Source organism: Micromonospora cathayae, from assembly GCF_028993575.1.
GTDB lineage: Bacteria > Actinomycetota > Actinomycetes > Mycobacteriales > Micromonosporaceae > Micromonospora > Micromonospora cathayae.
Window position 1 is genome coordinate 4,967,822 of the sequence record NZ_CP118615.1, and the last position, 57,233, is coordinate 5,025,054.

Annotated in this window: 53 protein-coding genes, 1 tRNA gene and 3 pseudogenes (1 of these 57 cut by a window edge); 16 read left to right on the forward strand and 41 right to left on the reverse strand. The window is 73.2% G+C overall.

Annotated features, from left to right (window positions below):
- From PVK37_RS22265 to PVK37_RS22320, 12 genes are all read right to left on the reverse strand, one after another.
- On the reverse strand, positions 1–484 hold the 5' portion of the coding sequence (locus tag PVK37_RS22265; protein ID WP_275029593.1) for a MerR family transcriptional regulator. It extends 110 nt beyond the left edge of the window; 484 of the gene's 594 nt are visible here — the first part of the coding sequence; it begins with the start codon at positions 482–484; its stop codon lies off the left edge, out of view.
- A gap of 200 nt (positions 485–684) precedes the next feature.
- Positions 685–1,149, reverse strand: coding sequence for a bifunctional nuclease family protein (locus tag PVK37_RS22270; RefSeq protein ID WP_091641338.1), 465 nt, complete (start codon positions 1,147–1,149; stop codon positions 685–687).
- A gap of 165 nt (positions 1,150–1,314) precedes the next feature.
- The gene (gene ftsR, locus PVK37_RS22275; RefSeq protein WP_275035211.1) at positions 1,315–2,025 is read right to left on the reverse strand and encodes a transcriptional regulator FtsR; all 711 of its coding nucleotides are present in this window, start codon (positions 2,023–2,025) and stop codon (positions 1,315–1,317) included.
- 50 nt (positions 2,026–2,075) lie between these two features.
- Complete coding sequence (gene odhI / locus PVK37_RS22280; protein WP_275029596.1) at positions 2,076–2,528, reverse strand: oxoglutarate dehydrogenase inhibitor Odhl; 453 nt, start codon at positions 2,526–2,528, stop codon at positions 2,076–2,078.
- 219 nt (positions 2,529–2,747) lie between these two features.
- Positions 2,748–3,128 (reverse strand): glycine cleavage system protein GcvH, encoded by a 381-nt coding sequence (gene gcvH / locus PVK37_RS22285; RefSeq protein ID WP_275029597.1) that lies wholly within the window; start codon positions 3,126–3,128, stop codon positions 2,748–2,750.
- A 66-nt stretch (positions 3,129–3,194) separates the two neighbouring features.
- Complete coding sequence (locus tag PVK37_RS22290) at positions 3,195–4,214, reverse strand: DUF881 domain-containing protein (protein WP_275029598.1); 1,020 nt, start codon at positions 4,212–4,214, stop codon at positions 3,195–3,197.
- Between the two features lie 11 nt (positions 4,215–4,225).
- Entirely contained in the window at positions 4,226–4,558 is a 333-nt protein-coding gene (locus PVK37_RS22295; protein ID WP_088983906.1) for a small basic family protein, read from the reverse strand.
- Positions 4,555–5,538: a DUF881 domain-containing protein gene (locus PVK37_RS22300; protein WP_275029599.1), complete on the reverse strand. Its 984-nt coding sequence runs from the start codon at positions 5,536–5,538 to the stop codon at positions 4,555–4,557. The genes PVK37_RS22295 and PVK37_RS22300 overlap by 4 nt, the downstream gene beginning before the upstream one ends.
- Positions 5,535–6,173 (reverse strand): cardiolipin synthase ClsA, encoded by a 639-nt coding sequence (gene clsA / locus PVK37_RS22305; protein ID WP_275029600.1) that lies wholly within the window; start codon positions 6,171–6,173, stop codon positions 5,535–5,537. Before clsA ends, PVK37_RS22300 begins: the two co-directional genes overlap by 4 nt.
- Before the next feature lie 313 nt (positions 6,174–6,486).
- Positions 6,487–6,960, reverse strand: coding sequence for a MarR family transcriptional regulator (locus PVK37_RS22310; RefSeq protein WP_275029601.1), 474 nt, complete (start codon positions 6,958–6,960; stop codon positions 6,487–6,489).
- 47 nt (positions 6,961–7,007) lie between these two features.
- Positions 7,008–8,180 carry a PP2C family protein-serine/threonine phosphatase gene (locus tag PVK37_RS22315; protein ID WP_275029603.1) on the reverse strand — a complete coding sequence of 391 codons (1,173 nt, stop codon included), beginning with the start codon at positions 8,178–8,180 and terminating at the stop codon, positions 7,008–7,010.
- Between the two features lie 71 nt (positions 8,181–8,251).
- Positions 8,252–8,998: an SAM-dependent methyltransferase gene (locus PVK37_RS22320; protein WP_275029605.1), complete on the reverse strand. Its 747-nt coding sequence runs from the start codon at positions 8,996–8,998 to the stop codon at positions 8,252–8,254.
- A gap of 286 nt (positions 8,999–9,284) precedes the next feature.
- Between PVK37_RS22320 and PVK37_RS22325 the strand changes: the two genes are divergently transcribed.
- Together PVK37_RS22325 and PVK37_RS22330 are read left to right on the forward strand one after the other, a co-directional pair.
- Positions 9,285–9,494, forward strand: coding sequence for a phosphatidylethanolamine-binding protein (locus PVK37_RS22325; protein WP_275029607.1), 210 nt, complete (start codon positions 9,285–9,287; stop codon positions 9,492–9,494).
- Positions 9,491–9,955 carry a hypothetical protein gene (locus PVK37_RS22330; protein WP_275029608.1) on the forward strand — a complete coding sequence of 155 codons (465 nt, stop codon included), beginning with the start codon at positions 9,491–9,493 and terminating at the stop codon, positions 9,953–9,955. Before PVK37_RS22325 ends, PVK37_RS22330 begins: the two co-directional genes overlap by 4 nt.
- A gap of 34 nt (positions 9,956–9,989) precedes the next feature.
- On the opposite strand, the gene PVK37_RS22335 is transcribed toward PVK37_RS22330, so the two are convergent.
- Positions 9,990–10,190 (reverse strand): hypothetical protein, encoded by a 201-nt coding sequence (locus PVK37_RS22335; RefSeq protein ID WP_275029609.1) that lies wholly within the window; start codon positions 10,188–10,190, stop codon positions 9,990–9,992.
- 122 nt (positions 10,191–10,312) lie between these two features.
- Here PVK37_RS22335 and PVK37_RS22340 point away from each other — a divergent pair, with 122 nt between their 5' ends.
- Positions 10,313–10,969, forward strand: coding sequence for an HhH-GDP family DNA glycosylase (locus PVK37_RS22340; RefSeq protein ID WP_275029610.1), 657 nt, complete (start codon positions 10,313–10,315; stop codon positions 10,967–10,969).
- 91 nt (positions 10,970–11,060) lie between these two features.
- Here the strand turns inward: PVK37_RS22340 and PVK37_RS22345 are convergent, their stop codons facing one another.
- From PVK37_RS22345 to fdh, 8 genes and pseudogenes are all read right to left on the reverse strand, one after another.
- A complete protein-coding gene (locus PVK37_RS22345; protein WP_275029612.1) occupies positions 11,061–11,228 on the reverse strand; it encodes a hypothetical protein in 168 nt (55 codons plus the stop codon).
- Between the two features lie 82 nt (positions 11,229–11,310).
- Entirely contained in the window at positions 11,311–11,508 is a 198-nt protein-coding gene (locus PVK37_RS22350; protein ID WP_275029613.1) for a hypothetical protein, read from the reverse strand.
- A 41-nt stretch (positions 11,509–11,549) separates the two neighbouring features.
- A pseudogene (selB, locus tag PVK37_RS31750) lies at positions 11,550–13,306 on the reverse strand (selenocysteine-specific translation elongation factor).
- A gap of 1 nt (position 13,307) precedes the next feature.
- Positions 13,308–14,606, reverse strand: a complete 1,299-nt coding sequence (selA, locus tag PVK37_RS22365) for an L-seryl-tRNA(Sec) selenium transferase (RefSeq protein WP_275029615.1) — start codon at positions 14,604–14,606, stop codon at positions 13,308–13,310.
- 26 nt (positions 14,607–14,632) lie between these two features.
- Positions 14,633–14,725, reverse strand: a tRNA-Sec gene (locus PVK37_RS22370).
- A 39-nt stretch (positions 14,726–14,764) separates the two neighbouring features.
- A complete protein-coding gene (gene nrfD, locus PVK37_RS22375; protein WP_423791103.1) occupies positions 14,765–15,787 on the reverse strand; it encodes an NrfD/PsrC family molybdoenzyme membrane anchor subunit in 1,023 nt (340 codons plus the stop codon).
- Between the two features lie 104 nt (positions 15,788–15,891).
- Positions 15,892–16,890 carry a 4Fe-4S dicluster domain-containing protein gene (locus tag PVK37_RS22380; RefSeq protein ID WP_275035213.1) on the reverse strand — a complete coding sequence of 333 codons (999 nt, stop codon included), beginning with the start codon at positions 16,888–16,890 and terminating at the stop codon, positions 15,892–15,894.
- Between the two features lie 4 nt (positions 16,891–16,894).
- Positions 16,895–20,152 (reverse strand): annotated as a pseudogene (gene fdh / locus PVK37_RS22385) (formate dehydrogenase); the annotation flags it as partial.
- 195 nt (positions 20,153–20,347) lie between these two features.
- Here fdh and PVK37_RS22390 point away from each other — a divergent pair.
- Positions 20,348–20,689 (forward strand): hypothetical protein, encoded by a 342-nt coding sequence (locus tag PVK37_RS22390; protein ID WP_275029618.1) that lies wholly within the window; start codon positions 20,348–20,350, stop codon positions 20,687–20,689.
- On the forward strand, positions 20,686–21,345 hold the full coding sequence (locus PVK37_RS22395; RefSeq protein WP_275029619.1) for a nucleotidyl transferase AbiEii/AbiGii toxin family protein: 660 nt from the start codon (positions 20,686–20,688) through the stop codon (positions 21,343–21,345). The genes PVK37_RS22390 and PVK37_RS22395 overlap by 4 nt, the downstream gene beginning before the upstream one ends.
- 19 nt (positions 21,346–21,364) lie before the next feature.
- On the opposite strand, the gene PVK37_RS22400 is transcribed toward PVK37_RS22395, so the two are convergent.
- Entirely contained in the window at positions 21,365–21,775 is a 411-nt protein-coding gene (locus PVK37_RS22400; protein ID WP_275029620.1) for a RidA family protein, read from the reverse strand.
- An 80-nt stretch (positions 21,776–21,855) separates the two neighbouring features.
- Between PVK37_RS22400 and PVK37_RS22405 the strand changes: the two genes are divergently transcribed.
- A complete protein-coding gene (locus PVK37_RS22405; RefSeq protein WP_275029621.1) occupies positions 21,856–22,230 on the forward strand; it encodes a winged helix-turn-helix transcriptional regulator in 375 nt (124 codons plus the stop codon).
- Positions 22,231–22,298: 68 nt separating this feature from the next.
- On the opposite strand, the gene PVK37_RS22410 is transcribed toward PVK37_RS22405, so the two are convergent.
- Positions 22,299–23,195: an SDR family oxidoreductase gene (locus PVK37_RS22410; protein ID WP_275029622.1), complete on the reverse strand. Its 897-nt coding sequence runs from the start codon at positions 23,193–23,195 to the stop codon at positions 22,299–22,301.
- Positions 23,196–23,334: 139 nt separating this feature from the next.
- Positions 23,335–24,483, reverse strand: a complete 1,149-nt coding sequence (locus PVK37_RS22415; RefSeq protein ID WP_275029623.1) for a geranylgeranyl reductase family protein — start codon at positions 24,481–24,483, stop codon at positions 23,335–23,337.
- Positions 24,484–24,633: 150 nt separating this feature from the next.
- Between PVK37_RS22415 and PVK37_RS22420 the strand changes: the two genes are divergently transcribed.
- Entirely contained in the window at positions 24,634–24,870 is a 237-nt protein-coding gene (locus PVK37_RS22420) for a hypothetical protein (RefSeq protein ID WP_275029624.1), read from the forward strand.
- A 76-nt stretch (positions 24,871–24,946) separates the two neighbouring features.
- Entirely contained in the window at positions 24,947–26,371 is a 1,425-nt protein-coding gene (locus PVK37_RS22425) for an MFS transporter (RefSeq protein ID WP_275029625.1), read from the forward strand.
- A gap of 69 nt (positions 26,372–26,440) precedes the next feature.
- Here PVK37_RS22425 and PVK37_RS22430 read toward each other — a convergent pair whose 3' ends face one another.
- Entirely contained in the window at positions 26,441–27,034 is a 594-nt protein-coding gene (locus PVK37_RS22430) for a hypothetical protein (protein WP_275029627.1), read from the reverse strand.
- Between the two features lie 430 nt (positions 27,035–27,464).
- Between PVK37_RS22430 and PVK37_RS22435 the strand changes: the two genes are divergently transcribed.
- A complete protein-coding gene (locus PVK37_RS22435; RefSeq protein ID WP_275029628.1) occupies positions 27,465–29,090 on the forward strand; it encodes an alkaline phosphatase D family protein in 1,626 nt (541 codons plus the stop codon).
- Between the two features lie 68 nt (positions 29,091–29,158).
- Here the strand turns inward: PVK37_RS22435 and PVK37_RS22440 are convergent, their stop codons facing one another.
- The 4 genes from PVK37_RS22440 to PVK37_RS22455 all read right to left on the reverse strand — a co-directional run bounded on the left by PVK37_RS22440 (position 29,159) and on the right by PVK37_RS22455 (position 33,324).
- Positions 29,159–29,833 carry a hypothetical protein gene (locus tag PVK37_RS22440; RefSeq protein WP_275029630.1) on the reverse strand — a complete coding sequence of 225 codons (675 nt, stop codon included), beginning with the start codon at positions 29,831–29,833 and terminating at the stop codon, positions 29,159–29,161.
- Between the two features lie 283 nt (positions 29,834–30,116).
- Entirely contained in the window at positions 30,117–31,241 is a 1,125-nt protein-coding gene (locus PVK37_RS22445; RefSeq protein ID WP_423791104.1) for a DUF3626 domain-containing protein, read from the reverse strand.
- A 368-nt stretch (positions 31,242–31,609) separates the two neighbouring features.
- On the reverse strand, positions 31,610–32,239 hold the full coding sequence (locus PVK37_RS22450; protein ID WP_275029632.1) for an MBL fold metallo-hydrolase: 630 nt from the start codon (positions 32,237–32,239) through the stop codon (positions 31,610–31,612).
- Positions 32,239–33,324, reverse strand: coding sequence for an S-(hydroxymethyl)mycothiol dehydrogenase (locus PVK37_RS22455; RefSeq protein WP_275029633.1), 1,086 nt, complete (start codon positions 33,322–33,324; stop codon positions 32,239–32,241). Before PVK37_RS22455 ends, PVK37_RS22450 begins: the two co-directional genes overlap by 1 nt.
- Before the next feature lie 218 nt (positions 33,325–33,542).
- Here PVK37_RS22455 and PVK37_RS22460 point away from each other — a divergent pair, with 218 nt between their 5' ends.
- The gene (locus PVK37_RS22460) at positions 33,543–34,988 is read left to right on the forward strand and encodes a cryptochrome/photolyase family protein (protein ID WP_275029634.1); all 1,446 of its coding nucleotides are present in this window, start codon (positions 33,543–33,545) and stop codon (positions 34,986–34,988) included.
- Here the strand turns inward: PVK37_RS22460 and PVK37_RS22465 are convergent.
- From PVK37_RS22465 to PVK37_RS22475, 3 genes and pseudogenes are all read right to left on the reverse strand, one after another.
- Positions 34,955–35,874: pseudogene (locus PVK37_RS22465) on the reverse strand (SDR family NAD(P)-dependent oxidoreductase). The gene PVK37_RS22460 and the pseudogene PVK37_RS22465 sit on opposite strands and share 34 nt — an antisense overlap.
- Positions 35,867–37,351 carry a flavin-containing monooxygenase gene (locus tag PVK37_RS22470; RefSeq protein ID WP_275029636.1) on the reverse strand — a complete coding sequence of 495 codons (1,485 nt, stop codon included), beginning with the start codon at positions 37,349–37,351 and terminating at the stop codon, positions 35,867–35,869. Before PVK37_RS22470 ends, PVK37_RS22465 begins: the two are co-directional and overlap by 8 nt.
- A gap of 109 nt (positions 37,352–37,460) precedes the next feature.
- Entirely contained in the window at positions 37,461–38,066 is a 606-nt protein-coding gene (locus tag PVK37_RS22475) for an MBL fold metallo-hydrolase (protein ID WP_275029637.1), read from the reverse strand.
- Positions 38,067–38,219: 153 nt separating this feature from the next.
- Between PVK37_RS22475 and PVK37_RS22480 the strand changes: the two genes are divergently transcribed.
- Complete coding sequence (locus tag PVK37_RS22480; protein ID WP_341483396.1) at positions 38,220–38,660, forward strand: archease; 441 nt, start codon at positions 38,220–38,222, stop codon at positions 38,658–38,660.
- A 63-nt stretch (positions 38,661–38,723) separates the two neighbouring features.
- Here the strand turns inward: PVK37_RS22480 and PVK37_RS22485 are convergent, their stop codons facing one another.
- The 6 genes from PVK37_RS22485 to PVK37_RS22510 form a co-directional block, all read right to left on the reverse strand.
- The gene (locus tag PVK37_RS22485) at positions 38,724–40,142 is read right to left on the reverse strand and encodes an RtcB family protein (RefSeq protein WP_275029640.1); all 1,419 of its coding nucleotides are present in this window, start codon (positions 40,140–40,142) and stop codon (positions 38,724–38,726) included.
- A gap of 67 nt (positions 40,143–40,209) precedes the next feature.
- Positions 40,210–41,133 (reverse strand): carbohydrate ABC transporter permease, encoded by a 924-nt coding sequence (locus PVK37_RS22490; protein ID WP_275029641.1) that lies wholly within the window; start codon positions 41,131–41,133, stop codon positions 40,210–40,212.
- A complete protein-coding gene (locus PVK37_RS22495) occupies positions 41,130–42,155 on the reverse strand; it encodes an ABC transporter permease (RefSeq protein WP_275029642.1) in 1,026 nt (341 codons plus the stop codon). The genes PVK37_RS22490 and PVK37_RS22495 overlap by 4 nt, the downstream gene beginning before the upstream one ends.
- Positions 42,152–43,831, reverse strand: coding sequence for an extracellular solute-binding protein (locus tag PVK37_RS22500; protein ID WP_275029643.1), 1,680 nt, complete (start codon positions 43,829–43,831; stop codon positions 42,152–42,154). Before PVK37_RS22500 ends, PVK37_RS22495 begins: the two co-directional genes overlap by 4 nt.
- 186 nt (positions 43,832–44,017) lie before the next feature.
- Positions 44,018–44,728, reverse strand: coding sequence for a M23 family metallopeptidase (locus tag PVK37_RS22505; RefSeq protein WP_275029644.1), 711 nt, complete (start codon positions 44,726–44,728; stop codon positions 44,018–44,020).
- 60 nt (positions 44,729–44,788) lie between these two features.
- Positions 44,789–47,686 (reverse strand): helix-turn-helix transcriptional regulator, encoded by a 2,898-nt coding sequence (locus PVK37_RS22510; RefSeq protein ID WP_275029645.1) that lies wholly within the window; start codon positions 47,684–47,686, stop codon positions 44,789–44,791.
- A gap of 351 nt (positions 47,687–48,037) precedes the next feature.
- On the opposite strand from PVK37_RS22510, the gene PVK37_RS22515 reads away from it, so the two are divergent.
- The 4 genes from PVK37_RS22515 to PVK37_RS22530 all read left to right on the forward strand — a co-directional run bounded on the left by PVK37_RS22515 (position 48,038) and on the right by PVK37_RS22530 (position 53,011).
- The gene (locus tag PVK37_RS22515; RefSeq protein ID WP_275029646.1) at positions 48,038–48,784 is read left to right on the forward strand and encodes a ferritin-like domain-containing protein; all 747 of its coding nucleotides are present in this window, start codon (positions 48,038–48,040) and stop codon (positions 48,782–48,784) included.
- A gap of 184 nt (positions 48,785–48,968) precedes the next feature.
- Positions 48,969–50,813 carry a RiPP maturation radical SAM C-methyltransferase gene (locus PVK37_RS22520; protein ID WP_275029647.1) on the forward strand — a complete coding sequence of 615 codons (1,845 nt, stop codon included), beginning with the start codon at positions 48,969–48,971 and terminating at the stop codon, positions 50,811–50,813.
- Between the two features lies 1 nt (position 50,814).
- Positions 50,815–51,387: a DUF5825 family protein gene (locus PVK37_RS22525; protein ID WP_275029649.1), complete on the forward strand. Its 573-nt coding sequence runs from the start codon at positions 50,815–50,817 to the stop codon at positions 51,385–51,387.
- Positions 51,388–51,433: 46 nt separating this feature from the next.
- Positions 51,434–53,011 carry an MFS transporter gene (locus PVK37_RS22530; protein WP_275029650.1) on the forward strand — a complete coding sequence of 526 codons (1,578 nt, stop codon included), beginning with the start codon at positions 51,434–51,436 and terminating at the stop codon, positions 53,009–53,011.
- Here the strand turns inward: PVK37_RS22530 and PVK37_RS22535 are convergent.
- The 3 genes from PVK37_RS22535 to PVK37_RS22545 are packed head-to-tail and all read right to left on the reverse strand — an operon-like array spanning position 52,993 to position 56,221.
- Entirely contained in the window at positions 52,993–54,276 is a 1,284-nt protein-coding gene (locus tag PVK37_RS22535; RefSeq protein WP_275029651.1) for an aminotransferase class III-fold pyridoxal phosphate-dependent enzyme, read from the reverse strand. The two genes, PVK37_RS22530 and PVK37_RS22535, sit on opposite strands and share 19 nt — an antisense overlap.
- A gap of 17 nt (positions 54,277–54,293) precedes the next feature.
- Positions 54,294–55,268, reverse strand: coding sequence for an alpha-ketoacid dehydrogenase subunit beta (locus PVK37_RS22540; protein ID WP_275029652.1), 975 nt, complete (start codon positions 55,266–55,268; stop codon positions 54,294–54,296).
- Positions 55,265–56,221 (reverse strand): thiamine pyrophosphate-dependent dehydrogenase E1 component subunit alpha, encoded by a 957-nt coding sequence (locus PVK37_RS22545; protein ID WP_275029653.1) that lies wholly within the window; start codon positions 56,219–56,221, stop codon positions 55,265–55,267. The genes PVK37_RS22540 and PVK37_RS22545 overlap by 4 nt, the downstream gene beginning before the upstream one ends.
- A 302-nt stretch (positions 56,222–56,523) precedes the next feature.
- On the opposite strand from PVK37_RS22545, the gene PVK37_RS22550 reads away from it, so the two are divergent.
- Positions 56,524–57,150: an STAS domain-containing protein gene (locus tag PVK37_RS22550; protein ID WP_275029654.1), complete on the forward strand. Its 627-nt coding sequence runs from the start codon at positions 56,524–56,526 to the stop codon at positions 57,148–57,150.
- The last annotated feature ends 83 nt before the right edge of the window (positions 57,151–57,233 follow it).

A 57,233-nucleotide genomic window follows, 5' to 3' on the forward strand; every position in this document is an offset into this window, starting at 1 on the left:
GCGACAACGAACCCTCGATCTCCTTGAAGGCCCCGCCGATCGCGATCCCGAACACCCCCTGGCCACCCTGCAACAGGTCGACCACCTCCTCCGGGGACCGGCACTCGTACACCGTCGTCCCGTCGGAGATCAACGTGATGCCCGCCAGGTCACCCACCCCCCGCGACCGCAGCGCCTCGATCGCCTTGCGGATGTTCTGCAGGGACACCCCCGCGTCCAACAGCCGCTTCACGACCTTCAACACCACCAGGTCCCGGAACGAGTACAGCCGGGACGTACCCGACCCCGACGCGTCCCGCACACTCGGCACCACCAGCGCCGTCCGCGCCCAGTAGTCCAACTGCCGGTAGCTGATCCCCACCGCCGCGCAGGCCGTCACGCCCCGGTAACCCACCGAACCGTCACCCTCAGTCGCCGACCGTGGCCCTGGATCACCGGGGCCCTGCGACGCCGTACCCGGATCCGAATCTCGTGGCCCGTGCATCCCGACAACCTCCCCGCCCGTGCGGTGACACGTCGTTATCTGGGACGTGCACCCCTCGACACCGCAACCCTATAGCGCGGTTCAGGGGTTACCGGGCAAGCGCGGACGCGACACGCCGAGGATCACCCGCGCCTCACACACCGTGACCGCCGTGATCCACCGCCGGCCCGCACCCGCCGACACCGGGCCGGCACCGCCGGTCAGCCGGCGAAATCCTCCGGACGCACCTGGTCCAGGAACTCGCGGAACTTCTCCACCTCGTCCTCCTGCTCGTCGGGAATCACGATCCCCGCCTCGCTGAGGACCTGCTCGGCACAACGAATCGGCGCACCCACCCGCAACGCCAACGCGATCGAATCACTCGGCCGGGCCGACACCCGCAACCCGTCACCGATCAGCAGATCCGCGTAGAAGACGTTCTCCTTCAGCTCGGTGATCTCCACCGCCCGCAACGGCGCCTTCAACGCCGCCAACACGTCCCGCAGCAGATCGTGCGTCAACGGCCGGGCCGTCTTCACGCCCTGCTGCTCGTAGGCGATCGCCGTGGCCTCGACCGCACCGATCCAGATCGGCAGATAGCGGTCGCCCTCGACCTCCCGGAGCAGGACGATCGGCTGGTTGGTGGGCAGTTCCACCCGAACCCCGACCACGCTCAGCTCGCGCACCGCCGCCTCCGTGTCGTTGTCACCTACGCCGCACCCGCCCTCCCTGCACGGTACACGGACCCCGGAACGGGCGTCCCGCCCGCACCACACGCCCGCCACGGGAAGGGCATACCCCAGGAAGCCTACGGCACGCTCCCCGGAGCAGATCTCCACCGCCGGGGCCCCTCACCGACCCAACGTCGACCGCAACCCCACCCGGACCAACGCCGCGTGCAACTGCTGCGACAACGCCACCAACTCGCGGGCCGTCTCCGCCGCCCGGGCCCGCGCCGCCGGATCACTCTGCCGCGCCAACGGCGCCAACAACTGCGCGAACAGACCCGCCTCCCGGTCCGCCGCCGTCCGGAACGCCCGCAGATGCCGAGGCTCCAGCCCGTACGCCGCCAACCCCGCCACCGCCCGCGCGATGATCAGGGCGTCACCGTCGTACCAGCCCGGCGGACTCGACACCACCACCCCGAGCCGCTCCAACTCGCCCAGGGTCGACTCGTCGACGCCGCTGCGGGCCACCAGATCCGTCCGGCTCAACCGCACCGTCGCCGACTCGACCGGATCCGGATCCGCCGGACCCCGGCCCGGCACCTCACCACCCGGACCCACCGCGACCAGCGTCGGCCGGGGCCGACCCGCCCCGTCGGACGACGACGCGTCCCACTCGGCCAACTGCTCACGGATCACCCGCAACGGCAGGTACTGGTCCCGCTGCGCGGTCAACACGAACCGCAGCCGGGCCACATCGTCCCAGCTGTACTTCCGGTACCCCGCCGGTGTGCGCTGCGGTTCCACCAGGCCTTCGGCCTCGAGGAACCGCAGCTTCGAAATCGTGGTGTCCGGAAACTCCACCCGCAACTGGGCCAGCACCTCGCCGATGCTCATCAGCGGTTGGGACCGGGCCGCACCGGGCGGCAGGGAGGCCGCAGGCTCGTTCACCCCCGGCCGGCCTCCTCCTCCGGGCGCGGACCGGCGATGAACACGACCCGGAACTTGCCGATCTGCACCTCGTCACCGTTGCTCAGCGTCGCCGCCTCCACCCGCTCCCGGTTGACGTACGTGCCGTTCAGGCTACCCACGTCCCGCACCGTGAACGTGCCACCGTCCCGGTGGAACTCCGCGTGCCGCCGCGACACCGTCACGTCGTCGAGGAAGATGTCACTGTCGGGGTGCCGACCACTGGTCGTCACGTCATGGTCCAACAGGAAACGGGCCCCGGCGTTCGGACCGCGACGGACCACCAGCAACGCCATACCCGGCGGCAACGAACCCGACATCCGGCTCGGCACCACATCGGCATCCGGCCCCTCGAGAACTTCGTCGAGCGAGCCGAGATTGAGCGTCGAAGTGACGTCGAGCGGGGGGAACTCGTCGTCTGGGCGCGTCATGGGACCACCTCACGGATCTGTTCGGTCGGCGTCGGGTAATGACCGGTTGTGGCCGCCGGGTAGTGGAACACCCGGCGGCTGGCTCCCCGTGCCCGGAGGCAATTACCCACGACGCTCAACTATTCTGGTTGTCTCGGTCGACTGGGCGAGCCTAGCCAGCGCCGAAATGCAGGGCAACCGGACGCGCGGAGACAACTCCCGGTCCGAGAAGAAGCACACTCAGCTTGCGGTGACGTCCCGGTACGCGGACGCGGTCAACAAACCCTCCACCGCCGCCGGATCGTCCGGCCGGATCTCCAACAACCAACCCGCCCCGTACGGATCAGTGTTGATCAACTCGGGGGTGTCGCCGAGCGCCTCGTTGCGCGCCGCCACCGTCCCGCTCACCGGGGCGTAGATCTCCGACACGCTCTTGGTCGACTCGATCTCACCCAGCGGTTCACCCGCCGCCACCGCCACGCCCTCGTCCGGCAGCTGGACGTAGACGATGTCACCCAACGCGTCCTGCGCGTAATGGGTGATGCCGACCCGGACGGTACCGCTGTCGTCGGCCACCACCCACTCGTGCTCGGCGGTGTAACGCAGGTCCTCGGGAATCACCAGACGCGTCCTTCGTGCTCGTACTGACCAATCGGCGCACCGGGGTGACCCGGCGCAACCCACCGGTCACGAGACCGGACGGGCGTGTTCCAACCTGATCGGCGCGTGCAGAGCCGAAACCTCGGCCTCCTCACGATCCTCGAAGCTCACGTTACCGCCGTCACCCTTGATCGATGCGGCCACCCCGCCGGGAATGTTCAACGCGGTTCGCATCGTCGCCGGATCACCGATCACCGTGATCGTGTACGGGCCCGTCATCCGCCGCCCGTCCACCACCAGACCACCACCCTCGGCGTCCAGGAAGTACGTCGACGCCACGATCCGCGCCGGCGACCCGATCGGACCGGCGATCTGCATCGCCTCCGCGCCCGCGCCCCGCAGCTCCTGCACCGCGTCCAGCACCCGGCTCGCCGAGACCGGCTTGCTCCCGCCACCGAACCGGATCGTCAACCCCGGCCCGGTCGCCGGCAGCGTCCCCGCCAGGATGCCCAACTCGTCGGCCCGCCGGGCCGCCTCCTGCAACGCCGCCTCACGGCCCTGCGCGCCCGAGGCCAACTGCCGCTGACTCTCCTCCAACTGGGCGATGTCCTGCCGCAGCCGGGCCTCCCGGGCGTCCAGGTCCGACAGGATCCGGACCAGGTCCTCCTGCCGGGTCGCCGCCAACGTCGGATCGGTGGAGGTGGTCTTCAACTGCACCACCAGGGTGAACCCCAGCAGCGCCAGCAACACCGCGATCATCACCGACGCCGTGCTCATCCGCCGCGCCGCCGGCCGGTCCGCGGCGGCCGGGTCCGTCCCGGTGGAACCGTCCGTCCCGGTGGACGCGGCGGTCAGCACCACCGTCGTCTCGTCGTCGTGGGTGCCGGTGGCCGGCGGCCCGTCGGCGTCGCGCCCGTCGTCACCGTCGCGCCCGTCGTCGGCGTCGCGCCCGTCGTCACCGTCGGCCGGTGCCGGGGGCACCCGCAGCGGGGCCGTCTCGTCCGGGTCCGGGGCGTCCGGACGCGGATCCGGCTCGGCCGCCGGACCGGTGGGCCGCGCCGGACCGGTCGGCTCCGGCCAGCCGGTACCGCTGTCGTTGTCACTCATCGCCCACCAACCTACGCCCGGAACAGGTGCCGGCGGATCGCCGCCACGTTCCCGAAGATCCGCACCCCCAGCACGACCACCACACCCGTGGAGAGCTGACCACCGACCCCCAACTGGTCACCCAGATACACGATCAGGCCCGCGACCAGCACGTTCGAGATGAACGACACCACGAACTGCTTGTCGTCGAAGATCCGGTCCAGCTTCGCGCGCACCCCACCGAACACGGCGTCGAGCGCGGCCACCACGGCGATCGGCAGATACGGCTGCAGGCCGGCGGGCACGGTGGGGTCCAGGTACACCCCGAGTACCACACCGGCGATCAACGCCAGCACCGCGATCATCGGTTACCTCCGGAAGGGCTGGGAGACGACGTTCCCGACCCGGACGGGCCGGGAACGGGGGAACCGGTCACCGACGCCGACGGCGACGACGGCCCGGGAGACGGGGACGGTGGCGGACTCGCGTACCGCAGCTGCGCGTCGGTCGCCGCCTCGGGCAACGTGAGGTTCTCCGCCTCCCGCACCCCGAACGACAGGCCGGTCTCGTCGGCGACCCGGCGCAGCAGCGCCGCCGCCGCGCTCGCCTCGAACCCGCGCCGCATACCGTCCGGCCCGATCGCCGACACCCGGTACGGGCCGGTCACCGGCCGGAAGTCCACCAGGATCGCCTCACCCGCCGACCGGATCGTCGACGTCGACGTCAACCGCTGGTCGTTGACCGCGACCGCCTCCGCGCCGGCCGCCCACAACGCGTTCGCCACCAGCTGCAGGTCACGGTAGAGCACCCGGCCCGGACCGGGCCCACCGGCGCCGGTCACCGCGTCCGGGTTGCCGGGCGCGTCGGCGAGCTGCACCACCACCCCGTCCCCACGGACCCGACCCAGCCCGGTCGTCGCCTCCAGGTCCCGCAGCCGCGCGGCGGCACTGCTCGACAACGCCGCGTCCCGCTGCCGGGAGACCTCCTCCCGCAGCTGCTCGGCCCGCGCGGTCAACCGGTCGGTCTCGGCCTGCCGGTCCCGGATCTGGTCGACCAGCCCGGAGCGGGCCTGGCTGCGGCTCGGCTCCTCCTCCACGGTCTGCCGGTACGCCACCGCGAACAGGAACCCCAGCACCACCAGCACCACACTGCTGACCACCCGGCCGGTACGGCGCCGCGCCGGTGACGGCGGGTCGGCCCGACGGCGGGCCGCCGCGTCGGCGTACCCCGGGTCGAGGGGGTTACGGAACAGCTCGGTCAGGAAGTCCGGCGCGTAGACGCGCTCGCCGCCGGCCTTTCCCGCCGACCGGCCGGCCGGGCCGGTGTCGCGGGACGAACCGGTCATGCCGTGGCCCCCGCCCGGCGGGCCCGCACGAGGTGGGCGGCCTGCACCACGTAGAAGAAACCGGCCACCCAGTACAGCACCAGCCCCCACCAGGCCAGACCCCACCCGACCGCCCCGGCGGCCGTGGCCACGCCGGGTGTGGTGGTGGCCAGCAGCAGGATCGGGAAGGCGGCCAGCAGCAGGAACGTGGCGGTCTTGCCGACGTAGTGCACCGGCGGTGGACCGTAGCCGTGCCGGCGCAGCACCACCAGGGCGGCCAGCAGCAGCAGTTCCCGGGCGAGCAGCGCCGCGGTGAACTGCCACGGCACCACCTCGCGGGCGGTGAACGCGAGCAGGGTGGCCAGGATGTACAGCCGGTCGGCGAACGGGTCGAGCAGCTCCCCCAGCCGGCTCACCTGGCGCAGCCGACGGGCCACCCAGCCGTCCACCCAGTCGGTGGTGCCGCCGATGGCCAGCACCACGATCGCCGCGACGTCGGCCTCGACCACCAGGAACAGGTACAGGAACAGCGGCACCCCGAGCAGCCGGACGAAGCTGATCAGGTTCGGCAGGGTCCACGTCCCCGCGTCCGTCGGCCGGCCGACGGTGTCACCGGATGGCTGGGCGTGCCCTGCCCGAGCCTGCCGACGCGACACCGAACCTCCCTCCGCGACACGGTCCGACGCCCGGCCGATGTCGCCGGCGCTGCGAGGGGGACGTGTGCGCTGCCGGGCCGGCGGCTGCCGGCACCCTCTGCCCCGTGTCGGGGCGGTCACCGCACCCCCCGCCCACGGTCGACGTGATCATGCGCGGTCGGGGTGCGGTGCCACTATATCCGGCCCCCGTGTCCGGCCCGTGCTCCCCGTCGTTGCTGCTGTTGGCGTGCCGGCACCGGTGGGTGGGCCACCACCACCCCTAGAGCGTCCTAGGATGTGTCGGGTGGGTGGTGGGAAGCCGGAGAACCCCGGGTCAGGCGGTACGGGCGGACCGCTCCGGAGGACCGGACGCCGCGTCGACCAGCGACGCCGCCTGACCGAACGCCAACAACGCCAGCAGCAGCTCGTGCTGCGACCGGTGCGACATCTGGTCCAGGACCGCCTGCACCGCCCGCTGCCGCCGCTCGGTGATCTCCCGCAGCAGGGTCTCCGCCGCCGGCGTCACCACCAGATGCACCTCACGGCGGTCCCGCGGATCCGCCACCCGCCGCAACAGCCCGGTCGCCTCCAACCGGTCACACAACCGGCTCGCCGACGACGGCACCACATCCAACAGGTCCGCCAACCGGTTCACGTTCGTGCCCGGCCGGGCACTGAGGATCGACAGCACCCGCAGCTGCGTCGGCGGCACCGACACACTGTGCCGGGAGCCGGCCGAGTCCAGCACACCGACGAGAGCCCCGGCGGCGGCCTCGATCGCCGCGGCCAGATTCGGAGGTAGCTCCACCCGACGTCCCCTGCGATTGTCCCGCTCGCGGCACCCCGCGCCTACGGTCACTGCTCCCACCCGTCCCGGCGGACACTCCCCCGCCAGTCGAGGCACACGACCACCGCATCATCGCGCAGATCGGCGTCCGCGTGGTAGGCGTGCAGTTCGCGCATCACCGTACCAACCGCCTCGGCGGCCGGTTGCAGCCGTGTCGACCGGATCGACCGCGCCATCGCCCGCCGCCCGTACGGCTCCGCCCCGGTCGGATCCGCCGCGTACACGCCGTCACTGACCACGAACAGCCGATCACCCGGCTCCAGGTCGAACTCCTGCACGTCGTACCGGGTCTCCGGGAACATGCCCAACGGCAACTGCTGCTCCAGCGGGATCCGGTCGACCGTGCCGGCACGCGCCCGCAGCAGGTGCGGGGAACCGGCGTCCACCGCCCGCACCCGCCCCTCCCGCACGTCCACCTCCACCAGCAGCGTCGCCACGTGCCGGACCCCCCGATGCTGGTAGAAGATCGTGTCCGAGGCCAACTCGGCCTGCTCGACCAGGCCACCGTCGGAGCGGCGGGCGTTGCGCATCGCGTTGACCGCCACCGACGTCAGCACCGCCGCCGCCAGCCCACTGCCCGCCCCGTTGAGCACCGTCACCGTCAACCGATCGGCATCCAACGACCAGTCGAAATGGTCCCCGCCGACCGAGTACGCCGGCTCGAGCTGCCCGGCCAACCGGAACGCCGGATGGTCGAGACTGCGCCCCGGCAGCAGATCCCACTGCAACTCGGCGGCCAGCGTGAGCCGCTCCCGCCGCCGCACCCGCCGGTACCGGTCGGTCTCCCGGTCAGCGGCCCGCAACGCCACCGCCAGGTCCCCGGCGACCTCACCGATCCAGTCGACCAGCTCCGCGCCCGGCGTCCCGGCCAGCTCCACCAGCAGCACCCCGAGCCGCTCACCCCACACCGTCAACGGCGACCAGACCCGGCAGCGGCCCCCCTCGACACCGTCGACCACCGACTCCTGGCTGCGGAAACACCGCTGCGCCACCGGCGACACCGGATCCGCATGCTGCTCGTCGAGCACCGGCCACAACCCGGCGATCCGGTAATCGGCGATGAACACGTCCGTACGCGCCGCACCCGTCGCCGCGCGGATCGCCCGGTCGGCGACCTCCACGAGCCGGTCGGGCGGGGCCTGACGGAACGCGCGCGACACCGATGCGGGCGCCTGCGGCATGACGGTCCTCCGAGACTCTTGCTGTATGGCAAGCAAGCATACGGAGGGCGTCCCGGGCCCCGCGCCCCACCTCACCCCGCCGGCTTCACCGCCACCGCCCCGTAGAACGCGTCCGGCACCTGCTCCGGCGTGCCGTCCGGACGCCACCGGGCCACCGGCACGATCCCGTCACCGGTCGGCTGCCAGCGGCCCAACAGCCCGGCGAACGACTCCGGGGGCCGCATCCGGAACGCCGGCCCCATCATCGCCAACGCCTGCGGATACCCGGCCAGCTCCTCGGTGTCGAAGTCGATCGCCAACCGGCTGCCCGGCGCGACCGCCTCGTACAGCTCGTCGAGCGTCCTGGCCAGGGTGTCGTCGTCGAGGAACGCCGCCAACCCCAGGAACACCACCCCCACCGGCCGGTCGTCCCAGCCCGGCAGGAACCGCTTGCGCAACCCCGCGTCGACGCTGCCCGGATCGGTGGCGTCCCCGAAGCCGTAACCGACCCGTTCCCGCCCGGCGAGCATCTCCTGCCCGATCCGCACCGCCACCGGATCCACGTCCGTGTACAGCACCGACGCGTCCGGCACCACCTCGTGCACGTTGCCCCGGGTCGGCACCCCCGCCCCGAACACCAGGAACCCGTCCACCCCGGCGTCGGCGATGTGCCGCACCGCCCGACCGAGGAACGCCCGCAACGACCGGAACACCGGCGCGCACGGCCCGTACGCCTGCTCGAAAGCCCGCGCCGCGGCCACGTCGACCGGGAAGTGGTCACTGCCCCCCAACCAGAAATCGATCATCCGCGCGGTACTCGGCCCGGTCGGCTCAGTCATCGGCGACGTCCCCCTCCACTGTGGTCGCCGACAGCGTACCGACCCGGCGACCGGCCGTTCCCGGGCGGACAACCGGAGCCGACGGCAGCACCGCACCCGGCACGGCCGATACCGGACGCACCCGGACACGCCGGCCCGGCCGTACGCGGACAGGCCACCGCCCGGACACGCCGCGCGGACCGCCACCGCCGCGGCCCGGGGAGGCCGCCCCGCCGGCGGGCATGCCCGCCGGCCCGACGGGTAACCGACCGGCACGACACGACCACCGACCACGGGAGGCACCACCATGCCCGGACCACGCCCCGGCAGCAACGCCTACGACACCCAGCGCGCCCGACTCCGCAAACAGGTCGAGAACTCCGGACGGGCCGCCGACGACGAAGCCAACGACGTCGCCAACCGGATCCTGCGCGACGACCGCGGCCAACGCGGCATCGTCCGCGGCGAACGCACCTACGGCCCCAAGGGCGAACGCGAACCCGGAGACCCCCGATGACCCGGCCCCTCGTCGACGGCATGATCGCCGGCGCCGCCGGCAGCGCCGCCCTCAACATGGTCAGCTACCTGGACATGGTGGCCCGCGCCCGCCCCGCCAGCGGCACCCCCGACGCCACCGCCGCCCGACTGGCCGACCTCACCCACACCGACCTGGGACCACCCGAGCAGGCCACCAACCGGCGCGCCGGCCTCGGCCCGCTGCTCGGCTACGGCCTCGGCGTCACCGTCGCCGCCGGATTCGCCGCCCTCACCCGGCACCGCCGACCCGGCTGGCCGACCACCGTCACCCTGCTCGGCGGCGGCGTCATGGCGCTGTCCGCCGGCGGGATGACCGCCCTCGGCGTCACCGACCCGCGCCGCTGGACCCGCACCGACTGGCTGTCCGACCTGGCACCACACCTGGCGTACGGGCTGGTGGCCGCCGCCGTGTGGAACCGGCTGCGGCCACCCACCCGCTGACCGGGCCGGTCAGCCCTCATGACTGCTGACCGGGTCAGCCCTCGTCACTGTCGTCGTCGGCGACCGGCCCACCGGCCGGCCCGTACGGGGACCGCTGCCCGCGCGGCACCGGCCGACCCTCGTCACCACGGGAGGCACCACCACGGGGATGCCCCACCGCACCGGGCCCCTTGGCATCCTGGACCGCCTCGTTGCGGGCATTCCGCCGCAACTCCGGCTGCTGAGGATTCGTCACCGTCCACTCCCTCCCTCCGACGCGACACGCCGACACGCGCCGCCACCAGCCCGGCATACCCCCGCCCGACACACCCATGCGAACCCAGGGCTGACCAGCCCACCGGCGGGTAAAGCCCACCCGTGACCGACCCACACCACATCGCCCGCACCCTGCTGCACCGCCAACGGCACACCTACGCCGACCAGGCCGGTATCCGACTGGCCGACCGGCCCGCACCCCTCTACCAGCTGCTGGTGCTCGCCACCCTGCTCAGCACCCGGATCCGGGCCCGCGTCGCGGTGGCCGCCACCCACGAACTCCTCACCGCCGGCTACACCACCCCGCACCGCATGGAAGCCGCCAGCTGGCAGGACCGGGTCGACGCCCTCGGCCGCGGCCACTACCGCCGCTACGACGAACGCACCGCCACCATGCTCGGCACCGGCGCCCGGCTGTGCCTGGACCGCTGGCACGGCGACCTGCGCCGCCTGCACGCCGACGCCGACGGCGACCCGGCCACGCTGCGTCGACTCCTCACCGCGTTCCCCGGCATCGGACCCACCGGCGCGGACATCTTCCTCCGTGAAGTCCAGACCGTCTGGGCCGACGTGCGGCCCTTCGCCGACCGGCGCGCCCTCGCCGGCGCCCGCCGTCTCGGCCTACCCACCACCGCAGCCGACCTGGCGGCCCTGGTCGGCCCCACCGACCTCGGCCGGCTCACCTCGGCCCTGGTCCGGGTCGCGTTGGGGGAGGAATCCGCCGCCGACATCACCCGCGCCGCCGCAACCCGACCCTGAACCACGCCGACCCGCCCCGCCACCAGCCGGGCCGGTCACCGCCCACGGGCCGCGGCCGGTCCGCACGAACCCGCACACCGGCCACCGGCCGTCACTTCGCGGCCGAATCACCCGGCTTGGTCAACTGCCACACCAGCAGCGCCGCCACCAACGCCAACACGATCACCCCGTTGGACACCCGACCCTCCGCCGGATCCCGACCGGCACTACCGAAATACAGCACCGCCAGACCCGTCAACACGGTGACGAACGTGCGCACACCACGATCCTTCACCCCACCGACCCTAGAACCCCCACAAACCCCACACCGACCGACCGGACCCACCGTCACCCGTACGAGATCAGTCCGGCACCAGGTCGTCCAACTCGATCGCATGCGTCATCAACCACCGCGCCAACGCCGACATCCCGAACAACCACACCGGCGCCGACTCCGTCGGCCCGTTCGTCGCGAACACCGCGAACCGCAGATCCGGCGCCCGGTACGCCTCGATCCGCCACCGGTGCAACCGATCCCGCCACACCGCCGCAGGGTCCACACCCCCACCGTAGGCCAACCACCCCCACCCCGACCCGGCGATCAGCCCGCCACCACCGTCCGCTCCCCGTCCGGCAGCCGCCGCGTCACCCCACGCCGATCCAACAGCTCCAGCAACGGCACCACCACCCGCCGGCTACTGTCCAACGCCTGCCGCGCCGCACTCACCGAGAACGGCTGCGGCAGACCCGCCAACACCCGCGCCGCCTCCTCCACCGCCCCCGGCAACACCACCACGTTCTCCGCCAACCGCACCAACTCCCCCGCCCGCACCGCCGCACCGACCTCCCGGGGCCCCAACCCCAACCCCACCAACCGGTCCGCCTCCGGTGCCCGGAACGGCGACCCCCGCAACTGCTCCCGCAACCGGCCCACCGCCGCCGCCACCGGCTCCGGCAACACCGACACCGCACCCGCACCCACCCGACCACCCCGCAACCACAACGGCGGACCCACCAACGCCTCCACCAACACCCGATCCGGCAACCCCAACCGCCGCCGTAGCACCTCCACCGGCACCCCCACCTCCAACGGATGCTCCCCCGCATACCGCGACACCTCACCCGCCAGCCGCTCCCCCAACCCCGCCCACCAGGCCGGATCCGCCAACCAGTCCCCCACCACCGCAGCCACCGTCACCGGCACCCCCATCCGCGCCAGATCCCCCGCCCGCACCAACCGCCGACGCCGCACCTCCCCCACCGCATCCACCCGCCCGTCCAGCCCCGCCAACACCGCCGCCCGACCCGCCGCCGCACCCCGCCGCACCAACCCCGGCGGCACCACATCCAACACCGTCACCCCACCCACCACCTGCCGCCGACCCGGATCCCGCAACACCGCCCGGTCACCCACCACCAACGGCAACGCCCGCGCCAACCGCAACCGCGCCGTGTCCACCCCCAACGGCCGCACCCGCACCGCCACCGCCGCCGACCCCACATGCACCATCAACGACGCCGGCAACTCCGCCACCGGCGCACCCACCACCCGCACATCCACCACATCGGTCGACCCGAACCGCCCCGGACTCAGCAACGCCACCCCCGCCCCACCCGCTCCCGCGGCACCCCCCGCAGATTCACCGCCACCCGCGCCACCGCATCCACCCGCTCCCGCGCCACCCCCAACGCGTGCAGACCCCGCACCCGCACCGGCTCCGCCACCCCCGCCACCTCCAGCCGGTCCCCCACCCGCAACCGACCCGCACCCAACGTCCCCGTCACCACCGTGCCGGCACCCCGCACCGTGAACGACCGATCCACCCACAACCGCACCGGCGCGTCCACCACCGCCGCCGGCAACCGCCCCACCAACCGATCCAACGCCCCCCGCAACCCCGACAACCCCACACCCGTCACCCCACTGACCGCCACCGCCTCCACCGACCCCAACGACGACGCCGCGATCTCCGCCCGCGCCCGCGCCAACGCCGGCCCCGGATCCGCCAGATCCGCCCGCGTCACCGCCAACACCCCGTGCGTCACCCCCAGCGCGTCCAACGCCGCCAAATGCTCCGCCGACTGCGGCATCCACCCCTCGTCCGCCGCCACCACCACCAACGCCGCCGGCACCGCACCCACCCCCGCCAACATGTTCGACACGAACCGCTCATGCCCCGGCACATCCACGAACGCCACCGTCTCCCCCGACGGCAACCCCGTCCACGCGAACCCCAGATCGATCGTCATGCCCCGGCGACGCTCCTCCGCCCACCGGTCCGGCTCCATCCCCGTCAACGCCCGCACCAACGTCGACTTACCGTGATCCACATGCCCCGCCGTGGCGATCACCCACACGTCACACCCCCACCCGCAGAACCGCCTCCCGCAACCGGTCGTCCCACGACGCCGGCACACACCGCAGATCCAACAACAACCGACCCCGCACCACCCGACCCACCACCGACGGCTCACCCGTCCGCAGCGGCTCCGCGAACCCCGCCGGCAACGCCACCGCCCACGACGGCAACTCCACCCCCGGCGCGCCCCCACCACCCACCACCGACACACACGCCACCACGTCCGCCGCGCAACCCGCCGCCACCAGGGCGTCCCGCAACCGCTCCGCCCGCCCCCGCAACACCACCGGATCCGCCCGCAACGCCACCCACGTCGGCGACACCGGACCCCGTACCGTCGCCGCCAACGCCGCCAACGTCAACTTGTCCACCCGCAACGCCCGCGCCAACGGATGCCGCCGCAACCGCTCCACCACCTCCACCGACCCCAACACCAGCCCCGCCTGCGGCCCACCCAACAACTTGTCACCACTGGCCGTCACCAACGCCGCCCCCGCCCGCAACGCCCCCGCCGCATCCGGCTCCTGCGGCAACAACGGATCCGCCGCCAACAACCCCGACCCGATGTCCACCACCACCGGCACCCCCAACGACACCAACTCCCGCACCGACACCGCCGACGTGAACCCCGACACCACGAAATTCGACGGATGCACCTTCAACACGAAACCCGTCCGCTCCCCCACCGCCGCCGCATAATCCGCCACCGACGTCCGGTTCGTGGTCCCCACCTCCCGCAACCGCGCCCCGGCACTCTCCAGCAACTCCGGCAACCGGAACCCGTCCCCGATCTCGACCAGCTCACCCCGGCTGACCACGATCTCCCGACCCGCCGCCAACACCGCCGCCGCCAACACCAACGCCGCCGCACCGTTGTTCACCACATGCACCGCCTGCGCGTCCGGCACCGCCGCCGCCAACGCCGCCAACGCGTCCCGACCCCGCCGCGCCCGCCGCCCCGAAACCAGATCCAACTCCACGTCCGTATGACCGGCCGCCGCCACCAACGCCGCCACCGCAGCCTCCGACAACGCCGCCCGACCCAGGTTCGTGTGCAACACCACCCCGGTCGCGTTCACCACCACCCGCGGCACCGGCGTCGACAACCCCGCCAACACCGCCTCCCGCACCTGCCCAGGATCGATCTCACCGCGCCGCACCCGCTCCTGCGCACCGACGACCGCGGCCTTCACCCGATCCCGCCCGAACTCGGCCACCGCCGCCACCACCAGCGGATCCGCCAACAACACGTCGGTACGCGGCACCCGCCGCCGAGGATCCACCACCCCGTCGGACATCACGTCATCTCCACAAGACAGGCTGACGGAGACGGACGGGAATCGAACCCGCCTGGCCCGGATCCCGGGCCACACCGGTTTTGAAGACCGGGAGGGGCACCAGCCACCTGAACGCCTCCACGCAGCAGTCAACCACAACCCCCGGTCGACCGCCCCGGTCAGCCCTCCCCGGCCGCCCGCCGCGCCAACCGCTCCCGCTGCGGCACCACCGTGTACCGCGGATCCCGCGCCGACGCCACCCCACCATGGAAGATCCCGAACCGGGTACACACCGACGCCGCCAGCAACGCCGCCCCCGACACCACCGACACCACCCGACTACGCCGACCCAGCAGCGCCCCCACCACCCCCACCGCCGTCAACACCCGACCAGCCCGCAACAACCGACCAGCCCGACCCACCGCGTACGGCTCACTCAACAACCCCAACCGCGTCTCCACCCGATGCGCCCCCCACAACTCCAACGCCGCCCCCGCCACCGCCAACCGCCGCGCCGGCCCCGCCTCACCCGGCGACGCCGCCACCAACCCCACCCCCGCGCCACTGGCCAACGCGCTCCCCGCGAAGATCACCGGCAACTCCGGATACGCCTCATGCCACGACGGCACCGCCGTGTCCGCCAACAACACCCCCGTGTACGTCGCCAACGCCGGCGCCGACACCGCCGCCACCAACCCCGCCACCTGCCCCACCGGCGGCAACACCCGCCGACCCACCCCCCACACACCCCGCTCCGGCAACCACGACGCCACCTCGGAAACCGCCGCCACCCCCGCCGCCGGACCGAACACACTCAACACCCACGTCCCCACCGACATCGGCGACGTCACCTTCACCACCCGCAGCATGTGATGGAACCGCGCCGGCCGCCCCAGATCAGCGATCAGGAAGTACGCACTCGCCCCCACCGCCACCAACGACGTCACCCGCCCCGCCCGCCGCAACACCGGCCGACCCGTCAACTGCCCACCCGCCGCCACCAACGACGACCCCGCCGCCAACCCACCCGTGAACAGATACGCCGCGATGTCCCACGTCCACACCGGCTCCTTCAACACCGGACGCCCGTAGTACGACGTGAACTCCGCCGGCGGCACCGCCAACCGCTCACCACCACCCCGCCCACCCCGCCCCGAGCGCGCACCGGACGGCTGGCCCGGACGGTCACCCCGACCGCCCACCCCGGCACCGGCACCAGGCACGCCAGCAGCAGCAGCCGACCCACCCGACGCCGAACCGGCAGCCGCGACCACCCACCGCCGCAACCGCCCCCACACACCACCACTCACGACGAACCACCCACGAACGACGCCACCACCGCCGCCACCATCGCCACCGCAGCCACCCCCGCCCGCCGCCACATCCGCGGCAGATCACGCGTCGTCACCACCGGATCCGGCGGCAACCCATACACCTCAGGCTCATCCAACAACAAAAAGAACGCCCCGTCCCCACCCACCCCGTCCCCCGGATCATGACCGTACAACCGCGCCCCCGACACCCCCCGCTCCCGCAACACCGCCACCCGCTCCTCCGCCCGCTCCCGCAACCGCGCCAACGGCCCGAACTGGATCGACTCCGTCGGACACGCCTGCGCACACGCCGGCGTCAACCCCGCACCCAACCGGTCATAACACAACGTGCACTTCCACGCCCGCCCATCACCCGCCCGACGATCGATCACCCCGTACGGACACGCCGAAACGCAATACCCACACCCGTTGCAGATGTCCTCCTGCACCACCACCGAACCGAACTCCGTACGGAACAACGACCCCGTCGGACACACGTCCAGACACGCCGCATGCGTGCAGTGCTTACACACATCCGACATCATCAACCACCGAAAATCCGACCGCTCCTCCACACCCGACAACCGACCCGGCGGCCCCGAACCCGGCATCCCCAGAAACTCACCACCACCCGCCCCCCGCACCGCCGCACCCGCATCCCCCGACGGCACCCCCGGCTCCGTACCACTGTCACCCACCACCTGAGCCGCCACCGCCGCACCACCGGCAGAACCCGCCGACGACGACTGCTCCACGAACGCCACATGCCGCCACGAATTCGCCGTCAACGCCCCCGTGTTGTCATACGACATCCCCAACAGGTCGAACCCCGACGACGGCACCCCGTTCCACTCCTTGCACGCCACCTCACACGCCTTACAACCGATACACACACTCGTGTCCGTGAAGAAACCCACCCGCTCCGGCGCACCCACCCACCCCGCATCCGGCGCCGGATCCACCGGACCGAAAAAACTGTTCCCCTCAGACATCACCATCACCGGTCCCCTCCGACGTCACGATCGGCGGCACCCCGCCCCCGTCCACCATCCCCGCCCGCCGCCGGTAATCCGCCACCAACTCCCGCAACGCCACACCCCTCGGCCGCCGCCCCGCCACCACGTCACACGTACCGATCTTGCTCTCCTGAATCAACACATTCGGATCCAACGTGATCCCGAACAGGTCGTTCGCCGAATCCCCCGTCACCAGACCCTCCGAACCGAAGTGATACGGCAACCACACCTGATGCACCACCCGACCCTCCACCCGCAACGGCACCAACCGGTCCGTCACCAACACCCGCGCCTCCACCACCGCCCGCCCCGACACCAGATGCGCCCACCCCAGATGCACCAGACCCCGCTGCGCCGCCAACTCCGGCGACACCTCCACGAACAACTCCGGCTGCAACTCCGCCAACGGCCCCACCGTCCGCGACATCCCACCCGCCGTGTGATGCTCCGTCAACCGCGACACCGTGAACACGAACGGAAACACCTCCGCATGCGCCTGCGGCGGCGACGGATTCACCGAGTTCACCGGATGCCGGTACACCTTCCGCGTCGGATTACCCTGCTGCCCGTACAACGCGTTACGCACCGGCGACTCCGCCGGCTCGAAATGCGTCGGCAACGGCCCGTCCAACACCCCACTCGGCGCATACAACCAACCCTTGCCGTCACCCTGCATCACGAACGCGTCGTCACCCGCGATCCCCGCCGGACCCGACGCCCCCTCCGGCGGCCGATACGACGGCGGCTTCGTCCGCTCGAAATCCGGCACGTCGTACCCGGTCCACGCACCAGCCTCGGCATCCCACCACACGTACTTCTTGCGCTCGCTCCACGGCCGGCCCTCCGGATCGGCCGACGCCCGGTTGTACAACGTGCGCCGGTTCAACGGCCACGCCCAACCCCACTCCGCCGCCACCCAGTCCTGCTCCAACCGCGACCGCCGCCGCGCCGCCTGGTTCACCCCGTCGGCGAACACCCCCGCATAGATCCAACATCCCACCGCCGTCGACCCGTCATCGGCCGCCTCCGCGAACGACGACAACAACCGGCCCGACCCCACCTCGAACCCGTTGATCTCCCGCAGCACCGCCTCCGCACTCGGCTCCGCCTCCGGACCATGCGTCGGATAATCCCAGGTCAGATCCAACAACGCCCGGTCCCGGGGCTTCGTCGAACCCGCCAGCCGCTCCCGCAGCCGCCGCCCCAGGTGATAGAAGAACCACAACTCCGACCGACAGTCACCCGGCGGATCCACCGCCTTCTCCCGCCACTGCAACAACCGCTGCGTCTGGGTGAACGTGCCCTCCTTCTCCACATGCGACGCCGCCGGCAGGAAGAACACCTCCGTCCGACACTCCTGCGGCACGATCTCCCCGGACTCCACCTCCGGCCCGTTCCGCCAGAACGTCGCACTCTCGATCATGAACAGGTCCCGGACCACCAACCAGTCCAGGTTCGCCATCCCCAACCGCTGCGCCCGACCGTGCGCCGACCCCACCGCCGGGTTCTGACCCAACAGGAAGTACCCCTTCACCTTCCCGTCGATCATGTTCAACACCTGCTGGTACGTACCATGATCACCAGTCAGCCGGGGCAGGTACCCGTAACAGAAGTCGTTCTCCGGCGTCGCCGCATCCCCCCAGTACGCCTTCAACAGACTCGCCCCGTACGCCCGCGCGTTACCCCAAAACCCCTTCTGCCCCGGATGCGCGATGCTCCCCACCCACTCGCCGAACGTCGGATGGTCCGCGTGGTGCGGCATCGGCAGATACCCCGGCAGCAGATTGAACAACGTCGGAATGTCCGTCGACCCCTGGATACTCGCGTGCCCCCGCAACGCCAGGATCCCCCCACCCGGACGACCCACGTTGCCCAACAGCAACTGGATGATCGCCCCCGTCCGGATGTACTGCACCCCCACGCTGTGCTGCGTCCACCCCACCGAATAGATCAGGCACCCGGTCCGCTCCCGACCCGAGTTCTCCGTCCAGGCCCGCGCCAACTCCAGGAACCTGTCCTGCGGAATCCCGCAGACCCGCTCCACCATCTCCGGCGTGTACCGCGCGAAATGCCGCTTCAGGATCTGGTACACGCAGCGCGGATGCTGCAACGTCTCGTCCCGCTGCACCTGACCGGCCACCCGCGGCCCGTGCGACTCGTGCTGCAACCCGGCCGCGACGTCCCGCTCCTTCGCCGTGTGCCCACTGCCCGAATCGCCCTCGTGCCCCGCGTACTGCCAGCTGTCCTGCACGTAACTGCCGGTCTCCGGATCGAACCCGGAGAAGAACCCGTCCCCGTCCTCGGCGTCGACGAAGTCCGCACTGACGATGGTCGCCGCGTTCGTGTACGCCAGCACGTACTCCCGGAAGTCCAGCTCGTTCTCCAGGATGTACCGGACCACCCCACCCAGCAGCGCGATGTCGGTACCCGCCCGGATCGGCAGGTACGTGTCCGCCAACGCGCTGGTCCGGGTGAACCGGGGATCGACGTGGAACACCCGGGCGCCACGCCGCTTCGCCTCCATCACCCACTGGAAGCCGACCGGGTGGGCCTCGGCCATGTTCGAGCCCTGGATGACGATGACGTCAGCGTTGGCGACGTCCTGCTGGAAGTCCGTCGCACCACCGCGACCGAAGCTGGCCCCCAGACCGGGGACGGTGGCGGAGTGTCAAATACGGGCCTGGTTCTCGATCTGGATCGCGCCCATCGCGGTGAACAACTTCTTGATGAGGTAGTTCTCCTCGTTGTCGAGGGTCGCCCCACCAAGACTCGAGATGCCCAGCGTCCGGTTCAACGGACGCCCCTGCGCGTCGACGTCCTCCCAGGTGGCGTCACGTGCCGCGAGAATCCGGTCGGCGATCATGTCGAGCGCCGTGTCGAGCTCCAGGTCCTCCCACTCGGTGCCGTACGGCCGCCGGTAACGGACCTTCGTCTGCCGCAGCGGACTGGTCACCAGCGACCTGCTCGCCGAGCCCTTCGGGCAGAGCCGCCCCCGGGAGATCGGGCTGTCCGGATCCCCCTCGATCTGGACGACCTGGTCGTCCTTGACGAACACCCGCTGCCCGCACCCGACCGCGCAGTACGGGCAGACCGAGCGGGCCACCCGGTCGGCGGTCTCGGTACGGGCGGTCAACGCCTTCGAACGGGCGGACTGCGCCGCCGCTCCCCGGCCGAGCGGATCGGTGCCGGTGAGCTGCCGGTAGACCGGCCAACCTTCGATGAACGTCCGTAGACCCATCTCCCGACACCTCCTTCCGGTGTTCCCGGTCGAATCTAGGGCAGCGCGGTTCGTTCTGCGACCCGGGGCGTCGAAACTGGTCCGGCGCGCGCCACCCCCGCTAGGGCATCCTAGGACAATAGGTTGTACGGGATGACTGCCCGGACGGTGGCACCAACCGGCCATCCGGGCGGCCACCGGCGCTACCCTGACTGCATGCAGGGCCTCTCCCCCACCCCGGCCGGCGTGGCGTTCCTGGCCCGCCCGGGTCGCCCCGCCGTGGTCGCACACACCCTCACCGAGCTGGTCGGCCCCCGCCACGGCCTGGTGGAACTGCCACTGCGGCTGATGTGGAGCACCGAACGCACCTTCGACCTCGGTGACCCGGACGACCTGCTCTGGATGTACGAGAACGTGCTGCGGGAGACCACCCGCCGCGAGGACCTGCGACACCTCATCAACGGCGCGACCCTGCGCCGGGTGTGGCGGCGGCTCAACCTCCCCCGGGGCGTCCGGCAGGCCTGGGAGAGCCGCCACCACAGCCTGCGTACCGCGTGAGCACCACTCACCTGGGCGAGTTCTACCGCGAGGTCGCCCGGGTCGCCCTCACCGCGGCCGGGCCGCACCGGTTCGTGCTCGGCGGCGGGGTGGCCTGGGCGGCGCACGGCCTGGTCAGCCGCCCCACCGAGGACGTGGACCTGTTCGCCGACGTCGAGGGCGCCGCCGCCGCGGCGGCGGTGGAGGTGCGGGGCGCGCTGGAACGGGCCGGGTTCACCGTGGCCGACGCCGACCCCGACAGCGACCTGGCCGACCTGTTCGCCGGGTTCGACCAGGACCTGAAGGACTTCGTGGTGACCCGGGGCACCCGGCAGCTCCGGCTCACCCTGGCCCGACTCGACCGGTACCGCAGCCCGGTGGTGATGGACCTGGGGCCGGTGATGGACGTCCGCGACCTGGTGGCCAGCAAGACCGCCGCGCTGGTCAACCGCCGGGAGGTCCGCGACTACATCGACGTGGCCGCCGCCCTGGAGCACTACCCGGTCGCCGAGCTGCTGGACCTGGCCCGGCAGCTGGACCCCGCCCTGGACCCCGAGGACGTCCGGGCCGCCGGCCGCTACCTGGACACCCTGCCCGAACGGCGGTTCGCCCGCTACGGCCTGGACGCCCCACAGGTGCGCCGGCTGCGGGAACGGCTCGCCGGCTGGCCGCGCTGACCGGGTCCCGGCGACCCCCTCAGTCCACGACCGCCGTCGCTTCGACCTCGACCAGGACGTCGGGTTCGAAGAGAGACGCGACGCCGATGAGCGACGCCGGGGGCAGCGGCTGCGGGAGCGCGAGCTGTCCCGCGACGTCCTGTACGCCGGCCAGGAAGTCGTCGATCCGCTCCGGCGACCAGTCGGTGACGTAGAAGGTCAGGCGGACGACGTCCGAGAAACTCGCTCCGCCGCCGGCCAGACCGCGCGCCGTGTTGCGCAACGCCTGGGCGACCTGGCCGCGGAGGTCACCGGGGGCGACCGGCCGGCCCGCCTCGTCGCGGCCGATCTGCCCGGCGACGTACACGTGCCGCGAGCCGGACGCGACCGCGACGTGGTGGTACGGGACGGGCTGCATCAGGCCCGACGGGGACGAGAGCTGCACGCTCATGGTGGATCCTTCCTCGAATCACTACTGGGTATCTAGTTGATACCTGGTGTTCCGAGGAAACTTCAACGAGACTAGGTGTCATGACGGAAACCGCCCACCACCTCCACGTCACTGCGGCGCACCGGGAACTGCTGGACCAGGTGCTCGACAAGTGGTCGCTGGAGGTGTTGAACACCCTCTGCGAACGGCCCACCCGGTTCAACGAACTCCGGCACGCCATCCCGGCCGTCTCGCAGAAGTCGCTGAGCGCCACCCTGCGCCGGCTGGAACGCAGCGGCATCGTGGAACGACGGGTCATCGCCACCCGGCCGGTCGCCGTCGAGTACCGCATCACACCGCTCGGCAAGACGCTCCGGCAGCCGATCGACGTCCTCCTGGACTGGGCCGACCGGCACCTGCCCGCCATCGAGGCGGCACGCCGGGCGTACGAGCAGGCCGACCCGACCCGGCCCTGACCGGGCCCGGGACGTCACCATGGCGGTGGTACGACCCACCGGATCGTGGGCCGTACCACCGGACCCGCCTAACTGATCGGCTTGCCCCCGGTCACGCCCAGCACCTCGCCGGTGATGAAGCTCGACTCCTGCGAGGCGAAGAAGACGTACGCCGGCGCCAGCTCGGCCGGCTGACCGGCCCGCCCCATCGGGGTGTCCGCGCCGAACGACTCCACCTTCTTTTCCGGCATGGTCGCCGGGATCAGCGGCGTCCAGATCGGGCCGGGCGCCACCGCGTTCACCCGGACGCCCTGCTCGGCGAGGTCCTCGGCGAGCGCCTTGGTGAAGTTGGCGATGCCCGCCTTCGTGGTGGCGTAGTCCAGCAGCTGCGGCGACGGCTGGTACGCCTGGATCGACGACGTGTTGATGATCGCCCCACCGTCCGGCAGGTGCGGCACCGCCGCCTTGGACAGCCAGAACATCGCGTACAGGTTGGTCTTCAGCACCCGGTCGAACTGTTCGGTGGTGATCCCGGCGATGCCCTTGTCCTGGGCCATCTGGTAGGCGGCGTTGTTCACCAGGATGTCGAGGCCGCCGAGGTCGGAGACCGTCCGGTCGACCAGCGACTGGCAGAACGCCTCGTCGGTGATGTCGCCGCGCACCGCGACGCCGCGCCGGCCGGCCTCCTCGACCAGGCGTACCGTGTCGCGGGCGTCCGCGTCCTCCTCCTCGCCCAGGTAGGAGATCAGCACGTCGGCGCCCTCCCGGGCGTACGCGATGGCCACCGCCCGGCCGATGCCGGAGTCACCGCCGGTGATCAGCGCGCGCTTGCCCTCCAGACGGCCACTGCCCCGGTACGTCTCCTCGCCGTGGTCGGGCTTCGGCCGCATCTGCCGGGTCGAACCCGGCGGCGACTGCTGCTGCTCCGGCTGCTCCTGCGGGTACTGGCCCTGCGGGTCCTGCTGGGTGAACTGGTCTTCGCTCACTGCCTGTCTCCTCGCGCACCTCGGACGGCCGGTCCTGACCTGCCGTACCCTGCGGCGACGTCCGGAAACAGGGGTGCTGTCCGGTCCGGCGACCCGATCGGGCAGACACCAGGGACGGATCGCCCGACCGGCGGGGGAATCAGCCGACGCGGGCCGGCGTCCGGGGTGCCGGCAGCCGGTCCAGCAGGGCGAGGGCGGCGCGCACCGGCGGCCGGGTCAGCGTCTCGTCGAAGCTCGCCCGGCCCTGGCAGAACCGGACGAACATCCGCCACCCCGGCGGCGTTGCCAGCAGGGCGTGGAACACCTCCGGCCGGCGGGCGAAGACGTCCAGCAAGCGGTGGCCGGCCCGCATCGACGGCACCAGGTCGGTGTGCACCGCCCGGACGTACCGGTCCGGGTCGGCGGCGGCGACCGCCGTGCCGGCCAGCGCGCCGGAGCGCAGGGCGTAACTGATCCCCTCCCGGCTCCACGGCTCCAGCAGGCCGGCCGCGTCCCCGGCGACCAGCACCCGGCCCCGGCGCAGCGGCGCGTCGTCGGCCCGGCACCGGGTCAGGTGCCCCGAGTCGTGCGCCGGCTCCAGCCCGGACAGGCCGAGCCGGTCGAGGAAGTCACGCAGGTAGGCGCGGGTCCGGTCGCCCTCACCACGCGCCGCGATCACGCCGACGGTGAGCCGGTCGCCCTTGGGGAACACCCACGCGTACGAGCCGGGGATCGGCCCCCAGTCCAGCAGCAGCCGGCCGCGCCAGCGGGCCTGCTCGGCCGGGGGTACCGGCAGCTCCCACTCCAACCCGAGGTCCACCTGCCGGTACGTGACGCCGACGTGCCGGGCGCTGACCCCGGAGGAGCCGTCCGCGCCGACGGCGTACCGGGCGGTGACGGTGTCCCCGTCGGCCAGCCGCAGCCGGACCCCGTCGGCGTCCTGCTCGACGGCGCGGACCGGCGCACGCTCCCGCACCTCGGCTCCGGCGTCGGTGGCGGCCTGCCGCAGCCGCAGGTCGAACTCCTCCCGGCGGACCATCTCCACCAGCGGCGTGGGGTGCCGGCGGGTGAACTCGCGGCGGCCGTCCCGGGTGAAGGTGACCCGGTCGACCCGGTCGTGGGCCGGCACCTCGATCCGTCCGTCGACGGCAGCGAGGGAGGTGCCGATCAGCCCGCCACCGCAGGTCTTGTAGCGGGGATGGGTGGCCCGCTCGACGACCAGGGTGCGCGCGCCGGCCCGGGCGGCGGCGTACGCGGCGCTCAGACCGGCCGGGCCGGCTCCGATGACGACACAGTCCCAGACGATCACCCAGGCAGCCTAGGCCACCCCGGTCCCGCCGGGCCGACCGGACGCGCGGGGCCGGAACCGCCCGAACCGGGGAGCATCAACGCCGGCCCGGGGGGTAACCGAGGCGGCGGACACCGCCCGGCGGGGGCGGGTGGGCCGAAGGAGGACGCCATGCAGCAGATCCAGCTCTCGGAACTGGAGGAACGGGTCTACCAGGCGGTGTACGCCCTCGAGACGCGTGGGCAGGTGCCGTACCCGGCGGTGATCGCGGAGGAGTCCGGGTTGACCGAGGAGCAGATCGTCACCCCGCTGCGGCTGCTGTCGGAGAAGAACCTGCTGCACCGGGAGGACTCGCCGATGGCGGGCTTGGACTTCGGTCCCCGCTGGTGCGCCCGGCAGATGGCGTGACCCGGCCGGCACCGTTTGCCCGACGCGCGGCCGGGTAGCGGTCGGGGGTGCGTGATCACGACCGGCGGGGGCCGGCATGAGCGGGAACGGACCGTCGGCCCGGACCGGCACCCGGGGACGCTGGCCGGCGCTCGCCGTCGGCCTGGTCGCGGTGTTCATGACCCTGCTGGACGTCAGCATCGTCAACGTGGCCGTCCCGTCGATCGAGCGGGCGCTGGGCGCGACCCCCAGTGACCTGCAGTGGATTCTCTCCGGGTACGCGTTGACCTTCGGGCTGGTGCTGGTGCCCGCCGGGCGGCTCGGGGACACCCGGGGCCGGCGGAAGGCTTTCGTCGTCGGTGTCGCGCTGTTCACGGTGACCAGCGCGGCGGCCGGCCTCGCCACCTCACCCGGCTGGCTGATCGCCGCCCGGCTGGTCCAGGGGGCCGCCGCCGGCCTGGTCAATCCGCAGGTCACCGGGCTGATCCAGCAGCTGTTCCAGGGTCCGGAACGGGGCCGCCCGTTCGGGTTGCTCGGTGCCACCATCGGTATCTCCACCGCGGTCGGACCGCTGCTGGGCGGTCTGCTCATCGCGCTGGGCGGTGAGGCGCACGGCTGGCGGTGGGTGTTCTTCGTCAATGTGCCGGTGGGGATCGTCGCGGTGGTGCTGGGCTGGCGGCTGCTGCCGACCACGGCCGAGGGACGCGGGGCCGGACGCCGTTCCCTGGATCCGGTGGGGGTGCTGCTGCTCGGCACCGGCGTCGTCCTGCTCCTGCTGCCGCTGGTGCAGCGGGAACAGTGGTCCGGGCCGGGGAAGTGGGCGCTGATTCCCGCCGGGCTGGTCGCGCTCGCCGCCTTCGCCGCCTGGGAACGGTGGTACGCCGAGCCGCTGTTCGACCTGCGGCTGTTCCGGTTGCGGTCGTACGCGCTGGGGTCGCTGATCGCGCTGGTCTACTTCGGCGGGTTCACCGCGCTGTTCTTCGTCTTCACCCTGTACCTGCAGATCGGGCTCGGCTACAGTGCCCTGGTCGCCGGCCTGGCGATCACCCCGTTCGCGCTGGGGTCGGCCGCCGCGTCCGCGCTGGGCGGCCGGGTGGTCAACCGGTACGGTCGCCCGCTGGTAACCGTCGGTCTGGTGACCGTGGTGGCGGGGCTCGGTGCGGTCCAGCTCGCCCTGCTGTTCGTACCGGACGCGCCGGTGCCCCTGGTGACCGCCCTGCCGTTGCTGGTCGCCGGGCTGGGCAGTGGCCTGGTGATCACACCGAACCAGACCCTCACCCTGGCCCAGGTTCCGGTGCCCGAGGCGGGTAGCGCGGCCGGCATGCTCCAGACCGGCCAGCGGCTCGGCTCGGCGGCCGGCATCGCCGCCGTCGGGTCGGTGTTCTTCTCGTCCCTGGCGTCCAGCGGCGGTCAGTGGTCGGTGGCCTTCCGGCACTCCCTGCTGCTCGCCACCGGCATCATCGCGCTGACCCTGGTGGCGGCCCTGCTCGACACCCACCGTCACCGGCGGGCCCGGCGCTGAACAGCGGGTCCGGCGTCGGACAGCCGAACGGGCCGGTACCCCCTGTGCGGGTACCGGCCCGTTGGTAACTCAGCTGTTCCAGTGCGCGGCGACCAGGTCAGCGGCCTGCTTCTCCCACTGCGCGTAGTGATCCGGGAACGCCGACACCTGCACCTTCTGCGCGGCCTGGGTCAGCGGCATGTCCTGCCAACCGTCGACCTGCTTCAGACCCTTCAGGAACGCCGTCGTCGAGTACTCGGGGTCGGTGATCTGCTCCACCGTGCCCCAACCACTGGACGGACGCTGCTGGAACAGACCCTGCGAGTCATGGTCGTTACGGTCACCCAGATGACCCAGGTTCTCCAACTTCGACTCCTGCAGACTCGTCGCGATCGCGACCACGGCGGCCCGCTCGTCCATCCCGGCCTTCTTCGTGGCCTCCACGATGGCCTTCGCGTTCGCGGTCTGCTCCGCGTTCAGCGGGACACTCGACTGACCAGCCGGCGTACCGTGCGGCAGCAGCTTGCCGGTGTCCGGCTTGCTCTCCGCCACCGCCACCGGAGCGGCAGCGGTCGAGGTGGTGGACTCGTCCAGGGCTCCAGCGACCGGGCCGGCGACCACACCGCCGGCGAACGCCAGGCCCGCGACACCGAGAACCGTCTTGCGCAGCAGCATCGAGTTCATGGGGGTTACTCCTTCGGGGGTCGGCACACCCGACAGGGGGAAGGGTGTGCGAGCACCGTCCGGCGCCCATCAGCAAGGGGGACCCCGGGCGGGAGCGGTGGTCCGCTCGCACCGCGCCGGGTCTAGGTGTAACGACCGTCGGGCCGCCGGCATTCCGTCCACCCGCAAGGTCGGGGCAGGTCAGCGGGCCTGCTACCGCGGCCGTCGGTAGGTGTAACGACCCCGCGCCGGCACCCATTCCCCGGCCCGGCCGCCCGCGCCCGGGTACGGCCGGGCCGATCCGGACATCTGGCGCACCGGGGCACAATGGCGTCGCGGGAGCCGACGGCCCGGTCGGGTGGAACGACATCTGCCCAACCCGGCGCGAAAGGTGCCGGAACGTTCGGTTCCGGGGCAGCGGAGCCCGGAGATGACCAGTAGGACATAGGCCATGACGAATACCCTCGACCGTCGTGCCGTGCTGCGGATCGCCGGGGCCTCGACCGGCACCGCCGTCCTCACCGCCGCCCTCACCACCACCGGCCCCGCCCACGCCACCGCCAGCGTGTTCCGGCACGGCGTCGCCTCCGGTGACCCGCTCCCCGACGGCATCCTGCTCTGGAGCCGGGTCACCCCCACCGACGAGGCGCAGCCCGGCTCCGGGGCCGGCCCGGACGTACAGGTCACCTGGCAGGTCGGCACGGATCCGGACTTCGCGACGATCGTCGCGCAGGGCACCACAGCGACCGGCCCGGCCCGCGACCACACGATCAAGGTCGCGGTGGACGGGCTGACCCCGGCCACCACCTACTGGTACCGGTTCGGGTACGGCGACGCGTGGTCGCCCACCGGCCGGACCATGACCGCTCCCCCACCGGACGCGGCGGTCGACCGGCTCCGGCTGGGAGTGGTCTCCTGCGCCAACTGGGAGGCCGGCTACTTCTCCGCGTACCGGCACCTGGCCGCCCGGGGTGACCTGCACCTGGTGGTCCACCTCGGTGACTACCTCTACGAGTACGGCACCGGTCAGTTCGACGCCGGTGGCACGGTGGTCCGGCCGGTACGGCCCGTCCACGAGGTGCTCACGCTCGCCGACTACCGGGTCCGGCACGCCTGCTACAAGACCGACCCGGACCTGCAGGCGCTGCACGCCGCGCTGCCCTGGGTGATCACCTGGGACGACCACGAGGTCGCCAACGACCAGTGGTCCGGCGGGGCGGAGAACCACACCCCGGGCGTGGAGGGCGACTTCGCGGCCCGGCTGGCCGCCGCCCGGCAGGCGTACTTCGAGTGGATGCCGGTCCGGGCCGGGGCGAACGGGGCGATCCACCGGCGGCTGCGGTTCGGGCAGCTGGCCGAGCTGTCCATGCTGGACCTGCGGTCGTACCGGTCGGCGCAGGCGTCCGGCACCGCGGTCGACGACCCGAACCGGACCATCACCGGCGACGACCAGATGTCCTGGTTGAAGGCGGGGCTGACCGGCTCCACCGCACGTTGGAAGCTGGTCGGCAACCCGGTGATGATGGCCCGGCTCGACCTGGGTTCGCTGCCGGCCTGGCTGCTCGGCCCGCTGCGGGAGCTGCTCGGCATCCCGCAGAACGGCGCGGTGCTCAACCCGGACCAGTGGGACGGGTACAACGCCGACCGCAACGAGCTGGTCGACCACCTGCGCGCCAACCGCACCCGGGACGTGGTGTTCCTGACCGGGGACATCCACACCTCGTGGGCCAACGAGGTGACCACCCGATCGACCGTGCTGTCCGGACCGGCCGCCGCCGAGTTCGTGGTGCCCTCGGTGACCAGCGACAACATCGACGACTTTCTGGGGCTGCCGCCGGGCAACTCGCTCAGCGTGCTCGGCGCGTCGGTGATCCGGGCCACCAACCCGCACGTGCGCTGGACCGAACTGGACGGGCACGGCTACGGGGTGCTGGAGGTGACGCCGCAGCACTGCCGGATGGACTGGTACCGCCTGGCCGAGCGGACCAGCCCGACCAGTGGCAGCTCGTGGGTGGCGGGGTGGTCGGTGGCGACCGGCTCGTCCCGGCTGCGCCAGGAGTACACGCCGCTGCCCTGAGTACGGGTTGCCCTGAGCAGCCGGCCGGCCGGGCCCCGCGCGACGACGGGACCCGGCCGGACCGGGTGTCACCAGACCTGCTGGACGATCTCCGCGGCCTGCTCCTCCCACTGCGCGTACGCGAACGGGTAGGCCGAGACCTGCACGGTCTGCGCGGCCACGGTCAGCGGGGCCTGCTGCCAGCCGTCGACCCGCTTGAGGGCCTCGAAGAACGCCGTCGAGGCGTACTCGGGGTCGGTGACCTGGTCGGGCGTGCCCCAACCACTGGACGGGCGCTGCTGGAACAGCCCCTGCGAGTCGTGGTCGTTGTACGCGCCGAGGTGACCCAGGTTGTAGAGCTTCGACTCCTGGAGGGCGGTGGCGACGCCGATCACGGCGCCCCGCTCGCCGACACCGGTCTCCCGGGCCGTCTCGACGATCTCCCGCGCGTTGTCCAGCTGGGCGTCGTCCAGCGGGATGCGGGACTGGACGCCCTGCACGCCGTGCGGGACGAGCCGGTCCGGGTCGGGACGCTCGGTCGTGACCGGCCCGGCCTGCACGGCGGGGACGGCGGTGGTGGTGCCGGTGGCGAGCGCGATGGCGGCCACCGCGTCGGGGTGCGGCGTACCGGTCACCTGGCCGGCGTACGCGGCGGGGCCGACGGCCAGCCCGCCGAGGACGGCGACACCGGCGACGCTGAGGACGGCCCTGCGGTACGAGGTCTTCGCGATGGCCGGGAGCCATCGGGTGAGGTGCTGCTGCACGATGGTTGCCCTTTCGATCGGTGGACATGTGCCGGGGGATCTGCCGTACCGACCCGGGGGTTCAGGGTCCGGGGGTACGGGGTACACAACCCGGCTGACCTGTCGGGCATTCCGGAAATGTCGGCCAGCGGCAGGACCGCTGCGGGCCGGGCAGCGTGGCCGGCAGGCGAGTGGCCCGGTGGCCGGCGACCTGCCGGCGGACCGGACGACCTGCCCTCACCGCCCGAAGCGGGCCGGTACACCGGGCCACGAACCGGACACCGCGCCGCCGTAGGCCCGGAACCTACCGTCGCAGGGCCCGCCGTAACCGAAGGCCCGGAACCTCACCGTCGTGAGGCCCGCCGTACCGGACCAGGACGTGCCAGAGCTGCTTGAGGTGCTGGTGGGTGACCGCCGCCGGCCCCCGGTCGGCCCAGCGGTCCGGCTCGGTCACCAGCGACGCGGCGGCCCGCCCGATCAGCGCGGCGTCGATCACGGCGCCCGGCTGCCCGAACTCGGCCAGCACCCGCGCCGCCAGCGGCGGGATCGCCGGCCCCCGGAAATCGGCGTCCACCCGGTCGACGGGGAGCACGAAACCGTCGTGCCAGCGCAGCTCGAACCCGCACCGGTCGGCGAGGTCCACCAGGGCCGCCCCGCAGCGCGTGCCCCGGAACGACGGGTCGGCCACCAGGGCCTCCACGTCGCGGGTCAGCACGACGTCGCCGTGCACCTGGGCCTCCACGTAGTCGTCCAGCGCGCGTACCGCCGCGCCCGGTGCCCAGGCGGCCCGTTCCGGCCGGCGCAGCAGGGTCCGCACCAGGGTGGCGACGTCCATCCCGGCGACGCCGAGACTGACGCCCTGCTCGTCGGTGGCGCGCAGCAGGGCGGCGAGCACCGGCTCGAACGCATCGAGCGTGCCCAGGTGCGCCGCGCCGAGATGGCTGTCACCAAAGCAGAAGGTGGTGCGGGCCAGCACCGCCGGCCGCAACCGCAGATGGCAGGAACCGAACCGGGGGCACGCCCCGTCCGGGTGGCCGAGCAGGTCCAGGCCGCCGTACTTCGGCCGCTCCGCCGGCCGTACCCCGGCGGCCTGGTACGCCCCGCCGAACAGTGCCTCCTCCCAGCGGTCCCGGTCCCCGCCGGGGAACGCGGTCAACCCGCCGCCGGAGACGCCGGTCTCGAACTGGCTGCGGTAGTGGCCCACCTCGGACAGGGCGTCGATCACCGTGCGTCCGTCGGCGAGGAGCCGGTCCGGGTGGAAGTTCACGGTGACCCGGGCGCCCCGGGCGATCGCGGTGATCAGCTGCTCCGGGTCGGGGCAGACACCGGAACCGGCCAGGACGCGGGCGATCGACGCCAACGCGTCGGGCCGGTCCCGCCGGGCGGTCGCGCGGACGTGCCGCAGCGCCGCCCGCTGCGCGGCGGTCAGCGTCGCGTCCGCCTCGGTCTCCGTCTCGGCCGGAGCGGACGGACCGGGGACCGCCGGGGCGGAGAGACCGGGAATGGCCGGGCCGGGGACGGCCGGGGCGCAGGGGCCGTGAGCAGCCGGGGTCGCCGGGCCGGGGGTGGTCGGGGAAGCATCCACGTCGGCGAGTATGCGCCGCCGCCGGTCCGGGCCACCGCCGGTTTTCGGCCGACGTCCGCGGCGCGCACCGGCCCGGCCCTGGCGGCCGGTCGGGTGGTGCACCGCGCGGACCGGCGGCCACCGGCGGCTGGCGCGCCCCGGGTCAGCCGGGGCGCGCCAGCTGCCGGCAGGCCCGGGTCAGTGGCCCGGTGCCGGCGGCCGGCAGGCCCGGGTCAGTGGCCGCGCGCCAGCCACTCGTCGAGGTGCGGGGCCTCCGCGCCGATGCTGGTGCTGTCCCCGTGTCCGGTGTGCACCACGGTCTCCGGTGGCAGGGTCAACAGCCGCTCCCGGATCGAGGTGACGATCGTGCCGAAGTCGCTGTACGACCGGCCCGTCGCGCCCGGACCCCCGGCGAAGAGGGTGTCGCCGGTGAAGACCACCCCGAGCTGGGGGGCGTGGAAGCTGCACGCCCCGGGACTGTGGCCGGGGGTGTGCAGCACGTGCAGGATGGTGCCGCCGACCTCGACGGTGTCGCCGTCGCGCAGCTCCCCGTCCGGGGCGGTGTCCGGGTGCACCATGTCCCACAGCACCCGGTCGGCCGGGTGCAGCAGCACCGGCGCGCCGGTGGCCCGGGCCAGCTCGGGGGCCACCCGGACGTGGTCGTCGTGGGCGTGGGTGGCGAGGATCGCCCGGACCCGCCGCCCGGCGACCGCGGCGAGGATCGCCTCGACGTCGTGCGGGGCGTCGAGCACCACGCACTCGGCGTCGTCACCGACCACCCAGACGTTGTTGTCCACGTCGAAGGTCTGGCCGTCGAGGGAGAAGGTGCCGCTGGTGACGGCGTGGTCGACCCGGGCCGCCATCAGAGGACCACCACCGAGCGGAGCACGTCACCGGCGTGCATCCGGCCGAACGCCTCCTCGACCTGGTCCAGGCCGATCTCCTCGGTCACGAAGGCGTCCAGGTCCAGCCGGCCCTGCAGGTACAGCTCGGTCAGCAGCGGGAAGTCGCGGCTGGGCAGGCAGTCGCCGTACCAGCTCGACTTGAGCGCCCCGCCCCGGCCGAAGACGTCCAGCAGCGGCAGGTCGACGGTCATCTCCGGGGTGGGCACCCCCACCAGGACGACCGTGCCGGCCAGGTCGCGGGCGTAGAACGCCTGTTTCCAGGTCTCCGGGCGGCCGACCGCGTCGATGACCACGTCCGCGCCGAACCCGCCGGTGGCCGCGCGGATCGCCTCGACCGGGTCCTCCGCGCTGGCGTCCACCACGTGGGTCGCGCCGAACTTCCGGGCCCAGTCGAGTTTGCGGGGGTCCCGGTCGACGGCGACGATGGTGGTGGCCCCGGCCAGCGTCGCGCCCGCGATCGCCGCGTCGCCCACCCCGCCACAGCCGATGACGGCCACCGAGTCGCCGCGGGTCACCCCGCCGGTGTTCATCGCCGCGCCGAGCCCGGCCATCACGCCGCAGCCGAGCAGGCCCACCGCGGCCGGTCGGGCCGCCGGGTCGACCTTGGTGCACTGGCCGGCGTGGACCAGGGTCTTCTCGGCGAAAGCGCCGATGCCCAGGGCCGGCGACAGCTCCGTACCGTCGGTGAGGGTCATCTTCTGGGCGGCGTTGTGCGTGTTGAAGCAGTACCAGGGCCGACCCCGGCGGCAGGCCCGGCAGTCGCCGCAGACCGCCCGCCAGTTGAGGACCACGAAGTCACCCGGCGCGACCCCGGTGACCCCCTCGCCGACCTGTTCCACGATGCCGGCGGCCTCGTGGCCGAGCAGGAACGGGTAGTCGTCGCTGATGCCGCCCTCCCGGTAGTGCAGGTCGGTGTGGCACACCCCGCAGGACTGGACGCGGACGATGGCCTCCCCCGGCCCGGGATCGGGCAGCACGATGGTGGTGACCTCGACCGGTGCGCCCCTGCGCCGCGAGATCACTCCCCGGACTTGCTGGCTCACGCTCTCCCCCTCTGCTCCGCCGCGACGCCGCGCCGGTACGTCGATCATGTCCTTCTGGCAACCTACTCCGCTGCCCGCGCCCCGGCCCAGCACGCGGCGGTCGTGCTGCCCGGTGGTGCGCCTGTCGCTGGCCCCGTCACGGAGAAGCTGAGGAATCCACCGGTTCGCCCCCGCGTGCCGTGACCGGACACCCGGTAAGGGTCCGACAGAATTCCGGAATGCTGCATCACCGGTGGCTGTTCGCCGACCAACTCGGGCCGCACTTCCTCGACGACGACCGCCAGCCGGTGCTGCTGATCGAGACAAAAGGGATCTTCCGCGCCCGGCCGATGCACCGGCAGAAGGCGCACCTGATCCTCTCCGCGCTCCGGCACCGGGCGGCCGAGTTGGGTGAGCGGGCGCTGCTGGTCCGGGCCGAGACGTTCCGGGAGGGGCTGCGCCAGGTGACGACCGGACCGGTCGAGGTGTGCCATCCGACGTCCCGGGCCGCGCTGCGGTTCGTCCGCTCCGTCGACGGTCTGACCGTACTGCCGCCACGCGGGTTCCTCACCCGGTTCGACGACTTCACCGAGTGGGCGGACCGCGGTCGCCGCGCGCCGTTGCGGGTGGACGACTTCTACCGCTTCGCCAGGAAACGACACCGGATCCTGACGTCCGGCCGTCCCGCGTCGGCTGGGCGCGCCACCCCCGTGCCGACGGCTCCGCTCCCGCCGCCACCGGCCGTCGTCGAGGACGACATCGACGCCGGGGTACGCCGGGACCTGGACCGGTGGGCCGCCGAAGGGATCCGGTTCGTCGGGCGGGACGCGCCCCGGGCGTACCCGGTCACCCACGCCGAGGCCACCGCCCGGCTGCGGCACTTCCTCACCCACCGGCTGCCGGCATACGGGCGGCACCGGGAGGCCCTGCGCCCCGACGACCCGACGCTGGCGCACAGCCTGCTGTCGTCGTCGCTCAACCTGGGGCTGCTCGACCCGGCGGAAGTGGTCCGGGCGGTCGAGGCGCGGTACCGGACGGGTCAGGTGCCCCGGTCGGCGGCCGAGGCGTTCCTGCGGCAGCTCGTCGGTTGGCGGGAGTTCCTCTGGCAGCTTTACTGGTACTTCGCCCCGGCCTACCGGGGCCGGGACTGGTTGCCCGCGACCGGGCCGCTGCCGGACTGGTTCCGTGATCTCGACGCCGATACGGTACGGGCCCGCTGCCTGGCCGATACGCTCCGCGCCGTCCGGGACACCGGTTGGGCCCACCAGACCCGACGCCTGCTGGTGCTGGGCAACCACGCGCTCCAGCAGGGTTGGCGACCCGACGAGTTGACGGCCTGGTTCCGGGACAGCTTCGTCGACGGCACCGACTGGGTGATGAACGCGACCGTGGTCGGCATGAGCCAGTACGCGGACCTGGCCCGGATCGACACCCGCCCGTACGCGGTCGACGGCCGGCACCTGGCCGACCTCGGGGCCGACTGCGCGGGGTGCCGGTACCGGCCGGAGCAGGCCGTCGGCCCGGACGCCTGCCCGTTCACCGGGGGTTTCGAGGCGTTCCTGGACCGGAACCGCACCCGGCTGGCCGGCGATCCCCGGTTCGCCGCCGCACTGGCCGGCCGGGACGACCGCGCACGGCACGGGGCGGCACCTCAGGAGGAGGCCCGGGAACACGCCGCGCCCTGACCCGGTGACCCGGGCCGGAGCGGGTTCACGCCCCGGGTGCGGCGGCGCTCCGGCGCCGGGCGGCCCGGCGGGCACCGAGGGCGAGCAGCCGGCCGTACGAGGCGGGCAGCAGCCGGGCCAGCAGATCCGGCACGGTCGCCGACCAGCCGACGAGCACCCGGCCCCGGCGACGCCGCGCCCCCTCGATGATCTTCTCGGCGGCGTCCGCCGGGTCGATGGTGAGCAGCTTCTCGAACTGCCGCCGGCCGGCCTCGTACTCGTCCGGATCGACGCCGCTGCCGACCCTGGCGGCCGCGGCGATGCCGGTGCGGATGCCGCCCGGGTGCACGCAGGTGACCCCGATGCCGTCGTCGACGAGTTCGTGGCGCAGTGCCTCGGTGAAGCCCCGGACGGCGAACTTGCTGGCCGCGTAGGCGGCCTGGCCGGCCGGGGCGATCAGGCCGAAGAGGCTGGAGACGGTGACCAGGTGGGAGCCGGGGTCGGCCTTCAGGGCGGGCAGCAGCGCGTGGGTCAGCTGCACCACCGCCCGGAAGTTGACGTCGATCACCCAGCCGAACTCGGCCAGGGTGACCTGGTCGAACCGTCCGCCCAGGGCGACCCCGGCGTTGTTGACCAGCAGCCGGATCCGGGGATGGGCGGTCCGGACCACCTCGGCGATCCGGGCGGTGTCGTCGGCGTCGGCCAGGTCGACCACGTGGGTGTCGACCCGCAGGTCGGGGTGGGCGGCCCGGACGGCGGCGGCGACCGCGGCGAGCCGCTCGGCGTCCCGGTCGAGCAGGACGAGGTGACTGCCCCGGCGGGCCAGGCCGTGGGTGAGGGCCGCGCCGATCCCGCCGGCCGCGCCGGTGACCACGGCCGTGCCGCCGGGCAGGACGAGGTCACGCACCGGGTCCCCCGGCGGTGACCGGGGTGGACGCGCGGGAGAAGACCACCCCGTCGTCGAGGGGGCCGTACCGCATCAGCCAGACGTCCCGGGGATAGTTCTGGTGCAGCCGCCAGGGCGCGGCGGGCCCCTGCTTGGGCAGCGCGTCCACGCTGCGCAGCACGTAGCCGGCGGTCAGGTCGATGATCGGTGACAGCTTGTCGGTGTCCGGGGCCAGTGGGGTGCAGACCTGGTGTCCGTGCCGGTCCAGGTGTTGCAGCAGCCGGCAGACGTACCCGGCGACCAGGTCGGCCTTGAGGGTCCAGGAGGCGTTGGTGTAGCCGAGGGTGAGGGCGAAGTTCGGCACCCCGGAGAGCATCATGCCCTTGTAGGCGACGGTGCGGGCCAGGTCGATCCGGGTACCGTCCACGGTGAGCTCCATTCCGCCGATGGCGAGCAGGTTCAGGCCGGTGGCGGTGACCACGAGGTCGGCCGGGAGGTCCCGCCCGGAGGCGAGCCGGATGCCGGTGGCGGTGAAGGTGTCGACGGTGTCGGTGACCACCGTGGCCCGGCCGGACCGCACGGCGGTGAACAGGTCACCGTCGGGGACCACGCAGAGCCGCTGGTCCCAGGGGTCGTAGCGGGGCGAGAAGTGCCGGTCGACGTCGTAGCCGGCGGGCAACTGCCGGCGGACGCCCCGGCGCAGCACCGACCGGGCCAGTCCGGGCGCGCGCCGGCTGAACCGGTAGGTCAGGGTGCCGGCCAGGACGTTCTTGGCGCGGACCAGCGGGTAGGCGAGCCGGGCCGGCAGCCGGCGGCGCAGCGCGTCGGCGAGGACGTCCCGCGACGGCAGGGCGATCACGTAGCCGGGTGAGCGTTGCAGCATGGTCACGTGGGCGGCGTGCTCGGCCAGCGCCGGGACGAGGGTGACCGCGGTCGCGCCGCTGCCGATCACGACCACCCGCGCGCCGGTGTGGTCGAGGTCGGCCGGCCAGTGCTGCGGGTGCACGATCCGCCCGGTGAACCGCTCGACGCCGGGCAGCGGCGGGGTGTACCCCTCGTCGTAGCGGTAGTAACCGGTGCAGACGTACAGGAACGCGCAGGTGAGGGTGACCGTCGTGGCGGTGTCGGCGCGGTGCGCGTGGACCGTCCAGCGGGCGTCGGCGCTGGACCATTCGGCGGCCACCACCCGGTGGCCGAAGCGGATCCGCTCGTCGATCCGGTACGCGCGGGCGGTGTCGCGGACGTACCGGCGGATCGATTCGCCGTCGGCGATGGCCTTCGGGTCGGTCCACGGCCGGAAGGAGTAGCCGAGGGTGAACATGTCCGAGTCGGAGCGGATGCCCGGGTAGCGGAACAGGTCCCAGGTGCCGCCGATGGCGTCGCGGGCCTCCAGGACGGTGAAGGTCTTCTCCGGGCAGCTGCGACGCAGGTGGCAGGCCGCGCCGACGCCGGAGAGACCGGCGCCGACGATGAGCACGTCCACGTGGTCCGCCGCCATGCCGCCCTCGCTTCCACGCTCCGTGACCGCCGGTCGACGGACCGACGCCACTACCGGACAGTAACGACACCGCCCGGACCGGTCAACGTCGGCTGCCGGCGGGGTGCGGTCAGCCGCTCTGGCCCGGCGCGAGGTAGCGGTAGCGGTCGCCGACGGTCTCGGTGAACCAGCCGTCGACGCTGGCCAGGCCGCGCTCGTTGAGCTGCGCGTCGTGGATCGGGAACACCCGTTCCGCGGTCACCGTGACCGCGAAGTCGATCGCCTCGGTCAGCTTGAGCCAGGACGCCTGCGCCGGCACCAGCAGCGTCTCCACCGGCACGTCCGGCGGGCACAGCGAGTCGCCGGGGTGGTAGAGCCGGTCGTCGACCAGGTAGCCGAGGTTGGCGCAGTCGGGCTGCCCACCGTGGATGGTGGCGTGCCGGCCACCGAAGGCGGTCACCGCGAAGCCGGCGGCGGTGAAGCGCTCCCCGGCCCGGACCCGGACCACCGGCAGCGGCACCGGGCCGGCCAGTCGGGCGTCTTCCGGCAGGTACACCGGCACGCCCAGCCCGGCCAGCCTCAGCACGTCGACGTGGTCGGTGTGCTCGTGGGTGACCAGGACGGCGTCCGCGCCGGCCAACGCCCGGGGCTCGCTCCAGGTGCCCGGGTCGACGACCAGCACCCGGCCGTCGAGCTCCAGGCGCACGCAGGAGTGGGTGAACTTGGTGACCTTCACCGGGGGCACCCTACGCCGAACGCGGCCCGGCTGGTGGCCCGCGTGGTCAGCCCCGGCGTCGGCTGTCCCGGGGCCCGCGTGGCCAGCACCGGGGTGGGGTACCCGGGAGGTCGGGGCTGCGGCAACCGGCCCGGACGGCCGGTCGGGCCGGGCATGATCGGGGACATGGGCCGACCTTCCGGGCGGGGGCACCGCCGGGTGCCGCACACCGCCGACGTCCGGATCGAGGCGTGGGCGCCGACCCGCCAGGAGTGCCTGGCCGAGGCGGTCACCGCGCTGGTGGCGACGTTCGCCGACACCGGGGACGCTCCGGCGTCCGGTACCGGCGGGTTCACCGTGCCACCCGGACCGGACGAGGACCTGCTGGTGGCGGTACTGGACGAGGTGGTGTTCCGGTTGGAGACCGAAGGTGTCGTCCCGGTGGCGACCGAGGTGGTCGCGGCCGACGACGGAGGGGCGCGGGTGCGCTGGCGGACCGTCGACACCGACGCGGTGACCCCGGTCGGCGCGGTACCGAAGGCGGTGTCGCTGCACGGCCTGCGGTTCGGTCCGGGAGCGTCCGGCTGGTGCTGCGCGGTGACGCTGGACGTGTGACCGTGCCGGCCGGCGGCCGGGTGGGCGACACTGGACGCGCGACCCGGTCTGCCGCCGGGTGGGTCAGCCCTTGACCACGCCCAACGGGACCAGCCGGGCGACCCGGCGGCCCAGGCCGGCGGCCTCGGCCACGTCGACCACCGCGGCGACGTCCTTGTACGCCCCCGGCATCTCCTCGGCCAGGCCACGCCAGGACGCACCGCGCACCGCGATGCCCCGGGCCGCCAGGTCCCGCCGCAGGTCCTGCCCCCGCACCGTGGTGGTGGCCTGCCGGCGGCTGCGGGTCCGGCCGGCCCCGTGGCAGGTGGACGCGAACGCGGGCGCGCCGGGTACCCCGGTCAGCACGTACGAGGCGGTGCCCATCGAACCGGGGATCAGCACCGGCTGCCCGACCGGACGCAGGTCGTCGGGGAGGTCGGGGTGGCCCGGTGGGAACGCCCGGGTGGCGCCCTTGCGGTGTACGCACAGCCGGCGGTCCACCCCGTCGAGCGGATGGTCCTCGATCTTGGCGAGGTTGTGCGAGACGTCGTAGACCAGGTCGAGGCGGCAGCCGGCGACCCGGGTGAACACCCGGCGGGCCGCCTCGGCGAGCAGCTGCCGGTTGGCGCGGGCGTAGTTGGCGGCGGCGGCCATCGCCCCCAGGTACGCCCGGCCGGGTGCGGAGTCCACCGGCGCGCAGGCCAACTGGCGGTCCGGCACCGTGATGCCGTACCGGGGCATGGCGTGTTCCATGGCGCGGACATGGTCGGTGCAGATCTGGTGGCCCAGTCCCCGCGAGCCGCTGTGCACCATCAGGCAGACCTGCCCGGCGCGCAGCCCGAACGCGGTCGCCACCGGCTCGTCGTACACCTCGGAGACGGCCTGGACCTCCAGGAAGTGGTTGCCGGAACCGAGGCTGCCCACCTGGCCCCGGCCGCGCTGTACCGCCCGTTCGCTGACCTGCGTCGGGTCGGCGTCGTCGACCGCGCCGCCGTCCTCGCAGCGGTCCAGGTCCCGGACGACGCCGTGGCCCCGCTCGACGGCGTAGCGGGAACCGCCGCGCAGCACCGCGTCCAGCTCGGCGCGGTCGGCGAGCTGCCAGACCGCGCCCCGTCCCATGCCCCGGGGGATCGCCGCGTCCAGGCCGTCCATCAACGCCCCGCACAGCCGGGGGAACTCGGCGCGGTCCAGGTCGGCGGCGAGCAGCCGCACCCCGCAGGAGATGTCGAACCCGACCCCGCCCGGTGAGACCACCCCGCCGGCGGCGGTGTCCGTGGCGGCCACCCCGCCGATCGGGAAGCCGTACCCCCAGTGGATGTCGGGCATGGCGTACGCGGCGTCGACGATGCCGGGCAGGGTCGCCACGTTCGCCACCTGGTCCAGGGACCGGTCCTCGCCCAGGTCGGGCAGGAGCGGACGGGCGGCGAACACCACTCCGGGTACCCGCATCGGATCGCGCCGGTCGATCCGGAACCGGTACGGCGTCTCCTCCACCAGCTCCACGACGGCGGCCTACCCGCCCGGCCGGCGTCCACACCTCGACGCCGGCCGGTCCCGGGACCGTGAGGGCTCAGCCCTTGACCGCGCCGATCAGCACGCCCTTGATGAAGTGCCGCTGGATGAACGGGTAGACCGCGACGATCGGGGCGACGGTGAGCACCACCACCGCCATCTTGATCGACTCGGTGGGTGGCATGGTCACCCCGCTGGTGGCCCCGGAGGTGTGCGGGGCCTGCCCGGCCAGCAGGTAGCTCTGCAGCACCCGCTGGATCGGGTACATGTCGTTGCGGTCGATGAACAGCAGCGCGTCGAACCAGACGTTCCAGTAGCTGACCGCGTAGAACAGCCCCACCACGGCGACGACCGCCCGGGACACCGGCAGCACGATCCGCAGCAGGGTACGGACGTCGCTGGCCCCGTCGATGCGGGCGCTGTCGAGCAGCTCCTGCGGGATGCCCTGGAAGAAGCCCCGCACCACGACCAGGTTGAACACGCTGATCGCCGGCGGCAGGATCAGCGCCCAGATGGTGTCCTTCAACCCCAGACCGGTCACCACCAGGTACTTCGGCACCAGCGGCGGGTAGATCAGGAACGGCAGCAGGAAGTAGGCCAGCAGCCAGCGGTAGCCGAGCGAGCCGGGCCGGGACAGCCCGTACGCGGCCAGCACGGTGACCGTGAGCGCCACGGCGGTGCCGATCACGGTGACCAGGGTGCTGATCCACAGGGCCCGGGTGACCGCGCCACCGGCGAGGATGGTCTGGTAGGCGGACACGTCGATCCCCTTCGGGACGACGACGAGCCCACCGGCCTCGGCGATCGTCTCGCGGGAGGACAGGCTGGTCACCAGGATCACCCAGAGCGGGAACAGCACACCGAGCACGAGCAGGGTGAGCAGGACGGTCTTGGCGGCCTGGCCGACCGGGGTCGGCTTCTCCTCCCAGACCGGGCGGCGGGCGTCCGGCCTGCGCGGCTTCCGTACGGTGGTGGCGGTCATGATCTTGAGTAGATCCCTCGTTCGCCGAGCTTGTGTGCGATCTTGTTGGCGACCAGGATCAGGACGAGCCCGACCGCGGCCTTGAACAGGCCGGCCGCCGCACCGTAGCCGTAGTTCCCGGTGGCGATGGAGAAGTTGTAGACGAAGGTGTCCAGCACTTCGGAAGCCTGCCGGCCCACCGCGTCGCGTTGCAGCAGGAACTGCTCGAAGCCGACCGAGAGCGCGTCGCCCAGGCGCAGGATGAGCAGCAGGATGATCACCGGGCGCAGGCCGGGCAGGGTGATGTGCCACAGCCGTCGCCACCGGCCGGCCCCGTCGGCGGCGGCCGCCTCGTACAGGTTCTGGTCGATGGTGGACAGCGCCGCCAGGAAGACGATGGTGCCCCAGCCGACGTCCTTCCACACCGCCTCGGCGGTGACCAGGATGATGAACGTGTCCGGGTTGGTCATGATGTTCCACGGTTCGAGCCCGGCCTCCCGCATGGTCTGCGAGAGCAGGCCGGCACCGCCGAGCATCGCGACGAAGAAGGTGACCACCAGCACCCAGCTGAAGAAGTGCGGCAGGTAGACGACGGTCTGGATGAAGCCGCGCAGTCTGCTGGACAGCAGCCCGTGCAGCACGATCGCCAGCAGGATCGGCAGCGGGAAGAAGAACACCAGCTGGAACGCGGTGATCGCCAGGGTGTTGCGGAACGCGTCCCAGAACGCCGGGTCCTCGAACAGGAGCTGGAACTGGCCGAAGCCGATCCAGTTGCTCTTGAGGAACGCCTCCAGCGGGTTCGCCCCGACGTACGGGTTGTAGTCCTGGAAGGCGATGACGTTGCCGAGGATCGGCACGTAGCTGAAGACCAGCAGGATGAGGAAGCCGGGCGCCACCATGAGCAGCAGTTGCCAGTCCCGGCGCAACCGGCTGCCCAGCGACGGCCGGCGGCGGCCGGTGGGACGACCGGCCGCCGGTGGCGTGGACCCGTCGGGCCGGGGCCGACCGGCCCCGGCCTCGACGGTCGTCTTCGGTGCCGTCACTTTCCAGCCTTGGACAGCGCCTCGGCGAGCAGCTTCCTCGCCTCCTCTCCCCCGTTGGCCTTCCACTCCCGCACGATCGCGTCGACGTCGGACAGCGGCCGTCGGCCGCGCAGCACGTCGGTGAACTTGTCCTCGGTGGGCACCGCGTTGGCCTTGTACGCGTCGGGCATCTCGATCTTCAGCCCGTCCCAGGGGTCCTTCTCCAGGTACTTGACCATCTCGTTGGAGTAGGTCAGCAGGTCCCGCACGTAGTTGGGGGTGTCCGGGTAGGGGCCGATGGTGGGGTTGCGGCCGCTGATGAAGTAGTACTGGTTCTGGATCTCCTTGAACGCCAGGTCGTTCTTGACCGGCCCGTTCGGCGTCCGGGTGTGGTGCTTGCCCTCGACCCCGTAGTCCCGCAGCTGGGCCTCCTGGCTGCCCAGCGGGGCGGAGCACCAGTTCATGATGCGCAGCAGCTCCTGGACCCGGTCCTTGCCGACGCCCTTCTTGACGAAGGTGAACGAGGTGGGCTCGTCGTCGCCCCAGACCAGCGGGTCGCCGCCGGTGGCGGAGAAGATCGGCACCGGCTGGATGTTGAGCTTGGCGTTGACCTTCTGGTGCTCGGCCTGGGCGCCCTGCCAGAATCCGACACCGGCCCGGCTGAAGACGGTCGCGCCGCTCTTGGCGAACAACTGGGCGGCGTCCGCGCCGTCGCTGGCCACGATGTCCGGATGGACCAGACCGTCCTTGTAGATCTTCGCCATCACCTCGAGGGCCTGGCGGAACTCCGGGGTCTCGTACTTGAACTCCGGCGTGCCGTCGGAGGTCAGTCGCCAGCCCTGCTTGGCGGCGGGCACCTTGTGGTACATCTGGATCATGGCGAAGACGTCGTCGAACGCCCACACCTTGCGGGCCGGGTCGGTGACCTGCCTGGCGACGGTGAGCAGTTCGTCCAGCGACGTCGGCACGGTCAGGCCCCGGGCGTCGAGCAGGTCCTTGCGGGTGAACAGCGCCCACGGGAACGGCCCGTCGGTGGGGTTCGGGACGGCGGCCAGCCGGCCGTTCCAGACCGCGTTGCGCCAGGCGCCGGTGGGGAACGAGGCCAGCATCGGGTAGGCGTTCACCGCGTCACCCTTGAGGTGGTCGGTGAGGTCCTCGAAGAGCACCCCGATCGCCTCGGCGAACCGGGGGATCTTGGGGATCTCCCAGCCCGGCACGCAGAGCAGCTCGGGGACGTCCCGGGCGCCGAACATGGCGTTGAGCTTGTCGGCGTACGTGTTGCCGTCCTGGATGGTGAAGCTGACCGGGGTGCCCAGCTCGGCGTTGACCGCCTGGAGGTAGGCGCTCTGCGCGATGCCGGGCGGGGCCGGGCCCCAGGCCGGGGTCATCGCGGTGACCTGCTTGCCGCTGGTGCCGGGCTTCTCGGTGATCGCGTCGACCAGGTCGGCCGGGTAACTGGTGTAGCCGTCCGGCACCGGGCGGACGCCCATGATGTCGGGCTTGATGCCACCGGCCAGGTCCTTGTGCGTCGGCAGCACGTCGGCGAAGGCGTCCAGGTTCTCCGCCCCGCCGGAGCTGGTCGGCTTCTCGCTGCACCCGGCGAGCACCGGGCCGCCGACGACCGTGGCCGCGCCCAGCCCCACCAGGCCGAGGAAGTTACGGCGCGAGGGCCTCGCGCCGGAGTTCTGAAGTGTCATCGGTCTCCCTTGGAGCAGGGTGTGTGTCGAGAAGTCGGGCACCGCACGTACAGCTAGTTCGTCTGGATGGCAAACAAACTAATGGACGGCCGGAGCCTGCCACAAGAGGTGCCGCCGCGCCGGACCGACCGGCCGGGTCGACGTCCACAGCGGCGGGTCCGGGATACGGTGGCGAAGGCCGTCGCGTCAGTCCGGGACGGTCACCGACGCGACGACGTCGCCGTCGTCCGGCACGCCGATCGGTACCAGCCGCCCGGTGCCGCCCCGCCGGTGGACGCGGTAGTCCCGGAAGGCCAGCGGCACCCCCGCCGCCCGGAACGGATCGACGTCGTCCATCAGCTGGAGATGCAGGTGGGGCTGGGTCGAGTTGCCCGAGTTCCCGCACCGGCCCAGCGGCTGACCGGCGACCACCTGCTCGCCCGGCCGGACCGCCACCGTGCCCCGCCGCAGGTGCGCGAGGACCAGGTACGGCCCTCCCCCGGCCAGCTCGACGACGACGTGGTTGCCGGCGAGCCCAGGGGCGCCCTGCCGGGCCCGGCTGACCTGGGTCAGCGCGTACGGCAGCCGGGCGAGGGGGGAACGGCGGGCCACGTGGTCCGGCTCGCCGTCCCACACCGACACGACCCGACCGGCGGCGGGGGCGACGATCGGCCGGTCGAAGGCGAAGAACCGGTCCACCGGCTCGACCGCCAGCACGCTCCGCCAGTCACGCACCGACGCCGTCCGGCCGCCGTGGACCGCGACGAAGTCGATCGCGTGACTCGCGCCGAACGCGGTGGTGCCGTGGCTCGGCACCCGGCGGGCCGGGCTGTTACGGACGATCCAGGTGCCGTGGAACGGCAACCGCAACACCACGGGCGCCGGGCTGACAGACGGGACACCGACACGACCGGTCATGTCTTCACTGTGTCAGCGGTGGTCGACACACCGGCGGTGACCAGGTTGCCCGCTGCGGGGTCAGCCGATCTGATCGTCGACGAACCAGCCCGGCTCCCCGGACCGGAGCGGAGCGAGCCGACCGACCGCGATCCGGTCCGGCTGGCCGGTCTTGGCGAGCAGGCTCGCCACGTGTTTCTCCACGGTCCGCGCCGACAGGTGCAGCCGGTCGGCGATCTCCCGGTTGCTGAGCCGCTCGGCCAGCAGGCCCAGCACCTCGTACTCGCGGGGGGTCACCCCGTGGGACCGCAGGGCGGCGGGCACGTCCTCGGTGCCGGCCCGCCGCTGCACCGGGCGGGAGCCGGCCCGCCGCAGCAGACGACGGCAGGCGGCGGCCACCGCCGGGACCTCGGCACGGTGGAAGTGTTCCTCCGCCACGCGCAGCCAGCCGACCGGGTCACCCCAGCCGTCGGCCATGGCGGCCTCGCTGACCAGCCGCAGACCGAGGTGCCGGGCCACCGGGTACGGCTGGGCCACCCGCAGCGCCTCGTCCACGGCGGCCCGCGCCTCGGCGGTCGCGCCGGCCCGCCCGGCCAGGACCGCCCGGGCGAAGAGCCGGAACTGGTGGTTCCAGCGCAGGCCGCCGACCCCGGTGCCGGGGGCCAGGTCGGCGTGTCCGGCCGGGGTGAGGTCACCGGTGACGGCCCGCAGCAGCAGGTGTGCGCCGTGCCGGCCGGCGAGCGGGCAACTCGCCGGATGGTCCAGGTCGGCCCGCGCCGCCCGGTACGACTCGTGCAGCGCGCGGGCGCGGTCCTCGCGCAGCAGGGCGGCGAAGACCCGGGCCAGCCCGTGGATCCAGGACGCGTACCGGACCGGGTCGCCGCCGTCGCGGCGGTACCGCAGGAGGGCGTCGGCCAGGTCCCGGGGCCGGTCCCGGTGGGCGTCGGCGGTGGCCCGGACCAGCAGGGCACGCCGGCGCAGGGGTGGTGGCGCGGTGGCGAGCAGCCGTTCGGTGAGCCGGTCGACGGTGGCGAAGTCGCCCCGCAGCACGGCGTGCCGGGCGAGCCGGACCTCGGCCTCCTGCCGGGCCGACACCGCGCCGACCCGGGCGGCCGTCCGGTGGGCCTGGTCCAGCCGGTCCAGGTCACCCCCGCGCAGCGCGTCGTCGTCACCGAGCCGGACCAGGGCGTGCAGCTCCCAGCGGGGTACGTGCTGGCGGACCGCGACCGACCAGGCCCGGGTGAGGTGGGCGGTGGCCTCGTCGGGGTCCCGGGCCCGGGTCAGTTCGCCCAGCAGCAGGCCCGCCTGCCAGAGCACGGCCGGCGGGCCGGACATCGCGGCCCGCCGGGCCGTCGCCTCGGCGACGCCGGCCCGTTCCGGCCGGGCGTCACCGGCGTCGAGCTGCGCGGCGAGGACGTCGACGACGGCCGGGTCCGCCGCGCGGGCCGCCGGGTCGAGCAGGGTCCGGGCCAGGTCGACGTGGCGGCGGGCGTCGGCGGTACGACCGGCGGCGTCGGCCGCCCGGGCCAGCGCGGTGTGCAGGTGGACGCGGGGTGCGGGGTCGAGGTGGTCGGCGAGGTCGTCGAGGGCGGCGGCGTGACCGAACGCCCGGTCCGGGTCCCCGGCCTCGGTCAGCGCGTCGAGCAGGTCCGTCAGTCCGGCGGCGCGGACCGCGGCGTCGGCGTCGGCGAGCAGTCCGGTGCCGTGGTGGAGCAGGTCGGCGGCCTCACCGGCGGCACCACGGCCGAGGGCGTGCCGGCCGGCGGCGGTCAGCAGGTGACCGGCGACGGTCGGTTCACCGGCGTCGACCCACAGGGCGGCGACCGTCCGGGGGTGGGGCACGGACGGTCCGGGGTGGACGTCGGTGACCGCTTCGGCGGCCCAGCGGGCCAGGCGACGGCGTTCCGGTGGCGGGAGGGTGGCGCGGATCGCCACCCGCAGCAGCGGATGCACGAAGGTGTACCGGTCGGGGTGGGACCGGTCCGGTCGGACGAGCCGGGCGACCGCCGCGCCGGCCAGGTCGTCGCGGATCTCCGGGTCGGGGCGTCCGGTGGCCCGGCGCAGGACGGTACCGGAGAACATCGGCCCGAGCAGCGCGCCGAGCAGCAGCAGGTCCCGTTGTGGCGGGGTGAGCTGGTCGAGCGGCCGGGTCAGGGTCGGCAGCGGGCCGGCCGACGGGCTGTCCATCCGCCAGCCGGTGCCGGTGTCGTGCAGCACGCCGGTGGCGCGCAGTTCGGCGAGGGCGTCCCCGGCGAGGGCCGGGTTGCCGCCGCTGACCGCCCAGAGCAGGTCGACGGCGGGCGACGGCAGGGCGTCCGGGTGGCTGTCGAGGTGGCCGGCGGCCAGCCGGCGGACGGCGTCCGGCCCGAGGGGGCGCAGTTCCACGGTGCGGCAGGCACCGCGCCGGGCGGCGGCCCGGACCAGGTCGAGGGCCGGGCCGGGGTCGGGCCGCAGCGCGCCGACCAGGGTGGCCGGTTGCCGGTGCAGGTGGTCGACGAGGTAGTCGAGCACGGCCAGGGTCTCGTCGTCGGCGTCGTGCAGGTCGTCGAGGAGGAGCAGGCAGCCCCGGTCCCGGCCGGTCAGGCCGCCGAGCCGGAGCATCCCCTCGGCGACGGCCAGCAGGTCGTGGCCGACCGGGCCGGGCGGCTGGTCCGACCCGCCGGGCGGGAACCACTCCGGCACCAGCCGGGCCAGTGCCGGGCGGTAGGGCCCCAGCTCGGTGAGCGGACATCCGTCCAGGGTGGCGGGGGCGGTGACGAGTGCCTCGCGCAGCGGTCGCAGCGGGATGGCCGGGCCGATCACGCTGGACCGGCCGGACAGCACGGGCATGCCGGCGACCGTGGCGAGCGCGCCGGCGGCGGCGACCAGTCGGGACTTGCCGATGCCCGCCGGGCCGACCAGGAACACCGCCCGGCCGTGCCCGGCCCGGGCGGCGGAGAGCGCGTCGGCCAGGGTACGCAGTTCGTCGCGTCTACCCACCAGTGCCACCACCCGACCCGACATGAATAGAAACCTATCAATCATTTCGGGGTGGATCCACGGTCGGTCCGCGTCTTTCCCGGCCCACGCCCGCAGAACCCGGGTGACCGGACAACCACACTGGGTAGTCACCACCCAGACAGTTCCCCACCCGGCACCACCGACAGCCGACCCAGCAGTGCAGGTCACCGCCGTCCGGCCCGCCGGGGCGAGACGCCTGCGGACGGCCGGACGCGGACCCGACCGGAGGCGGGCCGGAATATGGGTGACCGACCGTCCTGGCACCGTCCACGGTTTGCGATGAAGCTCACGGACAGGAACTCCCAGCCGAGCACAGGAAGGGAGTCGGGCGTGACGCTGCTGCCACCGGACAAGCTGGACGGCGACGAACTGGCGTACCGGATCTTCCAGGTCACCCGGGACCGCGACCCCTGGCGGATCGAGGACGTGCTGCGCGAGGGCCGGTTCAGCGACGACCCGGAACGCGCCGAACGCGCCTGGCGGGTCGCCTCCCACGGGTACTACGCCGAGCAGGCCGGACTGGTCGCCGCCGCCACCCTCGCCGCCGAGACCGAGGACGCCCCGCTGCGCTTCAGCCTCGCGCTGGCCGCCGCCGACGAGGCCCGGCACGCCGACGCCTTCTACCGGTACGCCAAGGCGGTCGGTGGGGAACCCGCCGACGCGCTGGACGCCATGCAACCCCTCGACGACGGACTGACCCGCCTGCCGTACCTGGGACGGGCGCTGGTGCACACCATGCTCGAAGGGCTGGCCGCCGACGAGTTCATCCTGCTCGGCGAGGTCTTCGCCGGTGACCCGCTGGGCCGGCTCTACCACCACGTCCGGCGGGACGAGATCCGGCACGTCGCGATCGGACTCAACTACCTGGCCCGGGCCACCCGCACCCCACAGGGGCGGGACGCCTGGGCGGCCCACGCCCGCGAATGGCACGACACCGGCATCGGGCTCACCGGCCTGGACCAGGTCGCGACAGCCCTGGCCACGCACACCAACCGGGACGCCGCGACCGTCCGGGCCTGGTTCCTCCGGCGGCACCGGGCACGGCTCAGCGCCGCCGGGATCACGATCCAGACCTGAGAAGGGAGGTGATCCCGATGAAGATCACTGTCGTCAAGGTGAAGGCGCCCACGCACGGCGTCTGCAAGTACCTGGTGCCGCTGAACCGGCCCCAGACCGAGTCGCAGAAGTGACCGAGCGGGTCCGGGTGGCGCCGGCCCACCCGGACCCACCCGCCGGTGTCCGGCCCAGGAAGGGGACGACCGTGTCCGTGTGTCTCGTCGCGATGCCGTGGCAGTCGCTGGAGTCACCGTCGCTGCCGCTGGGCCTGCTCCGGGCCGCGGTGACCCGCGCCGGACTGCCCACCCCGCGCACGTACCACGCCAACCTGCGCTGGGCGGAGTTCCTGATGGCCCGCACCGGCGAGGAACTGGGCCCACGGGAGTACACCAAGGTCGCCGAGGAGGGCCTCTTCGACGGCCTCGGCGACTGGGTCTTCACCGGCGTCCTGCACGACGACCCCGAGTTCGCCGTGGCGACGCTGCGCGACTACGCCCGCGAACGGGACCTGGACATCACCGCCGTCAGCCGGATGCGGGAACACGCGGCGGACTTCGTCGAGCTGGTCACCGACGAGATCCTCGGCACGCATCCCCGGGTGGTCGGGTTCAGCACCACCTTCATGCAGAACGTGCCCAGCCTGGCGGTGGCGCGGCGGATCCGGCAACGCTCCCCCGACGTGCGGATCGTCTTCGGCGGCGGCAACTGCGACGGACCGATGGGCGCCGCCCTGCACCGCAACCACCCGTGGGTCGACCTCGTCGTCCGCGGCGAGGGCGAGGTCGCCTTCCCGGCGCTGCTCGCCGCGCTCGCCGACGGCGGCACCCCGGAGGCGCTGGCCACCGTACCCGGGCTGTGCTGGCGGGACACCGACGGCACCCCCCGGCAGAACCCCCAGCCATCTCCGCTGCCGATGGCGAAGGTGCCCACCCCCGACTTCGACGACTGGTTCGCCCGGCTGGACGTCTCCCCGGTCAACCCGCACGTCGAACCGAAACTGGTGATGGAGACCGCCCGGGGCTGCTGGTGGGGCGAGAAGCACCACTGCACGTTCTGCGGCCTCAACGGCACCCTGATGGCGTTCCGGGCCAAGACCCCGGACGCCGTCCTGGCCGAGCTGGGCGAACTGACCGCCCGGCACCGCGTCCTCGACGTGATCGTGGTCGACAACATCATCGACAACGGCTTCTTCACCACCGTGCTGCCCCGCATCGCCGAACGGGACTGGGACCTGCGGGTGCACTACGAGGTCAAGTCCAACCTGAAACCGCCGGAGATCGCCGCGTTCCGGGCCGCCCGGGTCAGCCACGTGCAGCCCGGCATCGAGAGCCTCGTCTCGCCGGTACTGAAGATCATGGACAAGGGCGTCGCCGGCGCGCGCAACGTCCGGACGCTGCGCGACTGCGAGTCCGCCGGCCTCACCGTCACCTGGAACTGGCTGTACGGGTTCCCCGGCGAACGCCTCGACGACTACACCCCGGTGCTGCGCCAGGTGCCCGCGCTGGTGCACCTGCAACCCCCCTCGGGCACCGCCCGGATCCTCCTCGAACGGTTCAGCCCGTACTTCGAGAACCCGGCGCTGGGCTTCCCGCAGCGCCGCACCGCGCAGTCGTACCGGCACGTCTACGCCCTGCCCGAGGAGGACCTGCGGGACATGGTGTACCTGTTCGACAGCGCCCACGCCGGCATCTCCGACACCGACGCGCAACGGCTGCGCGACCTGATCGACGCCTGGACCGACGGCTACCCGGACAGCTCCCTGGTCCGGGTGGACGAACCCGACGCGATCGTCGTCGAGGACCGCCGGGCCGGCTGGCCGACCACCGACCACCGGCTCGCCGACCCGCTGACCCGGGAGGTGTACCGGGCCGTCGAACCGGGCCGGTCACTGCCGGCGGCGCACCGGTCGGTGACCGCCGCCGGCCTACGCGTCGACGAGGCGGACCTGCGCGGCGTCCTCGACGACCTGCTCGGCCGGGGGCTGCTGTTCGTCGAGAACGGACAGTGGCTCGCCCTCGCCACCGCCGCCATCCCGATCAAGGTGGGCTGACATGGCCGTCTCGCACCCGAGCGCCCCGGAACACGCCGGGGACGCGCTGCCGGCGATCACCCCGGAGCTGACGTACCGGACGGTCGAGCAGGACACCGTGCTCACTTTCGGCCGTTCCCCGGGCGACGACCTCGACCTGCTGCGCTACCTGCGCGAGGTGACCAGCCACGCGGTCCGGCTCCGGTGGCGACTGGCCGGGGTGCCGTCGTTCCCGCTGCACACCCACGTGCACCTGGTGGCCCCCTCCGGCGGGGTGGACCCCGAGTCGGCCCGGTACGCCCTGCGCTGGACCGCCGGCTACCGGTACGGCAGCTTCTTCTACCGGCAGGGACCCGGCTTCGTCATGATCAAGGATGTCCGGCCGGAGAGCGAGGACGCCCGGATGACCATCGACGAGGGAGCCGAACACTTCCTCGCCATGGCCGATGCCCGCACCGTGTCCGAACTCGCGCCGGCCGCCCGGGACCTGGTCGACACCGTCGCCGAGGCGGGGCTGCTGCTGCGGGCCGACGACCGGATCCTCGTGCTGCCCCACCGGATGCGGCACTGGCCGGTGCCGTACCTTTCGGTGTGACCGGCGGGGCGTCGCCGGTCGTCCGGTGACCGGGACGGGAGGTCCGGTGCGTCCACCGTCGGCGCTGCGGGACCCGGCCCTGCGGCCACTGGTCCTGGCCCAGCTGGTCAGCCTCACCGGCACCCACGTCACCGCGTTGGCGCTGCCCACCCTGGCCGTCCTGCTGCTCGACGCCGGACCGGTCGCGGCGGCCCTGATCTTCGCCCTGGAGTACGCCGCCCGGGGACTGACCGCGCCGCTGACCGGCGTCCTGGTCGACCGGGTCCGCTCCCCCCGACGGCTGCTGGTCGGCACCGATCTGCTGCACGCGGCCGTGGTGGCCACCGTGCCCGTCCTGTACCTGCTCGACGGGTTGTCGCTGCCGTACCTGGTGGTGGTGGCCGGGATCTCCGGCATCCTGGCCGGGGTCACCGACATCGCCGTCACCGCGGTGCTGCCCCGGCTGGTCGCGGCCGACCGGCTGGTCGGCGCGAACGCCGCCCTGGCCGGGGCGCGGGCCGCCGGCCAGATCCTCGGGCCGGCCCTGGGGGGTCTGCTGGTGCAGGCCCTCGGCGCGGCGCTGGCCGTCGCCGTCGACACGGCGACCCATCTCGGTTCGGCGGCGGTCCTGGGCCGGCTGCGGGGTGCCGGCCGCCCGGCCGGGCCTGCGCCGGCAACCCGCACCGCCGGGCCCGAGGCGGCATCGCGGACTTACGGGCCCGAGGCGGCAACGCGGACTGACGGGCCCGTGCCGGCAGCGCGCTGCGCCGACGGGGCGGCCCAGGCCGGCCACGGCGACCAGGCCACGCCCGGCGGGACGGCCGCCCGCACCGGGCGGAGGGCGGCCCTGCGGCGGTCCGGCGCGGATCTCCGCCGGGCCCTGCGGGAGGGGCTGGACACCTTCCGCGAGCACCCGCTGCTGGCCCGTCTCGCCCTGGCCGCCGCCGCGCTGAACGTCGGCGGGGCCGGCCTGGGGGCCCTCTACACCCTGTACGCGTACCGGACGCTGGGGCTGAGCCCGTTCGCGGTCGGCGCGCTGTGGGGGGTGAACAGCGCGGCGGCGATGCTCGCCGTGGGCACCGCCCGGCGGGTCGTCGGTCGGCTCGGCCTGGGCCGCACGATCGCCCTGTTCGCCCCGGTCGCCGCCGGCTCGCTGCTACTCATCCCGGCCGCGTCGCTGGTCGCCGCCCCGCTGGTGCCGTTCGTCGCCTACGAACTGCTCTTCGGGTTCTGCGCGACGGTGTGGGCGGTGGCGTCGGCGACGTTGCAGCAGCGGCTGGTGCCCACCGACCGGCTGGGCCGGGCCATCGCGTTCAGCCGTACCGTGTCGATCCTGGCCGTGCCGGTGGGTGCGCTCGTCGGCGGGGTGGCCGCGCAGCTGTGGGGTCTGCCCGGCACCCTCACCGGGTTCGCCCTGCTCGCCCTCGCCGGCACCACCACGGTCGTCCGCGGCGTCCGGGACCCCGGCAACGGCCCGCCGGCCGTGGGGTCGTCGGCCGGTACCGGCCGGCCGGACAGAGACGGCCCGCCGGACAGGGACGACGCGCGGACCGGCCCGCCGGACGGGGACGGCGCGCGGGACAGGGACGACGCGCGGGACGGGGAGGGAACCGGGGTGGGACGGCCTCAGCGCTCCACCTTGTGAGCGCCCAGCGCGGCCCGGAGCCGGTCGACCAGTTCCGCGCACTCGTCCCGGGACAGCGTCAGCGGCGGCATCAGCGGCAGGAAACCGGGGGCGTAGCTGGTCAGCAGGCCGTGATCGCGGCAGGTCAACCGGAACCGGTTCACCTCCCGCACCGACCAGGGCTCGCCGTCGTCGTACGCCAGTCCGAGCGCGAGCATCATGCCCTCCCCCACCACCGGACCGGCCGCCGGTTCGTCGGCCAGCCCGCTGGCGAGCAGGTCGACCAGGTGCCGGCCGGTGTCCCGGACCCCGGCCAGGAAGCCGTCGGCGGTGAGCACGTCCAGCACGGCCAGCCCGGCGGCCATGCCGATCGGGTGACCGTCGGTGGTGGAGCCGTTCGGGAAACCGAGCCGCAGCGGCGGGTCGGCGAGCGCGTCGAAGATCGAACGGGCCACCACCAGCGCGGCCAGTGGGAAGTAGCCGGCGCTGAGACCCTTGCCCAGCACCACCATGTCCGGGGCGACCGGCAGCCGCTCGGTGACCGTCATGGTGCCGGTACGGCCGGCCCCGGTGGTCACCTCGTCGAGGATCACGTGCACGTCCCGGGCCCGGCACTCGGAGATCAGCGACGTCAGGAAGGGCAGCGACACCGGCTCGATCGCGCTGCCGAGCACCGGCTCGACCAGCACGGCGGTGACCTGGTCCGGGCCGATCTCGTCGACCAGCGCGAGGATCTCCGGCAGGGTCGGCGCGGTGACGTGGCGGACGTACGCGTCCACCGGAGCGGACCACTCGTGCAGGATCGGCTCGCCGGTCAGCGCGGTCGCCAGCGGCCCGGTGCCGTGGTAGCCGTTGTGCACCGCGACGACGTACCGGCGCTCGGGTTGACCGGTCATCCGGCGGTGGAAGCGGGACAGCATCGCCGCCTGCTCGGTCATCTGGCTGCCGGTGTTGCCGAACCGGACGTGCCGCAGCGGATCGGGCAGCAGGGCCGCCAGCCGGGCGGCGTACCCGGCGGCGACCGCGGGCGGGTGCTCGTACCGGAGCACGGTGCCGGACGGCAGCACGTCCAACTGCTGCCGCATCGCCTCCTTCACCGGCTCGCAGGAGTGCCCGAGGGTCAGGTTCCACATCGACGACCGGGCGTCGAGGTACCGTCGTCCCGCCGCGTCCGTGACGTGACTGCCGGAGCCGGCGACCAGGAACCGGCCCGGATCCGAGTCGCGGAAGAAGTCGGTCATCGGCGACAGGCCGTGCCACGCCGCGTAGCTCGCGGGAAAGTCCATCGGTGCCGTCCTTCGGGTCAGTCCGGGCGGGGGGTCGCGTACCGGGGACGGGTGAGGGCCAACGCCGTCGCCGTCACGTCGTCCACCGTGGGCAGCAGCGGGGCCAGCAGGGCAGGGCTCACCGGGGCGGGCACCGGCGCGCCGCAGACCACCGCCAGCCGGTCCGGTTCGACCGCCCCCACCTGGACCAGGTGCAGGCCGAGGTCGGCCAGGAGCGAGGCGGTCCGCGGCTCCTCGTCCACCAGGACCACCGGCCCGTTCCCGGCGACCAGCCCGGCGGTGCCGTCCCGGTCCAGCGGCGCGGCGGTACGCAGGTCGACCACCTGGCAGCGCAGCCCGTGGTCGGCGAGTCGGCGGGCGGCGCGCAGGCAGAGCGCCACCGTGTTGCCGATGCCGACCAGGGTCAGGTCGCCGCCGGCCAACGCCCGGCCGGCCACCCCGAACGGCAGCGGCGCGGCGGTGGGCTCCGGTTCGGGCAGCCGCGCCCAGTCGGGGGTGTAGAGCCGGGGGGATTCGAGCACCACCACCGGGTCGGGGTGCCGCAGGGCGGTGCTGAGCAGTCCGGCCGCCGAGTTGGGCGAGCCGGGTACCGCCACCACCAGGCCGGGGATCTGGCTGAGCATCGAGTGGGCGTGGTGTTCGTGCTGCGCGCCGAGGTGCTCGTCGCCCCGGGTGAGCCCGCGGATCACCAGCGGGACGGAGAACTGCCCGTCGGACATGTACCGCCATTTGGTGGCCTGGTTGACCAGCGGGTCGAGGGCGGTGAACAGGAACGCGACCCGGGCGATGCTGACCAGCACCCGCCGGCCCACCAGCGCCATGCCGACCGCCATGCCGACCATGGCGTTCTCGGCGATCGGCAGCCGGACCATCCGGTCCGCGCCGAAGAGGCCGACCAGGTCGTCCTGCTGGTAGGTGCAGAACATGTGCAGGTCGGGCTGTTCGGTCAGGGCTTCCCGGACGGCGGTCCCGACCGGGTGTCGCCCGGTCACCGGAGCCCCCCGGGCGTCACGGTCACGTTGGTGGTGGCGGTGGCCGGGTCGGGCGCGCCGGCCGCGGCGGCGGCGGCGAAGACCTCGTCGATCTCGCGGGCGACGTCGGCGTGCTCCTGGTTCCGCTGGTCGGTGGAGAGGTCGAGGCGGGCGGCGGCGAGGTCGATCGGATCCCGGGCCGCCCAGTGCGCCACCTCGGCGGCCGGCCGGTACTCCGCCGGGCGGGCCCCGCCCACCTGGGCGTGGTAGTGGCGCAGGTAGGTGGCGGCCACCAGCACCTGCGGACGACGGTCCCGCCGGCACCGGGCCAGCAGTTCCCCGGCGGCCCGGTGCACCGCCTCGACGTCGTTGCCGTCGACCGTGCGGTGCCCGATCCCCAGCCCGGCCACCAGTTCCGCCGGGGTGCGGTGCCGGACCAGGTCGCTGCGGGTGTGGTCCTGCCAGCCGTTGTCCTCGCAGACCAGCAGGAGCGGCAGGCCGAGGGTGGCGGCGATGGTGAGGGTCTCGAAGCTGACCCCGGTGCCGAGGGCGCCGTCGCCGCAGAAGACCACGGTGGCGCGGCCGGCGTCCGCGTTCCGCTCGGCCATGGCCACCCCGGCGGCGACCGGTAGCTGGCTGCCCACGATGGAGCTGGCGCCGAGGAAGTACCGGTCCCGGTCGGCCAGGTGCATGGAGCCGCCCTTGCCGCCGCAGAGCCCGCCGGCCCGGCCGAGGACCTCGCGGACGATCCCGTCGAGCGGTACGCCGGCGGCCACCGCGTGTCCGTGGCAGCGGTAGAAGCTGACCACCCACTCGTCCGGCCAACGGGCGGCGAGCACCCCTACCGCGACCGCTTCCTGGCCGGTGTAGGGGTGGATGAAGCCGACGATCTCGTTCCGGTCGGCGCAGTCGATGATCTTTTCTTCCAGGAGCCGGATCCGCAGCATCGTCCGGTACGCCGTTGACAACTGCACAACCGTTCCCGCTCTCGCCGGACCGTCAGGTTCTCCACCGGGCGCGTATCCACCGCACGGACCTGCAATCCTGACCTTGACAGTGATGCATGTCAATACTGGCCGGGTCGACGTTCGCGGAATCGACAGACGAACGTCACGGAACCGTCACACGTCCGCGTGGTGTCCGCCACGCCCGCCGGGCAGGGTGGGACGACGCCCGTGACCATCGCACGCGGGGGCCGCCACCAGCGGTTTCACCGCCCGGACCGACCGTCGCCGTACCGACCACCCGCCCGGCAACCGGAGGAGAATCCAGCAGGATGTCCGTCGTACCCGAAGACCGGCTGTTGACCCTGATCTGCGACACCTGCGGGGAGTCGGCCTCGGGCCGGGCCTGTGTGCTCCCCGATGCCGAGGTCGTCTGGACCCTGGTGACCGAACTCGGGTGGAGCGGATCGCCGTTCGCCTCCGGCCCGCACCGCTGCCCGCACTGCAGCCTGCTGCCCCCGCCCCCGGACGGCCGCGCCTCCTGCGACGACCACGGTCCGGGCGGCGTCCTGGGCATCGACCATCTCGACGACGTCACGGTCGTCACCTCCACCGGCGACATCGACCTCGACACCGGCGACACCCTGCGGGCGGCCCTTGGGCACGCCGCCGACATGGGCGGTGACGTGGTCGTCGACCTGACCCGGGTGCACCTCGTGGACTCCACCGGGCTGGGGCTGCTGGTCCGTGCCCACCGGGACGCCCACGACCGGGGCGCGCTGCTCTGCCTCGCCGCGCCGTCGCCGTTCGTCCGTACCGTACTGCGGACCATGCGCCTGGACGACCTCTTCGTGGTCTTCGACAGCCGTGAGGCGGCCCTCGCCCACCTGGCCGCCGTCCGGCCGACCGCCGCCGGCCCCACGGCCGCCCGCGCGAAGGTCCCGTCCGGGCAGCGCTGACCACCCGGGCCGGCCGCACGGGGCTCCGTCCGGGTCGCTGACCACCCGGGGCGGCCGACCCCGCACGCGGGCCCCGTCCGGGC

Excerpts from the sequence above, each read along its gene's own strand:
- selA (WP_275029615.1), bottom strand. The coding sequence starts at position 14,606 with ATGTCCGACGGGGTGGTGGATCCTCGGCGGCGGGTGCCGCGTACCGAC.
- PVK37_RS22430 (WP_275029627.1), bottom strand. The coding sequence starts at position 27,034 with ATGAACTCGATGCTGCTGCGCAAGACGGTTCTCGGTGTCGCGGGCCTG.
- PVK37_RS22470 (WP_275029636.1), bottom strand. The coding sequence starts at position 37,351 with ATGGCGGCGGACCACGTGGACGTGCTCATCGTCGGCGCCGGTCTCTCC.
- PVK37_RS22390 (WP_275029618.1), top strand. The coding sequence starts at position 20,348 with ATGCAGGGCCTCTCCCCCACCCCGGCCGGCGTGGCGTTCCTGGCCCGC.
- PVK37_RS22420 (WP_275029624.1), top strand. The coding sequence starts at position 24,634 with ATGCAGCAGATCCAGCTCTCGGAACTGGAGGAACGGGTCTACCAGGCG.
- PVK37_RS22330 (WP_275029608.1), top strand. The coding sequence starts at position 9,491 with ATGACCCGGCCCCTCGTCGACGGCATGATCGCCGGCGCCGCCGGCAGC.
- PVK37_RS22435 (WP_275029628.1), top strand. The coding sequence starts at position 27,465 with ATGACGAATACCCTCGACCGTCGTGCCGTGCTGCGGATCGCCGGGGCC.
- PVK37_RS22490 (WP_275029641.1), bottom strand. The coding sequence starts at position 41,133 with ATGACCGCCACCACCGTACGGAAGCCGCGCAGGCCGGACGCCCGCCGC.
- PVK37_RS22320 (WP_275029605.1), bottom strand. The coding sequence starts at position 8,998 with ATGACTGAGCCGACCGGGCCGAGTACCGCGCGGATGATCGATTTCTGG.
- PVK37_RS22405 (WP_275029621.1), top strand. The coding sequence starts at position 21,856 with ATGACGGAAACCGCCCACCACCTCCACGTCACTGCGGCGCACCGGGAA.
- PVK37_RS22290 (WP_275029598.1), bottom strand. The coding sequence starts at position 4,214 with ATGAGTGACAACGACAGCGGTACCGGCTGGCCGGAGCCGACCGGTCCG.
- PVK37_RS22535 (WP_275029651.1), bottom strand. The coding sequence starts at position 54,276 with ATGGACTTTCCCGCGAGCTACGCGGCGTGGCACGGCCTGTCGCCGATG.
- PVK37_RS22425 (WP_275029625.1), top strand. The coding sequence starts at position 24,947 with ATGAGCGGGAACGGACCGTCGGCCCGGACCGGCACCCGGGGACGCTGG.
- ftsR (WP_275035211.1), bottom strand. The coding sequence starts at position 2,025 with ATGAGCATCGGCGAGGTGCTGGCCCAGTTGCGGGTGGAGTTTCCGGAC.
- PVK37_RS22295 (WP_088983906.1), bottom strand. The coding sequence starts at position 4,558 with ATGATCGCGGTGCTGGCGTTGATCGCCGGTGTGGTACTCGGGGTGTAC.
- PVK37_RS22460 (WP_275029634.1), top strand. The coding sequence starts at position 33,543 with ATGCTGCATCACCGGTGGCTGTTCGCCGACCAACTCGGGCCGCACTTC.
- PVK37_RS22505 (WP_275029644.1), bottom strand. The coding sequence starts at position 44,728 with ATGACCGGTCGTGTCGGTGTCCCGTCTGTCAGCCCGGCGCCCGTGGTG.
- PVK37_RS22325 (WP_275029607.1), top strand. The coding sequence starts at position 9,285 with ATGCCCGGACCACGCCCCGGCAGCAACGCCTACGACACCCAGCGCGCC.
- PVK37_RS22550 (WP_275029654.1), top strand. The coding sequence starts at position 56,524 with ATGTCCGTCGTACCCGAAGACCGGCTGTTGACCCTGATCTGCGACACC.
- PVK37_RS22315 (WP_275029603.1), bottom strand. The coding sequence starts at position 8,180 with ATGCCGCAGGCGCCCGCATCGGTGTCGCGCGCGTTCCGTCAGGCCCCG.
- PVK37_RS22450 (WP_275029632.1), bottom strand. The coding sequence starts at position 32,239 with ATGGCGGCCCGGGTCGACCACGCCGTCACCAGCGGCACCTTCTCCCTC.
- PVK37_RS22380 (WP_275035213.1), bottom strand. The coding sequence starts at position 16,890 with ATGTCTGAGGGGAACAGTTTTTTCGGTCCGGTGGATCCGGCGCCGGAT.
- PVK37_RS22480 (WP_341483396.1), top strand. The coding sequence starts at position 38,220 with ATGATCGGGGACATGGGCCGACCTTCCGGGCGGGGGCACCGCCGGGTG.
- PVK37_RS22300 (WP_275029599.1), bottom strand. The coding sequence starts at position 5,538 with ATGACCGGTTCGTCCCGCGACACCGGCCCGGCCGGCCGGTCGGCGGGA.
- odhI (WP_275029596.1), bottom strand. The coding sequence starts at position 2,528 with ATGACGCGCCCAGACGACGAGTTCCCCCCGCTCGACGTCACTTCGACG.
- PVK37_RS22525 (WP_275029649.1), top strand. The coding sequence starts at position 50,815 with ATGGCCGTCTCGCACCCGAGCGCCCCGGAACACGCCGGGGACGCGCTG.
- PVK37_RS22400 (WP_275029620.1), bottom strand. The coding sequence starts at position 21,775 with ATGAGCGTGCAGCTCTCGTCCCCGTCGGGCCTGATGCAGCCCGTCCCG.
- PVK37_RS22500 (WP_275029643.1), bottom strand. The coding sequence starts at position 43,831 with ATGACACTTCAGAACTCCGGCGCGAGGCCCTCGCGCCGTAACTTCCTC.